A 57,671-nucleotide genomic window follows, 5' to 3' on the forward strand; every position below is an offset into this window, starting at 1 on the left:
TGCTCCTCACCTTTGTTATTTGACGGATACGAATGCCGGCCAGGGATCTTCAGATCACCTAACTCCCTGACAGCATTCCAGAAAATCGGGGATGGTGGTTTGATCAAAATCACCGAAGGCTGCCCAAGATACACAGCGCGCCGCAGCCAGACAAGCCACCAAAAGTCGCAGGCAAGGCGGCCTGCGGTCGTACCCCGGAGGGGCGAGCCGGCGCGTGGCCTGGCCGCCCCGATCACACCTGCCGGTCAGCCCGTATTGCGCAGCCCTGCGGCGATGCCTGCCACTGTCACCAGCAGCGCCTGCTCTAGATCGCTGCCCTGCCCCACCTGGCTGGCGCGGGCACGGCCCAGCAGCTCGGCTTGCAGGCGGTGCAGCGGGTCCAGGTAAGTGTTGCGCAGCTTGAAGAACTCAAGGGTTTCCGGCTGGTGGGCCAGCAGGCGATCACGGCCGGTAAGTTCGAGCACAACGCCCACGCACTGCGACAATCAGGTCGCGCAGGTGTTCGCCCAGAGGTAACAGGCCGTCGCTTACCAGTTGCTCGTCGTAGAGCCGCGCGATGTCGGCATCGGCCTTGGCCAGCACCATCTCCAGCATGTCGATGCGCGCGCGGAAGAACGGCCAGCGCTCGATCATCGCCTGAAGTTGCTCGCCCTCCCCTCGCCCGACCGCATTGCCAAGCGCAACTTCCCACCCCAGCCACGCCGGCAGCATCAGGCGGGTCTGGGTCCAGCCGAAGATCCACGGGATCGCCCGCAGGCTTTCGATGCCGCCCTGGCGCCGCTTGGCCGGCCGGCTGCCCAACGGCAAGCGGCCCAGCTCCTGTTCGGGGGTGGCCTGGCGGAAGTATTCGACGAAGTCCGGGTGCTCGCGCACTACCGCGCGGTAAGCGGCTACACCGTCGGCGGCCAGCTCGTCCATCAGCTTGCGCCAACCGGGCTCAGGTGGCGGCGGTGGCAGCAGGGTGGCCTCCAGCACCGCGGAGAGGTAAAGGTTGAGGTTCTGTTCGGCGATGTCCGGCAGGCCGAATTTGAAACGAATCATTTCCCCTTGTTCGGTGGTGCGGAATCGCCCTGCCACCGAGCCGGGCGGTTGCGACAGGATCGCCGCGTGTGCCGGGCCACCGCCCCGGCCCACGGTGCCGCCACGGCCGTGGAACAACACCAGCTCTACGCCTTGCTCGGCGCAGATGCGTACCAACGCTTCTTGAGCCCGATATTGCGCCCAGGCGGCAGCAGTGGTGCCAGCGTCCTTGGCCGAATCCGAATAGCCGATCATGACCTCTTGCGGGCCGCTGAGGCGTTTCCGGTAATCGGGCAGCCCGAGCAGTTGCTCGATCACAGGGCCGGCATGGTCGAGGTCTGCCAGGGTTTCGAACAGCGGCACCACGCGCATGGGCCGGCGCACGCCAGCTTCCTTGAGCAACAACTGCACGGCGAGCACGTCGGAGGCCGCGCCGGCCATGGAGATCACGTAGGAGCCCAGGGACGCGGCAGGCGCAGCAGCGATCTCACGGCAGGTGGCCAGCACCTCTGCAGTGTCCGCTTCCGGTTCGAAGTCGGCGGGGAGCAATGGCCGTCGGCTGTCGAGTTCGGCGAGCAGGAAGTCGACCCGCTTTCCTCATTCCATTCGTCATAGCGGCCCAGCCCGAGATATTCCGTGATCTCGCTCATGGCCGAGGCATGGCGGGTGGAGTCCTGGCGCACATCCAGCCGCACCAGGAACAGGCCGAATGTGACTGCGCGGCGCAGGCAATCGAGCAATGGGCCGTCTGCCACAACGCCCATGCCGCAAGCGTGGAGCGAGTCGAAGCACAGGCGCAGCGGCGCGATCAGATCCTCGTTGTGCTGCAGCACGGCGTCGCTGGGGGCCTGGGCCTGGCTGAGCGAGTCGTGGGCCCACTGCCGGGTCGCGCGCAGCCGCTCGCGCAGTTGCTTGAGCACTGCGCGGTAAGGCTCAGGGTATCGCCGGCCTGTTGCTGCAGCTCAGCGCTGGCGGCCTGCATCGACAGCTCGGCTGCCAACTGGTCGATGTCGCGCAGGAACAGGTCGGCGGCCATCCAGCGCGCCAGCAGCAGCACCTCGCGTGTCACCTTTGCAGTGACGTTGGGGTTGCCGTCGCGGTCGCCCCCCATCCACGAAGCGAAACGAATTGGCGCAGCCTCCAACGGCAAGTGCTGGCCGGTCGCCTCATGCAGGGCACGGTCGGCATCGCGCAAGTGATTGGGAATGGCTTGCCAGAGCGAATGCTCGATGACGGTGAAGCCCCACTTGGCCTCATCCACCGGCGTGGGCCGCACCCTGCGAATTTCCTCAGTGTGCCAGGCCTCGGCGATCAATCGCTGCAGGCGCGCCTCCAGCCCTTGGCGCTCGCTGTCGAGCAGGTCGCGGTGGTCCAGCGTTGCCAGCAGCGCCGCGATGGCGTCGTATTTCTGGATGAGGGTGCGGCGGGCCACTTCGGTGGGGTGGGCGGTGAGCACCAGCTCGATGTCCAGCGCCGCCACCTGCCGAGCGAGCTCGGCAGGGGCGTGGCCACTCTCGCCTAACCGTGCCAGCAATTTGGGGAACACGGTGTTCTCGAAGGGTTCGGGCTGGCCGGGGTCACGGCGGCGGATGAGCTGATACTGCTCGGCGATGTTGGCCAGGTTCAGGAACTGGTTGAACGCCCTGGCGACCGGCAGCAGCTCAGCGTCGCCAAGCGCCTTCAGGCTGTTGCTCAGAGCATCCTCGCCCTGGCCGCGGCGGTCGGCCTTGGCACTGCTGCGGATGCGCTCGATCTTGTCGAGGAAGGCTTCGCCGTATTGCTCGCGCACGGTATTGCCCAACAGCTCGCCCAGCAAATGAACACGTTCTCGCAGGCGTGCGTCGATAATCGTCATCGGCCTTTCTCCTTGTGCACGGCAGGGGCCTGCCACCTTCGCGGCGGGCACTGAACGAGCAAGACGGTTGCCGTTCGAAGCAACAGAGTGCCGCCGCACCGGCCGCCTGACAACCCGCCAGCAGATGAGAACTCCATGAAAATCCGCGAACTTGCCCAGCATTGGGAGCACACCGCCAAAGGCCAGCTGGCCCAGGCGCCCTACACCGTCCACCTGGACATCGAAGCCGCTGCGCGCCTGGCGGCCCTGAACGAGATGTATCCCAAGCAATCGCCCGAGGCCCTGCTCGGGAGCTGATCGGCGCTGCGCTCGAGGAGCTCGAAGGCAGTTTCCCCTACATCCAGGGCAGCAAAGTCATCTCCACCGACGAGCTAGGCGACCCTCTGTTTGAAGACATCGGCCCTACCCCGCGCTATCTGGCCCTGGCACGGGAACATCTGGAGCGGCTGAAGCAGAGCCATCGCGGATGAAAATGCTGGCTGCTCGCACAACTTTCTGAACTATTCAAAAATCTCTTGAGTCCCAAACGTTAGCCATAACAGCAACCGGCGAATTCACGCGACTGGACTGTCATGGATTGAACGTTTTCAGCGTTATTCGAGGAGTTGAAGATCATGAAGACTTGCACTGCCACCTCTCCAAACGCCGTGCGCGGGTTCAAGCTGGCCCTGCTGGCACTGGGCAGCAGCTTTGTACTGGCGGGCTGCGCCGGTAACCCGCCGACCGAGCAATACGCATTGGCGCAGAGCGCGGTCAACGACGCGGTGAGCACCGGCGGCGTGGAATACGCCCCGATCGAAACCAAATCGGCTCAGGACAAGTTCCACCAGGCCGAGATCGCGATGCATGACGAAAACTACGACAAGGCCCGCATGCTGGCCGAGCAGGCTGAGTGGACGCCCGCGTTGCCTCTCGCAAGACTCAGGCCGCCAAGGCGCAGAAGGCCGTGCAGGACGCGCACCAGGGTGTGCAAGACCTGCGTGAAGAGGGCATGCGCAGCGCGCAGTGAGCCTTCACACACCATCGCCTTCTGAGTACTGAACAAGGAATATCACTATGCGCAATCATGTAATGATCCCCGCCCTGCTGGCTCTGAGCGTTGGCCTGGCTGCCTGCTCTACTCCGCCCAACCCGGCTCTGGAACAGGCCCGCAGCAACTACACCTCGCTGCAGACCAACCCCAAGGCGCAGACCTATGCAGCGCTGGAAACCAAGGATGCCTCGGAGTGGCTGGACAAGGCCGACAAAGCCTACCGCGCCGATGACGACGCCAAGAAGGTCGACCAGCTGTCGTACCTGGCCAACCAGCGCGTTGAGTTCGCCAAGCAGACCATCGCCATGAAAAGCGCTGAAGACGAGCTGAAAAACGCCGCCTCCGAGCGCGCCAAGGCTCAGCTGGCTGCACGCGACGCGCAGATCAAAAAGCTGCAGGACAGCCTCAACGCCAAGCAGACCGACCGTGGCACCGTGGTGACCTTCGGTGACGTGCTGTTCGACCTGAACAAGGCCGAGCTCAAATCCGCCGGCATGAACAACGTCGCTCAACTGGCGCAGTTCCTGCGTGACAACCCTGAGCGCCAGCTGATCGTCGAGGGCTACACCGACAGCACCGGCAGCGACAGCTACAACCAGAGCCTGTCAGAGCGCCGTGCCAACTCGGTACGCGCCGCACTGGTCAAAATGGGCGTGGAGCCAAGCCGCGTGATCGCTCAAGGCTACGGCAAAGAGTACGCAGTGGCTGACAACACCAGCGCCTCGGGCCGCGCCATGAACCGCCGTGTGGAAGTCACCATCTCCAACAACAATCAGCCGGTCGCGCCACGCGCCCACTGATGGTTGAGCTGCAAGCTTGAAGCTTCTAGCTGCAAGCGAGATCAAAAGCAGGTGGTGTGTCACCAATTTGCTGGACACCCTTTCAAACGGAGGGGTGTCCATGCAATGCCAACATCGTCGTCGCTTCAGCGACGCTTTCAAAGCTCAAGCGGTCAAGCGCTCAATCGAGTCTGCCGGTACGCTCACTGAAACCGCCAAAGAGCTGGGTATCCATCTCGCGGTACTCAGCCGTTGGCGTACTGAGTATTCTCGTACCGGCAGAATAGGGGCACACACCATGGCAGAAAAACCGGAACCGCCTGCTCGCAGCAATGCGGATCTTGAGCGCGAGAACAAGCGGCTGAAGCGTGAAATCGAGCGACTGAAGATGGAGACTGCCATCTTAAAAAAGGCCGAAGAGTACTTTGCAAAGCGCCAGCAGTAATTTATGTGGCCATTCGCGACCAAATGAACGAATGGCCCGTTGCGGTGTGCTGTCGGATACTCAACGTCGCGCGCAGTGGTTACTACGCTTGGCTGGCCAGCTCTCAGGGGCCCGGCTCCCTGCGCAAGCAGGAGAATATGGCTTTGAGTGAGCGGATCGAGCAGTTGCATGACCAGTCCATGCAGATATTGGGCAGCCGTAAGATCCACCACCAATTGACTCAGGAAGGTGTCAAAGTCGGCCGCAATCGGGTTCATCGCCTGATGCGAAAAATGGACCGCCGCGCCTGTTACGTGCCTCGCAAACGTCGATATGCGCGCGTACTCGACCCTGCGCGTCCCAACTTGCTTGAGCGACAGTTCGACAACCCGCCGGCCAAGCAAACATGGGTCTCGGACATCACGCAACTGCGCCTGGAAAATGGATGCTGGTTTTATCTGGCGACCGTGCTGTCATTGCCCAATCGTCGTCTGATCGGCCATTCGATGAGTTTGCAGCCCCGGGAAGAGCTGGTGATCAAGGCCCTCGAGATGGCCAGAAGAGCAGAAGGACTAACGCACCAGGGGTTGTTTCATAGTGATCAGGGCGTCCAATATCGTGGCGAGCGGGTACGCCACTGGCTCCTGCAACATGGCTTTGCCCAAAGCATGTCTCGGAAAGGTAACTGCTGGGATAATGCCTGCGCCGAGAGCTGGTTCAGTCTTTTGAAGCGCGAGTGGCTCAAGCGCTGGGGCGCCCAACCTCATGCGCGGACAAAACGGCTGATCCAGGAATATATCGAGTACTACAATTTCGAACGACCGCACGGCTCACTGGGATACAAAACCCCCTATGAAACCGTGCTGCCGCTCAAGTCAGGTGTCCAGTGAAGCGGTGACACACCAAGGGCCAAGGGAAACCTTGGCCCTGCTTTTTCTTTGGGCTAGTAGCTAGTAGCTTCCGGCTGGTTCTATTTGCTCGCTGCCAGGTGCGTGGTTTGCAGTTTGGTGTAGGTCACCTTTCCTCCCTCTGTGGCGTAGCCCACGTTGTCGAGCGTGTAGACGCCGGCCTTGAAGTAGAAGTTGTAGCCATACCAGGTCGGGTCGAGGTTGGCCTGCACGCCTTTGCCATTGATCTGCACATTGACCTTGCCGCTGGGGATCATCTGGATCTGGTAGGTGAATGGCTGGTTGAGTGCCATCGGTACGGTGTAGATCACCGGGCTCTTGGCGTCCGCTGGTTTGACCCGGTACTCAAGATCGATGAATCCGGCATTACCGGTGTAGCGGTAAACCATCTTCAACAAAGGCGCCACAGCATCCTTTGCATGAATCTGCGCTACCACCACGCGCCCGAGGGAGGGCACCTGGTTGACCGACAGTGCGCCGACCATGGTGTTGGTGCCGCTGCTGTACAGCCAGTTGCGGGCTTTGCCATCACCGGAGGTTTCGCGCAGTTCGGTACGCGGGAAGTCGCTGCTGCCCGCGTGCGAGCCCGTGACCGGCGCCCACATCACGATGCGGTCGGCTCCGACCTGGAAATAGGCGTTGTTGTAGCTGCGCACTTGCGCGGTGGCCACGGTGAGGGCCGGGGTTTGAATCGGAAGGGTCAGGTTCCAGGTGCTCAGGTCGATCATCTCGGCGCTCTCGGCAATGCACCGCTTACAACTGAGGGTGCTGGCAGGGTTAACGGCGCGAGATCGAAGAGGATGAGCGACGGTGGATCAGCGGTAATGCCGTTGATCGCCCGTTGCAGGTCGCCCGGCAAGCCGGCCTCCCACAGGTGTGAACCTGGGAGGCCGGCATGCGCGCACACTTGTGGGAGGCCGGCTTGCCGGGCGACGTGTAACGGACGCCGTATAACGGGCGACGCACTAAGAGCTAGCAGCTGGAAGCCGCAGGCTTCAAGCCTCCGGGCGCATGTGCGGGAAGAGGATCACGTCGCGGATCGACGGGGAGTCGGTCAGCAGCATCACCAGGCGGTCGATACCGATGCCTTCACCGGCAGTGGGCGGCATGCCGTATTCCAGTGCGCGGACGAAGTCGGCGTCGTAGTGCATGGCCTCGTCGTCACCGGCGTCCTTGTCGGCCACCTGTGCCATGAAGCGCTCGGCCTGATCTTCAGCGTCGTTGAGCTCGGAGTAGGCGTTGGCGATTTCGCGGCCGCCGATGAACAGCTCGAAGCGGTCGGTGACGTTCGGGTTGTCGTCGTTGCGGCGCGCCAGCGGCGAGACTTCGAACGGGTACTCGGTGATGAAGGTCGGCTGCTCCAGCTTGTGCTCGACCAGTTCCTCGAAAATCATCGTCTGCAGCTTGCCCAGGCCCTCGTAGCCCTTGACCGCCGCACCAGCCTTTTTAGCCAGGGCGCGCGCTTTGTCTACGTCGAGCAGATCTTCGGCACTGACCTCAGGGTTGAACTTGAGGATCGAATCGAACACCGACAGGCGCTGGAACGGCTCGCCGAAGTGGAACAGCTTGCCCTGGTACGGCACGTCGGTGCTGCCCAGTACCAGTTGCGCCAGCTCGCGGAACAAGGCCTCGGTGAGGTCCATGTTGTCGCGGTAGTCGGCATAGGCCTGGTAGAACTCCAGCATCGTGAACTCGGGGTTGTGCCGGGTCGAGACGCCTTCGTTACGGAAGTTGCGGTTGATCTCGAACACCTTCTCGAAACCACCGACCACCAGGCGCTTGAGGTACAGCTCCGGCGCGATGCGCAGGAACATCGGCAGGTCGAGCGCGTTGTGGTGGGTTTCGAACGGTTTGGCCGCCGCGCCGCCCGGGATGGTCTGCAGCATCGGGGTTTCGACTTCGAGAAAGCCGCGCTGAGCCAGGAACTGGCGAATGTGGGCGATGACCTGCGAGCGCACACGGAAGGTGTGGCGGGTTTCTTCGTTGACGATCAGGTCGACGTAGCGCTGGCGATAGCGCACTTCGGTGTCGGTCAGGCCGTGGTGCTTGTCGGGCAGCGGGCGCAGGGCCTTGGTGAGCAATTGCACCTGCCGCATGTCGACGTACAGGTCGCCCTTGCCGGAACGGGCCAGGGTGCCTTCGACCGCGATGATGTCGCCCAGGTCCCAGGATTCGACCGCCGCCAGGGTGGCTTCGTCCAGGGTTTTGCGGTTCACGTACACCTGCAGGCGCCCGGAGGTGTCCTGAATGACCATGAACGCGCCGCGGTTGAGCATGATGCGGCCAGCCACCTTCACAGGAATCGCAGCGGCTTCCAGCTCTTCCTTGGTTTCGCTGACGTACCGCTTCTGGAGGTCTTCGCAGAGGCTGTCGCGGCGGAAGTCGTTGGGGAACGCCTGGCCCTGGGCGCGCACGGCGGCCAGTTTTTCCTTGCGCTGGGCAATCAGCTTGTTTTCTTCCTGTTGAAGGTCTTGCGGGTCGAGAGGTTGGTCGCTCATGTCAAATCCAAAAAATTAGGTTAAGCCGCAAGCTGAAAGCTACAAGCTGCAAGTGGGCGCACGACTGCCGCTCCACTGGCAGCTTGCAGCTTCAAAGCCCTTGCTTGAGGCTGGCTTCGAGGTATTCATCCAGGTCGCCGTCCAGCACCTTGTCGCAGTCGCTGCGTTCGATGCCGGTGCGCAGATCCTTGATGCGCGACTGGTCGAGCACGTAGGAACGAATCTGGTGGCCCCAGCCGATATCGGACTTGGAGTCTTCCAGCGCCTGGCTCGCGGCGTTGCGCTTCTGCATCTCCTGCTCGTACAACCGGGCCCGCAGCATCTTCATGGCGGTGTCCTTGTTGGCGTGCTGGGAGCGCTCGTTCTGGCAGCTGACCACGGTGTTGGTCGGCACGTGGGTGATACGCACCGCAGAGTCGGTGGTGTTCACGTGCTGGCCGCCGGCGCCGGAGGAGCGGTAGGTGTCGATGCGCAGATCTGCCGGGTTGATCTCGATCTCGATGTTGTCGTCGATTTCAGGCGACACGAACACCGCGGTGAACGAGGTGTGGCGGCGGTTGCCGGAGTCGAACGGGCTCTTGCGCACCAGGCGGTGCACGCCGATCTCGGTGCGCAGCCAGCCGAAGGCGTATTCGCCCTTGACATGGATGGTCGCGCCCTTGATGCCGGCCACTTCGCCCTCGGACAGCTCCATGATGGTGGCATCGAAGCCGCGCTTGTCGGCCCAGCGCAGGTACATGCGCAGCAGCATGTTGCCCCAGTCCTGGGCCTCGGTGCCGCCGGAGCCGGCCTGGATGTCCAGGTAGGCGTTGTTCATGTCCATCTCGCCGGAGAACATCCGGCGGAATTCGAGCTTCTCGAGGATGCCACGCAGGCGCTCGACCTCGGTGGACACATCGTTCACGGCGCTTTCGTCGTCTTCGTCGACGGCCATGTCGAGCAGCTCGCGCGAGTCGGCCAGGCCGCTGTTGAGCTCATCGAGGGTTTCGACCACAGCAGCCAGCGCGGCGCGTTCGCGGCCGAGGTTCTGCGCGTATTCGGGGTTGTTCCAGACGCTAGGGTCTTCGAGCTCGCGGTTTACTTCGACCAGGCGATCATGCTTGTGATCGTAGTCAAAGATACCCCCGAATGGTTTGCGAACGCTCGGAGAGGTCCTTGATGCTGTTCAAAATCGGGTTGATTTCCATGGCGGCCACACTCGTGCTTGGCGGATCAAAAGCTGGCGAGTATATCACGGCTTGGCCGGGCCGCACGCCCGGCAGGCGGGCCTCAGTCGGCCACACCCACCTGATTGCGGCCGTTGTTCTTGGCCTGGTAGAGGCCCTTGTCGGCGGCGGAAATCAACTGCCGGCGATTGCTGCCCATCGCCGGCGTCACGGTGGCAAGGCCAATGCTCACGCTCAGGGTCGAGCCAGGCTCGGGCGTGTTGTGTTCGATGCCGAGCGCGGCGATGGTCTGGCGCAGTTTTTCGGCCACCAGGCGCGCGCCGCCAGGTGAGGTATTGGGCAATACCAGGGCGAACTCCTCGCCCCCGTAGCGCGCCGGCAGGTCGCTGGAACGGCTGGAGGTGCCGCGAATCGCTTCGGCCACCTTGCGCAGCGCCTCGTCCCCTTCCAGGTGGCCGAAGTTGTCGTTGTAGGCCTTGAAGTAGTCCACATCGATCATCAGCAGCGACAACTGGCTCTGGTCGCGCATCGCCCGGCGCCATTCCAGTTCCAGGTATTCGTCGAAATGGCGGCGGTTGGACAGCCCCGTCAGGCCGTCGGAGTTCATCAAACGCTGCAGCACCAGGTTGGTGTCGAGCAGTTGCTGCTGGCTCACACGCAGCGCACGGTAAGCCTCATCCCGTTGCAGAAGGGTGAGGTAGGAGCGTGAGTGATAGCGGATGCGCGCCACCAGCTCGATGGTGTCGGGCAGCTTCACCAGGTAGTCGTTGGCGCCGGCGGCGAACGCTGCGCTCTTGATCACCGCGTCTTCCTTGGTGGAGAGCACGATGATGGGAATGTCCTGAGTGCTGGGGTGGTTGCGGTACTCGCGCACCAGCGACAGGCCGTCGAGCCCCGGCATGATCAGGTCTTGCAGAATGACCGTAGGCTTGATGCGCATCGCCTGGGTGATGGCGTCACGCGGGTCGGCACAGAAGTGAAAGTCGATGTTGACTTCATGGGCCAGCGACCGCCGGATCGCCTCGCCGATCATCGCCTGATCGTCGACGAGCAGCACCATGCACTTGTTCTCGTCGGTGGACTGGAATGCTTCGATCTGCAAGTCGAACATGCGTTGTCACCTGGTCACGGCCACGTCGGCGGCTACGGCTGATTAATTGAAGGCTCATTGTGTGAAAACTTCCATGAGTCGCGGCGCGATGCGCTCCAGAGGCTTGACCTCCACCGCCGCATCGATCGCCACAGCCGCCTTCGGCATGCCGTAGACTGCGCTGGTTCGCTGGTCTTGCGCGATAGTGAGAAAACCGCGCTGGCGCAGGGCTTTCAGCCCATTGGCACCGTCGCGGCCCATGCCGGTCAGCAACACGCCAACGGCATCACCGTCCCAGAAACTGGCCACACTTTCGAAGAACACATCGATAGAAGGCCGGTAGATCTCGTTCACCGGCTCTGCGGTGTACGCCAAGCTACCATTTTTCAACATTCGAAGATGATGATTCGTACCGGCCAATAGTACTGTACCCGGATGTGGCTGTTCGCCATCACGCGCCAGACGGACGGACATTTTCGACACGCCACTGAGCCAGTCTGCCATGCCCTGAGCGAACACCTGATCAACGTGCTGCACCAACACGATCGCCGGCTCAAAGCCGCGCGGGAGCCCATTGAGAAGCACTTCCAGCGCTGCTGGCCCACCTGCCGAGGAGCCGATAGCGACCAGTTGCCGCCGCTCGCCGGGCGCGCGCGCAGCCACAGGGGCCGGCTTGCCTGGCGCGCTGCGCTGGCCGATGAGCCAGCCGATATTGAAGATCTTGCGAAGCAGCGGCGCCGCCGCTTCGCGCGGATTGCCCACGCCCAGCGCGGGAGTGTCGACTACATCCAGCGCGCCGTGGCCCATGGCCTCGAACACCTTGTGCACGTTCTGTTTCTGGTCGGTGGTCACGATCACGATGGCGCAGGGCGAGGCCGCCATGATCTGGCGGGTGGCTTCCACCCCGTCCATCATCGGCATGAACAGGTCCATCAGAATCAGGTCTGGCGTATCGACAGCACACTGGCGCACCGCCTCGGCGCCGTCGTGGGCGACCCAGGCCAACTGGTGCGCCGGCTCGAACGCCAAGGCGCGGCGCAGGGCCTCTACGGCCATGGGCATGTCGTTGACGATGGCGATCCTCATCCCTGGGCTCCTCCGATCAGCTCCTGCACCGCGTCGATCAAGGCATCATCGTGGAAGCTGGCTTTAGCCAGATAATAGTCGGCGCCAGCGTCCAGGCCACGGCGGCGATCTTCCTCGCGGTCCTTGTAGGACACCACCATCACCGGCAGCGACTGCAAGCGGCTGTCGCGGCGCACCAGGGTCACCAGCTCGATGCCGTCCATGCGCGGCATGTCGATGTCGGTGATCAGCAGGTCGTAGGACTCGCCACGCAAGGCGTTCCAGCCGTCCATACCATCGACCGCAACCGCCACGTCATAGCCTCGGCTGCTGAGCAACTTGCGTTGCAGCTCGCGCACGGTGAGCGAATCGTCCACCACCAGCACACGTTTGCGCACCGCCTCCTGGGCCTGGCCGGCGCGGCGGTCGATCCGCTCCAGGCGGCCGGTGGTGAGCAGTTTCTCGACCGACCGCAGCATGTCTTCGACATCCACGATCAGCACCACCGACCCGTCATCGAGCAACGCTCCGGCAGAGATGTCCTGCACCTTGCCAAGGCGCGCGTCCAGTGGCATCACCACCAGCACGCGCTCACCGATAAAGCGCTCCACCGCAACGCCGTAGAGCGTTTCACGTTCGCGCACCACCACCACCCGCAACTCAGCCTCGCTGGCTGGGCTGGCGGGCCGCTGCAGTAACTGGCTGGCCGATACCAGGCCGACATGCCGCCCTTCGTACCAGAAATGCTGGCGGCCCTCGATCTGCACGATGTCTTCACTGGCAAGGTTCAGGCTGTGTTCGATATGCGCCAGCGGGAAGGCGTAGGCCTCGCCGCCCACCTCCACCACCAGGCTGCGCACCACTGAAAGCGTGAGCGGCACTTCCAGCACGAAACGGCTGCCCTGCCCGCTCACCTGGCGCAGCTCGATCGAGCCGCGCAGGTCGCGCACCATGTGGTGCACCGCGTCCAGCCCGACGCCGCGCCCGGAGACTTCCGTCACCGTATCGCGCAGGCTGAAACCGGGCAGGAACAGGAACGTCATCAGTTCCTCTTCACTGAGCTGGGCGACGGTGGCTTCGGTCGACAACCCGCGCGCCACGATCACGCGCCGCAGCCGTGGCAGGTCGACACCGTTGCCATCGTCGGCCAGCTCCAGGCGCAGCATCCCGGCGCGATGGCTTGCGCGCAGGCGCACGGTACCTTCGGCGGGCTTGCCCAGCAGCGTACGCAGTTCAAGCGGTTCGATACCGTGATCCACCGCATTGCGCAGCAGGTGTGTCAGCGGCGCTTCGAGCTTTTCCAGCACGTCGCGGTCGACCTGGGTTTTTTCGCCCTCGACCTCAAGGCGCACCTGCTTGCCCAGCGAGCGGCCCAGGTCACGCACCATGCGCGCCTGGCCGCCGAGTACGTCGGCAAAGGGCCGCATGCGGCAGGCCAGTGCGGTGTCGTAGAGATTGAGCACGCTGGCCGGTTTCCCAGCCGAAGTCGTCCAGCTCGGCGGCCTGCTTGAGCAACATGTCGTGGGTCTGGCCGAGCAAGGCCTGGGTAAGTGCCAGGGCCTGGCGCGCCTCGGGCGTGAGCAAGTTGAAATCGATCTGCTCCTTGAGCCCATCCAGCGCCCGCATGCTTTGGGACTGCAAGCGTTTGAGGCGTTGCAAGGTGGCCATGTAGGGCTTGAAGCGCTGGCTGTCGACCAGCGACTTGCTGGCAAGGTCCAGCAGCCCATTGAGCCGCTCGGCAGTCACACGCAGAACTCGCTCGCCCCCTTCGCCGGCTTTGCGGCCAGGGGCGGGCGTGGTATCGACAGCCGTTGTGTCGACAGCCGTTGTATCGACAGCCGTTGTATCGACAGCCCCTACGTCGGCCGTCTGCTCCTCGGCAGCCATAGCCGGGTGCTCTGGCATGGAGGGTGCCGGCTCAGGCTCTTGCAGCAGCGTTGGGGCCGGCATGGTAGGTAGGCGGCTGAAGGTGCCAGCGGCGGCATGCGGGTCGAGCAGCGCTGCCATGTGCGCAAGGAACTGCTCGATATCGGCCTCGACCGGCGCGCGTGCCGGGGTGCCGATACGCGCCAGCAGGTCGGTGCCCTGCAGCAGGGTGTCGATGTGCTCAGGCTTGAGCAACAGGCGTTTTTCCTGAGCGCTGACCAGGCAATCTTCCATCACGTGCGCGACGCGCACACCGGCATCCACACCCACGATGCGTGCGGCGCCCTTGAGCGAGTGGGCTGCGCGCATGCATGCTTCGAGCTGCGCAGCGTCGGTAGGGTTGCGCTCCAGCTCCAGCAGCCCGCTGTTGAGCACGGCGGTCTGGGCATCGGCTTCCAGGCCGAACAGCTCCAGCAGAGAGGCATCACGCATCTGATCGGGGGTCATGTCAGGCTCCGGGCCAAGGCCTGCAACAGCGACACTTCATCGAGCACACGCAGGCTGCGTTGGCCGAATGGCAGCACGGCAGCGGTGAAGCGGGGCTGGCCGCCTGCGCGGCGGCTTCGAGTTGGGCGATGTCGAAACGATGAATGCCATCGACTTCGTCCACCGGCACCACCACAGCGCCGCCGGGCGCGGCCAGGATCAGCATGCGCGGCACGACGCGCTTGGCCGGCGCCTGCGCGGTGCTGGCGTCGATGCCCAGCAGCTCGACCAGCGACAGGCACGGCACCAGCGCACCCCGCACATTGGCGACACCCTGCAAGGCGCGGCTGCGCTGGTGGGGCAAGGAGTGCACCGGTTGCGACGGTGCTACTTCGCTCAGGCAGCGCGAAGGCAGGCCCAACCATTCGTCATTGAGGCGAAACACCATCAGCGAACGCGACGCAGCAGGTGCCAGCACGGCGGCAGGCGGTGGCGGCAGGCTTTCGCGCTGCAACGCGTAGCGGTCGAGCAGGCGTGTGGCCGCCGCCGCGTACACGGGGCAGTTCAGGCAACGAATGTAGTCGGCAAGCTTGGGGCAGGATTGATCGCCGTGCACACCGATGGTGTTCCAGCAGGTCACCAGCGACGCATCTTCGCTGTCGCTCACCGCCAAACCCTGAAAGTCGTGGTTCTGGCTCATCGCTGTTCACCCGAGGCGCGCGCGGCGCGCTCCTGCAGGCGCCGCGCACCGGCGGCATCGCCCTGGGCTGCGAGCAACATCGCCAGGTGCGCCAGTGCCTCGGCATGCTGAGGCTCCAGGTACAGCGCCTTGCGGTAGTGCCCCTGTGCTTCAAGGCCGTTGCCACTGACATCGGCGAGCAGGCCCAGCCAATAGAACACCTGCGCCTGAGGCGGGTGTTCCCGTAGAAATTGCTCGCAGGCAAGGCGAGCTTCGGCAGACTTGCCTTCGTTGGCCAGGGTAGCGATACGCACCAGCAATTCCTTGGCAGCATCGGCTTTGCCCGGCGCAGGCGAAGCGGCCGAGATCGGGACCGGCCGAGGCATCACCCGGCTTACCGGGACCGGGACCGGAACCGGAACCGGAACTCGAGGCAGCTGCGCAGCCAGTGGAGGAGGAACCGCAACAGGCCTGGGCGCAGGAGCAGCTACCTGCGGTTGCTCGCGCACAAAAGCGAATGCCTGGGCAATACGCATCGGCCGCATCCCGAGGCTCGCCAACAGGCTGCCCTCGGCCGGGCCGATGAACAGCACGCCATCGTCATGCAAAAATCGCTTGAGGGTTTCGAACACACGCCGCTGCGTGACCTGGTCGAAATAGATCAGCAGGTTGCGGCAGAACACGAAATCGTAGACGCCTTCCCCTTGCAGCAGGTTGGGTCGAGTACGTCGCCCGGCTGCAAACGCACACATTGGCTGACCGTCTCACGCAATTGCCATGAGTTGTCACCCAACGCATCGAAGTGGCGCTCACGGAACGCGGTGTCGGTGCCGCGAACGAATTGCGGCCATACACGCCACGCTGGGCCTTGGCCACCGACTGCGGGCTGATGTCCACGCCGTCGATGCGAAACGCGCTGGGTGCCAGGCCGCCGTCCAGCAGGGCCATGGCCAGCGAATACGGCTCCTCCCCGTCGAACAGGGCAGGCTCAGCAGTTCGAGTGGGCGCAAGCCGCCAAGCATCCGCGCACGCTGGCGCGCCATCTCCACCAGAGCGGTGAACGACTCGGGGTAACGCATGAACCAGGTCTCGGGAACGATCACCGCCTCGGTCAGCGCCTGTTGCTCGCTGGCCGATTGCTGCAGCAAAACCCAGTAGTCGTCCAGCGTTGCAGTGCCGGACTGCTCGCGGCGCTGTTGCACCGCACGCTCGATCATGGGCTCGCCCACCGAGGCGACGTCCAGGCCGATGCGCCGGTACAGGAAGTCGATGAACCGCCGTTGCTCAGCCATCGCTGGCCTCCGCGTCGTAGAGCAGTTCCCGGACGCGTTCGTCGAGCAGCGCCGGCACTTTCACCCACTGCACAAGGCCTTGTTCGGTTTCACACACCGGGCCCATGTAGGACGCTTCGCGTGTCGCCATCCCCAACGGCCGGAACTGCGACAGCGGCAGCCGCCGGGTGTCGCTGGCATGTTCGAGGATCAAGCCGAGCAGGCGCTCGCCGGGTAGTTCACCAGCACCAGGCGAGCGCCGGTACGCTGCGCCGACGGCTGGCCGATGGCAAGGTGAGAGAGGTCCAGCACCGGCACCATCTGGCCACGGTGCGCGAACACGCCGGCCACCCAGGCCGGCGCCTGAAGCACAGGCTTGAGCGTGATGCACGGCAGCACTTCGGCGACTTCAGTGGCAGCGAGGGCGAACCGCTCGGTGCCGATCTGAAACAGCAGAAACAGCGCGCCTGCGCGGGCGTCGTGCGGTGCGTTCATTTCAGACCTTGAACCGTGCCACGCCGCCACGCAGCCCTGCCGCCACCTGGCTGAGCTCATCGATGGCAAAGCTTGCCTGGCGCAGTGACTCGACGGTCTGGCTGCTGGCATCGCTGAGCTGGGAAAGGGCGTTGTTTATCTGTTCGGCGCCGGTGGCCTGGGCTCTGCATGCCCTCGTTGACCATCAGCACGCGCGGCGCCAGGGCCTGCACCTGATGGATGATCTGGTTGAGCTGCTCGCCCACTTGCTGCACCTCGAACATGCCCCGGCGCACCTGCTCGCTGAACTTGTCCATGCCCATCACACCGGCCGACACCGCCGACTGCATCTCGCGCACCATCTGCTCGATGTCGTAGGTGGCCACTGCGGTCTGGTCGGCCAGGCGCCGCACCTCGGTGGCGACCACGGCGAAGCCGCGGCCATATTCGCCGGCCTTTTCGGCCTCGATAGCGGCGTTGAGCGAAAGCAGGTTGGTCTGGTCGGCCACCTTGACGATGGTCACCACGACCTGGTTGATGTTGCCGGCTTTCTCGTTGAGGGTGGCCAGCTTGGCGTTCACCAGGTCTGCCGCACCCATCACCTGGTGCATGGTCTCTTCCATGCGCGACAGGCCCTGCTGGCCGTTGCCAGCGAGGGACGAGGCCTGGTCGGCAGCGCTGGCCACCTCGCCCATGGTGCGCACCAGGTCACGGGAGGTCGCGGCGATTTCCCGCGAAGTTGCGCCGATCTCGGTGGTGGTCGCAGCGGTTTCGGTCGCGGTGGCCTGTTGTTGCTTGGAGGTCGCGGCGATCTCGGTCACCGAGGTGGTGACCTGCACCGACGAGCGCTGCGCCTGGGCCACCAGCGTGTTGAGTTCTACCAGCATCTCGTTGAAGCCGGTTTCCACAGCGTTGAATTCGTCCTTGCGCTGCAGGTTCAGGCGTACCGAGAGGTCACCGGTGCCCATGGTCTCGAGCACATCGAGCAGCTTGCGCATCGGCGCCATGATGTTGCCCAGCAGCAGCCACCCGCACACGCCGGCGGCGATGATCGCGATCAGCAGCGAAATACCCATGCTGAGCTTGGCCTGAATGACCGAATCGGAAATGGCGTTGCTGGCATCGGTGGCGGCGCGGGAGTTGTAGTCGATGATCTGGTTGACCTGCTTGCGGCCGTCATTCCAGACCGGTGCCAGCTCCTGCTGGAAGATGTCCTGGGCGGCGCTGAAGCGGCGCTGGCGATAGGCATCGAGGGTCTTTTTCAGGGTTGCGTCGTACAGCGCATGCAGGCGCTCGAATTCCTGAAGGTTGGCCTGGTCCTGCGGGTCGAGCAGCGTGCCGCGATAGGCGGTGATCTGCGCTTGCAGGCGGTCGGAGAAGCCTTTGTACTGGTCATCGTCGGTGCTGACCAGCTCACGCTGATTGCTAAGGCCGAGCAGTTGCTGGGTGTAGACGAAACTGTCGACCCAGGCGCTGCGGATCATCGAGCTGATGGCCATGCCGGGGATGCTGTCGGTGCGCACCGCGTCGGCATTGTTCTCGATTTTCGCAAGGCGAGTGTAGGAGACGAGGATCATCAGCAACATGACTGCGATGACCACGGCGAAGCTTGCCAAAATGCGCTGGCGCAGACTCCAATTCTTCACATTAACCCCTTCGATTTTCACACCCCGGCTCAGTATAGCCACCGGCTGCAAGGCCCGGTGGCTGTACTTTCCGTTATCTGAAAGGGTTATACCAGCTCTGGTGGTACAAAGTGCTATCAGGCAGCGTTGCGGGCCTGGGTTTCAAGCTCTGCCTTCAGCCCGGCATCGAGGGTGAGTTGCCGTGCCAGCTCGTCGAGATAGGCCCGTTCCATGAACTGTTCCTGGTCGATCACCATCACGCTGGCCAGGTACATTTCTGCGGCCATTTCTTCCGTGGTGGCGGCCCGGGCGACTTCGGCCGGGTCGAGCGGGCGTTCGAGTTCCTGATGCAGCCAGCTGTCGAAGCCATCACCCTGCCCCAACCGGGCAAACTCACCTTCGATCAACGCGCGCTCCTGGGCGTCGACATGGCCATCGGCCTTGGCCGCCGCCACCAACGCCTTGAGCACCGCGTGGCTGTGCTGCTGAGCTTCCGCCGGCGGCACTCGGTCGAGCGTGCGTGGCTCGCCACGGGTGCTGTGGCCTGGCGCGCCTGCCAGTTGCCGTAGGCCTTGTAGGCCAACAGGCCCAGAGCGGCTGCGCCGCCGTAGAGCACGGCCTTGCCGCCGTATTTGCGTGCCTTCTTGTTGCCCAGCAACAGGCCCAGCGCACCGCCGGCCAGTGCGCCCTTGCCGGCGGAAAGGCCGCCTTGCTGGCCCAGTGCCTGTTGCCCTGCGCGCAGCAGTTGATCGAGCAAGCCTTGGGTGTTCATGGCAGTGGTACCTCGCAAACAGAGGAAAGAATGCGCACGACTCTATCGCTCTTGAGAGCGGTAAACGCCTGCTCAAATGCTTCGAGATATTGCAAACGCCCATCTTTACATCGGATGTCACAATTTCTTCGCCGCTGAAACGCACCAGCACTCATTCAAACCGCATGCAACCGACATTTTTCTTGGGTATCGTGCGAACCGATCGAGCCGACGAGGTTCTGTGTAAAGGTCCCTTTGCCCGGTCGATGGCTTGCCCGGGCCGTTTCAGTCAATCCCTGTCGCTGCATGGAGCAGCCCGGATTACTCTTTATAAGGAACAGGTTTCTCTATGCAACGCAGGAGTCTGCTCAAAGCGTCCGTGGCCTTGGCGGCCTACACCGGCCTTTCTTCCACCACCTTTTTCGCAGCGCATGCGATGGCCGCAGAGCCGGCCGACGGTGAGCTGGAATCGTTCGATTTCGATATTCTGAAAAAGCACGCCAAAGACCTTGCCGGCAAACCTTACGTCGACCGCAAGCAAGTGCTGCCGCCCACCCTGGCCAACATGGAGCCGTTGAACTTCAACGCCATCCGCTACGACGCCGACCATTCGCTGTGGAACGAGAACAAGGGGCGCCAGATCGACGTCCAGTTCTTCCACGTGGGCATGGGTTTCAAGACCCCGGTGCGCATGTACAGCGTCGACGCCAAGAGCAAGCAGGCGCGCGAGATCCACTTCCGCCCCGAGCTGTTCAACTACAGCGACAGCGGTGTGGATGAGAGCCAGCTCAAGGGCAAAAGCGACCTGGGTTTTGCAGGTTTTCGCCTGTTCAAGGCACCCGAGCTTGGCCGCAATGACGTAGTTTCGTTCCTCGGCGCCAGTTATTTCCGCGCCATCGACAAGAACCGCCAGTACGGCCTGTCGGCCCGGGGCCTGGCAGTGAATACCTACGCAGGTGGCCCCGAGGAATTCCCTGACTTCACCCGCTTCTGGTTCGAAACGCCCAGCAACCCAAATGGCAGCCGCTTCGTGGTCTATGCCCTGCTCGAATCGCCCAGCGCCACCGGTGCGTACCGCTTCGACATCGACTGCCAGTCCGAGCAGGTGGTGATGGACGTGCAGATGACCGGTGAATGCCCGCACCGCGATCAAGCAACTGGGCATCACCCCGATGACCAGCATGTTCAGCTGCGGCACCAACGAGCGCCGCATGCGCGACACCATTCACCCACAGATCCACGACTCCGATCGCCTGGCGATGTGGCGTGGCAACGGCGAGTGGGTATGCCGGCCGCTGAACAACCCGCTGCGCATTCAGTTCAACACCTTCGAAGACACCAACCCCAAAGGCTTTGGCCTGGTGCAGACCGACCGCGCCTTCGAAACCTACGAAGACACCATCGACCAGTACGACAAGCGCCCCAGCCTGCGGGTCGAGCCCACTACACCGTGGGGTGAAGGCTCGGTGGACATGATGGAAATGCCCACCACCGGCGAGACGCTCGACAAGCATCGTGGTGTTCTGGTCGCCGAAAAAGGCCGTGCAAGCGGGCGACAGCCTGAGCTTCGGCTACAAGCTCTACCTGGGCGCCGATGCCGCCGGTCGGCACGCCGTTGGCCCACGTGCGCGCTACCCGCACCGGCATGGGCGGCTTCCGCGAAGGCTGGGCGCCGGGCGAGCATTACCCTGAGGTGTGGGCGCGGCGTTTTGCCGTGGACTTCGTCGGTGGCGGCATCGAACGCCTGCCGAAGAAGGCCCTGAACAACAACCTCACCACCATCCCGAGCATCGAGCCGGTGTTCACCGCGACCCACGGCAAGCTGCAGGACTTCACCATCATCGACCTGCCGCACATCAATGGCGTGCGCGTGCTGTTCGACTGGTACCCCACCGATGACAGCGTGGAGCCGGTGAACATCCGCGGCTTCATCCGTGCGGGCGAGCGCACGTTGTCGGAAACCTGGCTGTACCAGTATTTTCCGCCGGCACCGGCCAAGCGCAAGTACGTTTACGAATGAGCCTTGAGCTGCAGGCCTCGAGCTATAGCCACAGCTTGCAGCTCAGGGAATGCTCAGCGGGATCGACAGTTCGCTTCGAAACACATTCTGCGGGTCGATGGCCAGTTTGGTATCGACCAACCGCTTCGCAAGGTCTCGCCCGTAGTAGAGCTCCAACCAGCGGGTGTCGACGGCACCCCCTTGATGATCACGGTATTTCATATCGACGTCCGGGTAGTTGATGTAACAACCCTCATAATCGCCGTTGTCTGCATAGGGCTTGCCGCCCTGGCGCTTGAAGTAGTCGAAGTAGAACTCCCGGCACCATTTCAGGCACGTGGCCTCCTGCTCGGGTGACGCCCAGTAAACCTGGAGTTGCGACTTCAGCAGGGAGCGCCGTTGCGGCACGGCGGTTTCATGGCCGTGGCCCACAGGGCAATTGATTGCACCGCCATACGAATCGATCTGCAGCAGCGCCTGGCTGAGTGCAGAGTCTGAGTTTTCATAGAGATATTTCCATATCGCATTGACCTCTTCGGCGCCGAAGTTGCCGATCTGGTAGAACGATTTGTACTTGCCGCATTGGTTGCTGCCCGAGCCGTTGATCATCTGCGTCAGGTACAGCCAATCCATCAGACGCGCATGCTTCAACGGCTCGCTGGCCTTGCACAGTAGTTGCGTGGTGGCGTGCGTGTGAACGGGGCCGTGCAGTGTGTGATGCGTGTTGACCTGAGGCTCGCAACCTGCTGCCTGGATCATGTGCTGGACGAACTCCTCCACAGGCAAGGCCTGGCCCGCACCGTCCACGCGGCCGTTGGTGCCGGTGTACTGGATCAGCAGGTTGATATCCCCGGTCAGCCTGTGCTGAAGCTTGAGCAGAAGTGAACAGGCCGCCGTTGGCCTTGGCCGGGTCTTCGCAGCCCCAATCACGGTCATGGTCCTTGAACCACTGCCAGTAGGCATTGAGGAACCCTCCCAAGTGAGCTGAGTCGGCAAAGTGGCTCCACTTCCATGACAGCGCCAGCCAATAGCTTTGCTGGGGTGCTTGCGGCAGGTCGTCGAAATAATAATCGAGAATGATCCCGAAGTTGCCGCCGCCGGCGCCGCAGCAGGCGACGAACAAATCCTTGTCCAGCCCTTCACTGCCGCAGTGGACGTGCCGGGCGACCAGTTCCTTACCCGCTCGGTCCGGGACCAGAACGTCTACACCGCTCAGCCAGTCGACGGTGAGGCCATGCAGGCGTGAAAGCAAACCATAGCCACCGCCGCTGATATGCCCACCGGCACCAACGCTGTAGCAGGAGCCGCCGGGAATGACTCGATTGGCGGTTTTGTACAGGGCCACATAGCCGTCCCAGTTCTGGTTGCCGGCGGCAGCGCGAAAGCGGTAGCCCCGCGCACTCGAGTCGTAAAGCGATTTCACATTCTTGCCTTCGTCAAACTCCAGGCCGCTCATCAGGCCAAGATCGATGATGGCCGAAGCCGGTACCCTCCTCGCCCGGCAGTTTGTTGGCGACCAGCCCTTCGTAGCAGTGACGCACCGCAGCGCACGGTGATCCGACAGCCTTCGGACAACGCATCGTTGGCGGCCTCGTGGACTTGCTCGGCCGTGCTGCAAACGTAGATGCAGTCGGCCCCCATCCCCGGGCCGGGCCATCGCAGATTGAAGCCCTTCTGCAAGGTTTCGTGGCGGGTGTCGCTGGCGTCGATCTTGACGTAGGAAGGCATGGTGGCAGGTCCTGCGCGATGGGTTGGGCAATTCACCAAGGTCTAGCCCAAGGCACCGCGCAGGCGCTGAAAATCATGTTGCAGGCAATAAGGTTTTCAAAGCCTTGGCTACGGGCAGCCCTTGAATCAATCGCGCAGGTCTGACTCGCGAATCGGCTGGTCACGGTGCGTCGCGCGCTGGTATTGCGCCGGCCACACCGCCTTGCGGCCACCCAGGTCGTCGTCGGCATGCAGGGGCCAGTAGGGGTCGCGCAGCAGTTCGCGGGCGAGGAAGATGAGGTCGGCCTGGCCAGTGCGCAGGGTGTGCTCGGCCTGCGCCGGCTCGGTGATCATGCCCACTGTGCCGGTGGCGATCTGTGCCTGCTCCTTGACCTTGGCGGCGAAGGGCGTCTGGTAGCCCGGCCCGGTCGGGATCTCGGCGTGGGCCGCAGTACCGCCGGAGGACACGTCGATCAGGTCTGCGCCCAGCTCGCGCAGGCGCCGCGACAGCTCCACGGTCTCATCGGGTTCCAGCCGTCCTCGACCCAGTCGGTGGCAGAGACCCGCACGAAGACCGGCAAGGCCGCAGGCCATACGTCGCGCACCGCTTTTGTCACCTGGCACACCAGGCGAATGCGGTTTTCGAAGCTCCCACCGTATTGGTCGCTGCGCTGGTTACTCAGCGGCGAGAGGAACTGATGCAACAGGTAGCCATGCGCAGCGTGCACCTCAACCACCTCGAAGTTGGCTTCCAGTGCGCGCAGGGCTGCATCGACGAACGCCTGGATCACCTCTTGAATCCGCCCTTCGCTCAGCGCCTCAGGCACCGTATGGTTGGGGTCAAAAGCAATCGCCGAAGGCCCTACCGGCGCCCACCCGCCAGCATCAACCGGCACGCTGCCGGTTTTGCCGAGCCACGGGCGCCAGGTACTGGCCTTGCGGCCGGCGTGTGCGAGCTGGATACCAGGAACAGCGCCCGCGGACGGATGAACCGAGTGATGCGCTGCAATGGCGCGATTTGCTCATCCTTCCAGATGCCGAGGTCTTCGGCGTGATGCGCCCGCGCTCGGTGACCGCTGTGGCCTCGGTGAACACCAGCCCTGCCCCGCCGACCGCACGGCTGCCCAGATGCACCAGGTGCCAGTCGTTGGCCAGGCCATCGACCGACGAGTACTGGCACATCGGGGAAACGACGATCCGGTTGGGCAGCGTGAGCTGGCGCAGTGTGAACGGTTCGAGCAGCAGACTCATGGGGCACCTCGCAGGCTGTATGAATTCAGTTGATCCAGCCTGGCCCGCAAGTTGCGCCGCTAGCGCGGCTGCATGTGCGAAATCATCAGTTGCACCGATTCCACGCCGCGAAAGGCGTTGAGATCGAGCTTGTACGCCAGCTCCACCCATTTCACCGAGGTATCGGGCCATACATCCAGGTCAACGCCGAAGCAGATGCCGTCGAGCCGAGCACGGCCGCATTCGCTCTTGAGTTGTACCTCGAGGTGGCGTTCGCCTACCAGGCGCTGGTCGACCAACTGGAACACACCGTGGAACTGCGGCTCAGGAAATGCTGGCCCCAAGGGCCGGCGTGGCGCAGCGCACGGGCCATGTCGGCGTGGAACTCCTCGACCGCCAGCACCCCATCGCTGTAAAGCCGGCCGGTGAGGTCGCCTTCTGCCAATTGCTCGCGCACTTGAGCATCGAACGCCTGGCAGAAGGTTTCGAAATGCGCCTGAGGCAAGGCTGAGCCCTGCTGCCATGGCGTGGCCACCGTATTTGGCCATCAACCCAGGGGTGCAGCGCATCGACTGCACTCAGGGCGTCGCGGATATGAAAGCCGGGCACTGAACGCGCTGAAGCCTTCGAGCGAGCCGTCGCCCGGCATCGGCGAAGGCGATGGTCGGGCGGTGGTAACGCTCTTTCAGGCGCGAGGCGAGGATGCCGATCACACCCTGCGCCAGTCCGGGTCGAACAGGCACAGGCCGAACGGCATGTCGTGTTCGGGCAAGTCCTTGAGCTGAGCGAGCGCCTCACGCTGCATGCTCTGCTCGATGGACTTGCGGTTCCGGTCGAGCCCGTCCAGTTCGGCCGCCATATCGCGGGCCGTGGCCGGGTCTTCGCACAGCAGGCATTCGATGCCCAGGCTCGACGTCGTCCAGGCGCCCGGCGGCATCGAGCCGGGGGCCGAGGATAAAGCCCAGGTCGGTGGCGGTGATGCGCTCCGGCTCACGCCGGGCAACTTCCAGCAACGCCTTGATGCCCGGGCGGGCGCGGCCGGCGCGAATGCGCTCCAGGCCCTGGTAAACAAGAATGCGGTTGTCGGCGTCCAGCGGCACGACGTCGGCCACGCTCCCCGATGCAACCAGATCGAGCAGTTCACCCAGGTTCGGTTGCGGCCGAGCGGCGTACCAGCCCATATCGCGCAAGCGGGCGCGCAGTGCCATCAGCACGTAGAAAATCACCCCGACGCCGGCCAGGGCCTTGCTGGGGAACGTGCAACCCGGCTGGTTGGGGTTGACGATGGCATCTGCCTGCGGCACCGCATCGCCTGGCAAGTGGTGGTCGGTCACCAGCACCTTGAGCCCGGCAGCCTTGGCTGCCGCGACGCCATCGAGGCTGGCGATGCCGTTATCGACCGTGATCAACAGCTGCGGCTGGCGCTCGAGCGCCACCGCGACGATCTCAGGGGTAAGGCCATAGCCGAACGTGAAACGGCTCGGTACCAGATAGTCGACGTGAGCGGCGCCGAGCAAGCGCAGCCCCAATACGCCCACGCTGCTGGCGGTCGCGCCGTCTGCGTCGAAGTCGCCGACGATAAGATGCGCTCGCGCTGCTCGATGGCCTCCACAAGCAAATCGACTGCGGCATCGATGCCCTTGAGCTGCTGGTAGGGGATCAGCCTTGCCAGGGTTTCGTCCAGTTCGCTGGCGCAGGTGACGCCACGGGCGGCATAGAGGCGGGACAGCAGAGGCGGCAAGTTACCCAGAAAGGGCAGCTCGGCAGGTACAGGGCGAAGTTCGATACGCATAGAAGGCAATCAGGCCGGCAACAGATTCGGTAACAAAACAGGCGCCACCATGCCTCAGCCGCGCTCCCCCTTCAACCATTCGAGCGCCACTTCGCGCTGGCCCCGATCATCGGTCACGAAGATATTGCCGTCGCTGATCATCACATCCCACTTGATGGTGCGCGGCATGTCCTGGGCAAGCACCTCCAGCGCCTCTTGTGGCACAGCGGCGATGTGCAGGTTCTTCAGGTGCTGCGCGGCGTCTGCGACCTTGTTGCGCCATACGCGCAGGCTGCCATAGGCCAGCAGGCTGGTACGCTCGGTGCGCCGCGAACACCAGGTGAGGCGGTCAAGGTCGGGCTGGCCGACTTCGATCCAGTGCAGCACACGATCATCCAGGCTTTTTTCCCACAACGCCGGCTCGTCGACGTCCGAAAGACCGCGGCCAAATGCCAGCTGCTCGTTGTACCAGAGCGCGTAGGCCAGCAACCGCACCGCCATGCGCTCCTCGGTTTCCGATGGATGGCGCGCAATGGTGGAGCGCACGCTTTCGTATACGCCGCGGTCGATGTCGGTCAGGTTGAGTTCGAATTCGAAGGGGTCGACGGCTGGGCCATGGGCTCGCTTCTGCTGGCGAAAAGGGCGCACAGTCGACCCGCATGCAAGGTGGCCTTGCGCCGCCGCGCGCCGGCTGCGGAGAAGAGACGGGCTTCGATCTCTGCACACAGGCGTGCCTGGCACTGCTCCGATGCAGCTTCTTGTTCGATGGATGGGGTAGCTGTATGAAATCAAGGTTACGCAGCGTATGGGCAGTCGGCGTCGCTGGGCTCGCCTGCCTGCGCCCGCAGCATGGGCCTTGCCGACCCTGACCTGGGCAATGCGCGAATTTCCGCCACTGACGATTTTCGATGGCCCTCGAGAAGGGCCAGGGCGCAGTGGACCAGACGCTCGCCCAGCTTACCCAGGCCATGCCGGGTTACCAGCACAAGTTCGTGCGGGTAAACCGCGCTCGCGGCATCCAGATGCTCAAGGAAACCCGGCCTCACCTGCGACCCCACCCTGCTGGTGGACCGCCGAGCGCGCCAGCTTCGGCAGCCTTCTCGGTGCGCGCCTTCGCCACACAGAGCAACGGGCTGATCATTCGTGCGCAGGATCAGGACCTGTTCAAACCCTGGCTGGACCAGGGCTCGGTGAACCTCGCCGCACTGCTTGAGGCCGGCAACCTGCAGGTCGGCATTGTGCCGGGGCGCAGTTATGGCGAAGCAGTAGACGCCATGCTGGGCCGGGCGCCCGCTCAGGTACTGGTGCCCCATTACGGCAACGACGCCAGCACCAACTTGTTGCAGATGGAGCAATTGGGCCGTTTGCATGCATTCGTGGGTTACTGGACGGAAGCGCGCTACCTGGCTACCCAACAAGGCATAGACCCCGCCACCTTGCGCTACCTGCCCATTCAGGGCGACAGCCGCTACAAGTTCACCTGACGTCGCCTGCTCCAACACGCCCAGGGCCATCACGCGATCGACTCGATCAACGTGCAACTCAAGCAATTGCGGCAAACATCGCTGCCGCTGCTCGACGCGCGATGGCTGGACAGTGGCCAGCAGAGTGAATATCTACAAGATGCGCGGCGTTTTTTCGCCCAACCTGACGACCCGCGTCCCTGACCGGGCGTCCCTGACCAGGCGTCTCCGCGCAAACAAAAAGAAACCCCGCACGGTGGGGAAAGCCGTGCGGGGTCAATCAAGTGCCGACCTTCGGCACCTGCCAGGCGACTGATCGACACCGGAGCACAATGCCGATTCAACGCCCTTATGGTCGAGAACCTGCCCGATGGGAAGGTTCCGGGAAGTTCAGCGCAGAGTCGCAGCAAAAGCGTGAGGGTTGGCAGCATGCCGCACGGCGGCAATCATGGAAGGCTCCAGGCGCCCTTCTGCAATCATCAGGTCGCGATGCAAACCGTCGACCACGTCGGTCAATGCACGGATATCGCCCAATTGAATACGATGAAATTCGCGGGCCAGTACAGTGGAGCCGAGCGGGTCGCTCACCACCAGCATGACGTGAGCCTCCCGGCCGGCCGCGGAGACAAGGCCACGTGACAAGGCGCCAGGGCTTCACTAAGCAGTTGGCTGATTGTTTCCATGTATCACCCTCTTGTCCATTGAGCGAAAGGCTGTCTATCAATGACCGCGCAATGCCTGGGAAGTTCGCGGCCGCAGGGCACTTCGACGTTCCATCGGAGCATTGCCAATCGCATATGACCAGAATACGTCAGCTGTTAGAAGGCAGTGCGCGTTTGCCGGTAATGCTCCAGCATTGCATGCAACGGGTGGGTAGCAGGCCGCCACGGCAGGTGCCCAAGCACGCGCAGGCCCTCCTGGCGCGCCTGCAGCTCCAGGGCGCGAGCCTTGCCCTCCCCTCGCAGAATCAGCGAAGCATGGGGTCGATGATCGACCAGCGCGCTGACCTGTGCGCCATCACCGCGGCTGTCCAACAGGGCTATGTCCACCGGCCAGTCGCCCGCCAACACGTGGGCGATTGCCGTGGCGCGCTCGGCGACGCGAACGTTGAATACGCCGCAGGCATTGAGCGCCTGGTGCAATTGCAGCACTTGGGCAGGTTGCTCTTCGATGATCAGCACATTGAGGGAATGCATGGCGGCCTCCGGCAGGCGTGGGCGGAACAGCCGGGTACCTGCAGAGGGCGCATCAAGGGGAGGCTATGAAGAGCTTTCCTGAAACCGATGTAGGACGTTTCCCGAGTGCCAGAGGGCCGGATTCGCCCGGCCCCTGGCCTTTGCTCAGAGCGGTTTGCCGCGGTTGCCATGCTCGGCGACGAACGCCTGTACTGCGGCCAGATCATTAGCCAGCACGGTGCAGCGCTCCGGCCGCTCGAACAGGTCGGTAAGGTGCTCAGGCAACGCCAGCGCACGCGCGACACCGGCCTTCTCCACCGCATCGGGGAACTTGACCGGGTGCGCAGTACCCAGCACTACCATCGGGGTATCCAGGCTGCGGCGGCATTCACGGGCGGCCTTCACGCCAATGGCCGTGTGCGGGTCGAGCACTTCGCCGGTGCTGGCAAAGACTTCGGCGATGGTCTGGCAAGTGGCCTCGTCGCTGACCGCCAGCGAATCGAACAACTTGCGCGCTTCGGTCCAGCGATCGGGCTCGACGCTGAAGCCGCCACCGAGCTTGAAGCTGGCCATCAGTTGCGCAAGCGTCTCGCCGTTGCGGCCGTGCAGGTCGAACAGCAGGCGCTCGAAGTTCGACGACACCATGATGTCCATCGACGGCGACAGGGTCGCGTGCAGGGTTTCCTTCACATACTGGTTGCCGCTCATGAAGCGGTGCAGGATGTCGTTGCGGTTGGTTGCAACAATGAGCTGGCTGATCGGCAGGCCCATGTTGCGCGCCAGGTAACCGGCGAAGATGTCGCCGAAGTTGCCGGTGGGCACCGAGAACGCCACAGAGCGGGCCGGGCCGCCCAGCTGCAGGGCCGCGTGGAAGTAGTAGACGATCTGGGCCATGATCCGCGCCCAGTTGATCGAATTGACCGCCACCAGCCGCGTGCCCTTGAGGAAACCCTGGTCGGCGAAACTCGCCTTGACCATTTCCTGGCAGTCGTCGAAGTTGCCTTCGATTGCAATGTTGTGGATGTTTTCGCCGAAGATGGTCGTCATCTGCCGGCGTTGCACTTCCGACACACGCTGATGCGGGTGCAGGATGAAGATGTCGACGTTGTCGCAGCGGCGGCAGCCTTCGATGGCGGCCGAACCGGTGTCGCCGCTGGTAGCGCCGATGATGACCACGCGCTCATTGCGCTTGGCCAATATGTGGTCGAGCAGGCGGCCCAGCAACTGCAGGGCAAAATCCTTGAAGGCCAGGGTCGGGCCGTGGAACAGCTCCATGACCCACTCGTTGCCGCCCAGCTGGCGCAATGGCGCGACGGCGGCGTGCGCGAACTGGCCGTAGGTTTCTTCGAGGATCTTCTTGAAATCGGCGTCGGCGATGCTGCCGGTGACGAACGGGCGCATCACCCGGAACGCCAGCTCGTGGAAGGCAGGCCGGCCCAGGAGGCGATTTCTTCCTGGGTGAAACGCGGCAGGTTTCCGGCACGTACAGGCCGCCATCGCTGGCCAGGCCCGCCAGCAACACATCTTCGAAGTTCAGAGCTGGCGCTTTGCCGCGGGTGCTGATGTAACGCATGGTGTCATCCTTCAGGAAGGCGGCTCGGCGAGCCGCCACCGGGTTAGCTCAGTTGTTCGACGCGGATGCGCACGACCTTGTCGTTCACACCTTCCAGGGCTTCCAGCGCGGCGATGGCGTCGTCGATGCGGCGCTCCACTACGCGGTGAGTCAGCAGGATGATCGGCACCAGGCCGTCCTGCTCCTCGGCTTCCTTCTGCATGATCGACTCGATATTGATACCACGCTCCGACAGGATGCTCGCCACCTGGGCCAGCACGCCGGGATGATCCTTGGCCTGAATGCGCAGGTAATACGCGCTTTCACAGGCCTCGATCGGCAGGATCGGATGCGCCGACAGCGAATCGGGCTGGAACGCCAGGTGCGGCACGCGGTTTTCCGGGTCGCTGGTCATGGCACGTACCACGTCCACCAGGTCAGCCACCACCGCCGAAGCGGTCGGCTCCATCCCGGCGCCGGCGCCGTAACAGGGTGGACCCTACCGCGTCACCGTTGACCATCACGGCGTTCATCACGCCGTTGACGTTGGCGATCAGGCGGTCGGCGGGGATCAGCGTGGGGTGCACGCGCAGCTCGATGCCTTCGGCGGTGCTGCGTGCCACGCCCAGGTGCTTGATGCGATAGCCCAGCGCCTCTGCGTAGTTCCACGTCGGCCGTGGTCAGGCGGGTGATGCCCTCGGTGTAGGCCTTGTCGAACTGCAACGGAATGCCGAAGGCGATGGACGCCAGGATGGTCAGCTTGTGCGCCGCGTCGATGCCCTCGACGTCGAAGGTCGGGTCGGCCTCGGCATAGCCCAGTGCTTGCGCCTCGGCCAACACGTCAGGAAAGGTGCGGCCCTTCTCGCGCATTTCGGTGAGGATGAAGTTGCCGGTGCCATTGATGATGCCGGCCACCCAGTTGATGCGGTTGGCCGACAGGCCTTCGCGGATCGCCTTGATCACCGGGATGCCGCCGGCCACGGCAGCTTCGAAGGCGACGATCACGCCTTTTTCGCGGGCACGGGCGAAGATCTCGTCGCCATGCACGGCGATCAGCGCCTTGTTGGCGGTGACCACATGCTTGCCATTGTCGATGGCCTGCAGCACCAGGTCGCGGGCGATGGTGTAGCCGCCGATCAGCTCGATCACGATGTCGATTTCAGGGTTGCTGGCCACCGCGAACACGTCGGAGGTGGTGGCGGTGCCGGTAATGTCGCAGTGGGGGTTCTGCGAGCGCAGCGCAATCTGGGTGACTTCAATACCGCGCCCGGCACGGCGGGCGATCTCCTCGGCGTTGCGCTTGAGTACATTGAAGGTGCCGCCACCGACGGTACCGAACCCGCAGATCCCTACTTTGACCGGTTTCACTCTGAACTCCCCATGAAACGACCGGCACTGTGGCCGGCCGCGAAAACCGCTACCCCCTCGGGCAGCGTTGTTGATTCGATTAACCCTTGCTGTCGAGCGCAAGCTTGCCCAGCTGGGCGGCAGGCTGGTAGCCCGGGATCATCTGGCCGCTTTCCAGAATGATGGCCGGCGTGCCGTTGATGCCGATCTGCTGGCCGAGGGCAAATTGCTTGCTCACCGGGTTGTCGCACTTGGGCGCATCCACGCTCTTGCCGTTGATCATCTTGCTCAGCGAAGCCGGGCGATCCTTGGAGCACCACACGGCCTGAAGCTGCTCGTCACCTGGCGAATTCAGCCCCTGGCGCGGGAAGGCCAGGTAGCGCACTTCGATGCCCATCGCATTGAGCTTCGGCACTTCGGCGTGCAGCTTCTGGCAGTATGGGCAGGTGGTGTCGGTGAAGACGGTGATGACCGACTTGGCTTTACCGCCCTGGGCCGGGAACACCACCATCTGGTCCTGCGGGATGGCGCCGATCAGCTTGGCCACGCCTGCGCGCTCGGCGCGCTCGGTGAGGTTGACCGGCTTGTCACCCTGCACCTGGTACAGGTAACCCTGCATCACGTACTGGCCATCGGCGCTGGCATAGAGCACACGGCCGCCTTGCAGGCGCACTTCGTAGAGGCCATTGAGCGGGGCCGGGGCCACGCTTTCGACAGGTACATCCAGTTGCAGCGTGGTGAGGGTTTTACGAATGGCTTGCTCGGCATCGTCAGCCAGGGCAAAGCTGCTGGCGAGCATCAAGGCAGCAGCGGTAATAAGGCGAGTCACGCGCATGGGCACTCCTGAAGCAGCGGACAAAGGGCACCGCTCAGGAGCTTTACCTGGGCAGGCCGCGAAACCGTGCAAGCCTACCATGAAATCCGCCGCCAGGCCCCTGCCTCAGCCTCTCGGGTGATGGGCCGCGTGCAGTGCCTGCAGGCGTGCCTTGGCCACATGGGTGTAGATTTGCGTGGTGGAGAGGTCTGCATGGCCGAGCAGCATCTGCACCGAGCGCAGGTCCGCACCGTGGTTGAGCAAATGGGTGGCGAAGGCATGGCGCAAGGTGTGCGGCGACAGGCTCTTGTCGATCCCGGCCACCTGGGCATGGTGCTTGATGCGGTGCCAGAAGGTCTGCCGCGTCATTTGCTCGCCGCGCAGGCTGGGGAACACCACGTCGCTGGGCCGTTCGTTCAGCAGCTCGGCACGCGCGCCGCGCAGGTAGCGCTCCAACCAGGCAATCGCCTCCTCGCCCATCGGCACCAGGCGCTCCTTGTTGCCCTTGCCGGTGACCCTCAGCACGCCCTGGCGCAGGTTCATCTCATCCAGGCGCAAGCCCACCAGTTCAGAGACCCGCAGGCCGCACGCATAAAGCACTTCGAGCATGGCCCGGTCACGCTCGCCGAGGGCCGTGCCCAGGTCCGGCGCCAACAACAAGGCTTCGACGTCTTGCTCGGAGAGGGACTTGGGCAGAGGCTTGCCCAGCCGGGGCATGTCGACCAGCAAGGTAGGGTCGGCTTCGATCAGCTCCTCGCGCAGCAGGTAGCGATAAAAACCCCGCGCGCCGGAGAGAAAGCGCGCAGTGGAGCGTGGCTTGTAGGCATTGTCGACCCGCCAGGCGAGATGGTCGAGCAACGCCTCACGGCCAGCGGTGGCCAGTTCGATGTTTCGCTCGGCGAGCCAGCCGTTGTAAAGAGCCAGGTCGCTGCGGTAGGCGCTGCGGCTGTTATCGGACAAGCCTTTTTCGAGCCAGAGGGCGTCGAGGAATTGGTCGATCAGGGAGTGGTCTAGGGCGGGCATTTGAACCAGATGAAAAGTAGCGAAACATGTTCTCAGTTTACAGATTAAAGGAGCAAATCCTACCTTGACCTGCCTCAACCGAAGAAAATCACATGAAATCAATTCCAGTACTCATCTGCTCCATCATGCTATCTGGGTGCGGCACGCTGCATACCTTTCAAAGCGATGAATCAATAAAGTCAAAGCTCAGGGCGGAAAAAACTCACTGCACGTATCTACCTAAAATGTACGGTGGGGCTGCTTACAACTTCTGCCGACTGCATGCTCAGCCAAAACAGCCCTACTCCGAGCAGCCCCCGTTCGAAGGCGTTATTCTAGATAGCGCGCTATCTTGCATAGCGGATACATTAATACTCCCCTACACAACTTATGTGCAGCTCAGAGATGGCAGCATGCCTCTCTGATGGAATTCAAAGGGGGCAAGTTTCAGATCAGCGCACGAACAACCCGAGGAAATCAAGTTCGGTACGTTAATCGGTCCAGAATCTTTTTTGTTTTTTCGTCTACAGGATGCCAAAACAACCCCATGACGGCTTACAGTTAGTTTCAGTCGATTGCTTTTCAGAAAATAAAATCCAAAAAGCACTCAAGAGAAATTCAAATCCTCAAATCCCCATCGCCTGGCAGCACCGGCACCGGCCGCTTCTGCTCATCGATGGCCACGAAACAGAACACCCCTTCGATCGCCTTTTCCCGGGCCTCGCTGTACATCCCCTCGACGAACACTTCCACACGCACCTTGAGGCTGGTGTTACCCACATGCACCACGCTGCCTACCAGCTCGACGATGCTGCCAGCCGGGATGGCGTGGTTGAAGTCGATGCGGTCGGTGGAGACGGTCACCAGCGGCAGCCGGCAGAAGCGCGTGGCGGCGATGAACGACACTTCGTCCATCCAGGCAAGTGCAGTGCCGCCGAACAGGGTGTTGTGGTGGTTGACGGTGCCGGGGAATACGGCTTTGGTCACGCGGCTGACGGAGAGCTCCGCACGGCGTTGGATTTCAGCTTCACGCAGGGTCATGGGCATGTACACATCAATGGCAAACAGCGCGCAGTGTACTGCCAGAAACGAAAAAAGCAGCCCGAAGGCTGCTTTTTTCAAACCGGCACAATCAGGCCAGTTTTTCCTTGATGCGTGCGGCTTTACCGGACAGATCACGGAGGTAGTACAGCTTGGCCTTACGCACGTCACCACGACGTTTCACGGTCAGGCTGTCGATGGTCGGGCTGTAGGTCTGGAAAGTACGCTCTACGCCGACACCGTTGGAGATCTTGCGCACGGTGAATGCACTGTTGACACCACGGTTGCGCTTGCCGATTACAACGCCTTCGAAGGCCTGCAGACGGCTACGCTCGCCTTCCTTTACCTTTACCTGAACGATAATGGTGTCACCCGGGGCGAAGGCCGGGATTTCTTTGGTCATCTGCTCTGCTTCGAGGGCGAGAATGATCTTGTTGGTCATGCTGTGCTCCTAAGATGAACCGTCAGGTTCACCGTCGATACGTTGTCTATCGTCCCGCTTGCGGAGGTATTCCGCCAGCAGCTTCTGCTCTCTCCAGAAAGTGAGCGACTTTCCAGAAGATCGGGCCGCCGTTCATGCGTCCGCCCAACGGACTGCGTCGAACGCCAACGCCGGATGTGTGCGTGGTTGCCGCTCGAGCAACACGTCGGGTACACAGCGTTCCGCATACACCTCAGGCCGGGTGTAGTGCGGGCAATCGAGCAAGCCGTCGGTGAAGGAGATCTTCTTCCGCCGAGCCTGCATGCCCTGGAGCTCCGGGCAGCAACCGCGTAACCGCATCGATCAGGACCATGGCCGGCAGCTCCCCGCCAGACAACACGTAATCCCCAACCGACCACTCTTCATCGACATGCGCTTCAATGAACCGCTCGTCGATGCCTTCGTAACGCCCGGCGATGAGAATCAGGGATTGCTCGTGCGCCAGTTCCTTCACGGCCGCCTGCGTCGATGCCTGCGACCTTGCGGGGACAGGTAGATCACCTTCGCCGCTTCCCCCGCCGCCTGCCTTGCTTCCAGCAGGGCGTCTTCCAGGGGCTTGACCTTCATCACCATGCCGGGGCCACCGCCGAAGGGCCGGTCATCCACAGTGTGGTGCCGATCCGTGGTGTAGCTTCGCGGGTTCCAGCAGTTGACTTGCATCAACCCTTGGCGAACCGCGCGGCTGGTAATGCCGTGTTCGGTGATGGCCGAGAACATCTTCGGGAAACAGTGTGATGACATCTACGCGCAGGTTAGCCGATCTGCCTCGAGAAGTCCGCATCCCACTCCACCCGCATTTCGCCAGCGGCCAGGTTCACCTCGGCGCACAGTCGTCCGTGCTACGGCAACAGGCGTTCGCGATCATCCAGGCTGCCCGCGCAGGGCTTGACCACCATCACATCGTTCGCGCCGGTTTCCAGCAGGTGATCGACTTTTCCGAGCAGTTCGCCGGGGCTGTTGATAACCTTCAGGCCTTCAAGCTGATACCAGTAGGTAATCATCCTGGGCCAATGCCGGCAGCAAGCTGCGCTCGATGCAGATTTCGTAACCGGCGAGCAGGCGAGCCTCTTCGCGGTCATCGAGACCTTGTAACTTCGCGACCAGGACCTTGTTCTGAGAACGGCCACTGGCCAATACCGCCTGCCTTACGTCACCATCGTGCCGAAGCGTCCAGTGCTTGTAGTCGAGCAGGTTGTCGATTGGATCGGTAAAGGAGTAAACCTTCACTTCACCTCGAACGCCGTGTACCGAAACGATCTTGCCGATGACGATCAGGTCAACTGCAGGTGCTGGTGTGGCGTTCATACTGCTCAGGCCGCAGCCTTGGCAGCTTCCTTCAGCAGCTGAGCAACGCGCTCAGACGGCTGGGCGCCAGCAGACAGCCAGTAGCTGACGCGCTCCTGGTTGACGGACAGGCGGATTTCACCACCAGTGGCGACCGGGTTGAAGAAGCCAACGCGCTCGTGAAACGACCGTCGCGCGCATTGCGGCTGTCGGTCACGGTCAGGTGGTAGAACGGGCGCTTTTTCGAGCCGCCACGTGCAAGACGGAATGGTTACCATGTGAACATCGTTCCTGTTGTCGGTGCTGCAGATTAAAGGCACAGCCGAGCACTCACGTGCCGAAAGGCCGCGTGTTCTCAAGGAATACACGCACTTTTGCAATTGCCCTTTTCCAAATGGCCGACGGACCGCCCCTTGCGGGGAGCAGCCCATCGCCCTCTTCCTTCACGTGCAGGGGTCAGAGCCGAGGCATGCGCGCCGCCGGGCATCGTGCCACCCAGCCCGCGCATCATCTTGGCCATGCCACCCTTGGTGGAGAATTTCTTCATCATTTTCTGCATTTGCTTGTGCTGCTTGATCAGCCGGCCGACGTCTCTGCACCTGAGTACCGGAACCCAGGGCGATACGGCGCTTGCGCGAACCGCTGATGATGTCGGGGTCGCGGCGCTCGGCCTGGGTCATGGAGCCGATGATCGCTTCCATCTGCTTGAACTGCTTCTCGGCCGCGCCCTGGGCGTTGCCCATCTGCGAGAGGTTTACCCCACCGATGCTCGGCAGTTTGTCCATGAGCCCGCCCAGGCCGCCCACTGCTTTTCATCTGCACCAGTTGGTCGCGGAAGTCTTCGAGGTCGAAGCCCTTGCCTTTCTTGAGCTTCTTGGCGAGTTTCTCGGCCTTGTCCTTGTCCAGCTTCTGCTCGGCCTGCTCGATCAGGCTGAGCATGTCGCCCATGCCGAGGATGCGCGAGGCGATGCGGTCGGGGTGGAACGGCTCGAGCGCTTCGCTCTTCTCGCCCATACCGATGAACTTGATCGGTTTGCCGGTGATGTGGCGCACCGACAGTGCGGCGCCGCCACGGGCATCACCGTCGACCTTGGTGAGCACAACGCCGGTGAGCGGCAGTGCATCACCGAAGGCCTTGGCCGTATTGGCGGCATCCTGGCCGGTCATGGCGTCGACCACGAACAGGGTTTCGACCGGCTTGACCGCTGCGTGCAGGGCCTGGATCTCGGCCATCATGTCGGCGTCGATGTGCAGGCGGCCGGCGGTGTCGAGGATCACCACGTCGATGAACTTGAGCTTGGCCTCGCGGATGGCGGCCTCGGCGATGTCGACCGGCTTCTGCGAGATGTCCGACGGGAAGAAGGTGACGCCGATGTCGCTGGCCAGGGTTTCGAGCTGCTTGATCGCCGCAGGGCGGTAGACGTCGGCCGACACCACCATCGCGCTCTTCTTCTTGCGCTCCTTGAGAAAGCGCGCGAGCTTGCCGGCGGTGGTGGTTTCGCCCGCACCCTGCAGGCCGGCCATCGACACCACCGCAGGTGGCGCAACGTTCAGCGCCAGGTCTTCGTTGGCCGCGCCCATGACCGACTCGAGCTCGGCCTGAACGATCTTGACGAACGCCTGGCCCGGCGTGAGGCTGCGCGAGACTTCGGTACCGACTGCGCGCTCCTTGATGGCGTTGACGAACTCCTTGACCACCGGCAGCGCGACATCGGCCTCCAGCAGCGCCATGCGCACCTCGCGCAGGGTGTCCTTGATGTTGTCTTCGCTGAGCTTGGCCTTGCCGGTGACATGGCGCAGCGTCTGCGACAGACGCTCGGAAAGATTCTCGAACATGGGTGATCCTATGCAGGCACGGCAGCCGTGCGGGAGGCCATTGCCCCCCTGGCGAAAAAAATGGCCGCGAGTATAACTCCAGAGCGGCGCACCGCCGACAGCTACCGGCGAGCAGTCTTTCGTGCGATCGGCTTTGTGTGCCACACTCCCGCTTCTGATTGGCCGCTCGTCAGTCCCTATGCTTCCTTTGCCCCCAGCCTGTTTCCCAGCCTCGTGGCGGTCGTGCTCTACGCCATCGCGACGCTTTTCAGGGCGTGCGCCTGGCGCGCGGCGCCAAGGCCGACAAACGCATCCTTTGCGGGCTCGGCGTGGTGGCAGTGGCTGCTCACTCGATGGCCTTGGGCGATCAGTTGCTCACCCCCCACGGGCTGGACCTCGATTTCTTCACCGCCGCCAGCCTGATCGCGGCAGCGGTCATCGCCCTGACGCTGCTGGCCTGCGCCAGCCTGCCGGTCGAAGTGCTGCTGGTGCTGCTCTACCCGCTCGGCCTGGTGACCGTGCTGATCGCGCAGTTCGCACCCTCGGGTACCGTGCCGCAGATCGACGAAGAGCCGGGCATCCTGGCGCACATCCTGCTGTCGATCCTGGCCTACGGCATGTTCACCATCGCGGTGTTCCAGGCCTTGCTGCTGCGAGTGCAGAACCACCAGCTCAAGCACAAGCACCCACCGGCCTGATTCGCGCCTTCCCGCCGCTGCAAACCATGGAAAGCCTGTTGTTCGGCTTCCTCTGGGCCGGCTGGATCCTGCTCACCGCTTCGCTGGTTTCGGGCTGGCTGTTCCTGGAGAACATGTTCGCCCAGCACCTTGTGCATAGAACGCTGCTTTCGTGCCTGGCCTGGATCGTGTTCGCCGTACTGCTATGGGGCCGCCATCGCCTGGGCTGGCGCGGGCACAAGGCGATCCGCTGGACGCTGGCCGGGTTCTGCCTGCTGATGCTGGCGTACTTCGGCAGCAAGCTGGTTCGCGAATACATCCTGCACATCTGAAGGCGCGCCGATGACTTACCTGCCCTGGCCCCGGCCCTCTGTCTGCTGGCCCTGGCGGTGTTCTGGTCGGCGCTGTTCAGCGCCATCGACATCGCCCGCCACCACCTGCCCAAGCCCAACCGGCAATCGCGCGCCCAGGCGCCCAGACGCCTGCGGCTGCGCGTGCCGGTGGGCAGCCTGGTGCTGTGCAACACTTTGTGCCGCGCCGCCGCGCTGGCGCTCGGCACAGGGCTGGCCGCGCAGTACCTGGGGGCGGGCCTGGCCTGGCTCGGGGCGTTGGGCGCCGCGCTGCTGCTGGCGGTGGTCGCCGAGTTTCTCGGCCGCACGCTGGGCCGGCAGCACCCCGGAGGCCTTCGTGCTCACCGCGCAACAGCCTGCTGCGCCTGCCCATGCGGCTGGCCTGGCCGCTGGCCTGGCTGCTCGAAGGGCTCGCCAACCTGGTGCTGCTGCCCTTTGCCGCAAAGCCTGGCGGGCAGCCCGCGCAAGCGCCCGAATCCACCGACGCCGAACCCGAGGCGCACCCGGAAGCGCCCACACGTTCGAGCACCCTGGGCAGCATCCATGCCCTGGAACGCATGACCGTCAACGACATCCTGGTGCCACGCAGCGACATCGACGGCATCAACCTCGATGACCCACTGCCGCGCATCATGGACCTGCTGATCGGCAGCCGGCACACGCGCCTGCCGGTGTATCGCGGTGACATCAACCAGGTCGAGCGCGTGCTCAATACGCGTCAGATCAGCCACCTGCTGCCCGGCCGCGAACTGACCGAAGCCGCCTTGCTCGCTGCCTGCTACGACGCCTATTTCGTACCGGAAGGAACGTCCCTTCAGATGCAGTTGCTCAACTTCCACAAGCAGCAACGCCGGCTGGGCATGGTGGTGGACGAATACGGCGAGGTCCTGGGCCTGGTGACGCTGGAGGACATCCTCGAAGAAATCGTCGGCGAGTTCGAGCACGAACAGGCCGAGCGCAACCCGCACATTCACCCGCAAGACGACGGCCGCCAGGTGGTCGATGGCGCCATCGCTGTGCGAGAACTGAACAAGGCCCTGGGCTGGCAGCTGCCCAGCGACGGCCCGCGAACGCTCAACGGCCTGGTGACCGAGGCCTTGGAAAACATCCCGGGAAGCGCCGTGTGCCTGAAGATCGGCCGCTACCGCCTGGAAATCCTCGACACGGTCGACAACCGCGTAAACAAGGTGCTGATCTGGCAGGCGCCTTCGCCACTGTAATCTTCGTTTACACCTTCGTCAGCCGCTTCCTATAATCCAGGCGCTTACAAAGCCCTGCCGGGCCCGTGCTACACGCACCCGTGGTGCCCGGCTCAGTCAGCCAGCCTGGATGCTTCTTCCCGCGCCCGCCCTACCCCGGCGGCGCCCTGCCGCCCTAAATGGGCGTGCTTCAGTGCTGTGCCACACAATAATTCGCACTGACTGCAGGGACACACCATGACCGCCTCCACCCTTTCGGCCAACCGTGCCGACGCCCCACCTGTCAATTCAGCAACCCGCGTGGCCACCGCCAGCTTCATCGGCACCGCCATCGAGTTCTATGATTTCTATGTGTACGCCACAGCCGCCGCTCTGGTGATCGGCCCGGTGTTCTTCCCGCAAGGCTCGGGCACCGCGCAGATGCTCTCGGCGTTCATCACCTTCGGCATCGCTTTTCTGGCGCGGCCCATCGGCTCGGCGCTGTTCGGCCACTTCGGCGACCGGATCGGCGCAAGTCGACCCTGGTGGCTTCGCTGTTGCTGATGGGCCTGTGCACCACATTGATCGGCGTGCTACCCGGCTACGACCAGATCGGCCTGTGGCCCCTGCCCTGCTGTGCCTGTTGCGTTTTGGCCAGGGCCTGGGCCTTGGCGGCGAATGGGGCGGCGCAGCGCTGCTGGCCACCGAGAACGCGCCGCCTGGCAAGCGCGCCTGGTTCGGCATGTTCCCGCAACTGGGGCCTTCGATCGGGTTTCTGGCGGCGAACGGGCTGTTCCTGGCACTTGCACTGGGCCTGAGCGACGAGCAGTTCCGAGCCTGGGGCTGGCGCTTGCCGTTTCTGCTCAGCGCGGCGCTGGTGGTGCTGGGGCTGTACGTGCGGCTGAAGCTGGCCGAGACCCCGGTGTTCGCCAAGGCCATGGCCGCTCACGACAAAGCCAAGGTCCCGGTGGTGGAGCTGTTCGCCCGCCACAGCCTGACGGTGCTGTTGGGCGCCCTGTCGATGGTGGTGTGCTACGCGCTGTTCTACATCTCCACGGTGTTTTCGCTGAGCTATGGGGTTTCGACGTTGGGCTACAGCCGCCAGGGCTTCCTGGGCATGCTGTGCTTTGCGGTGTTGTTCATGGCGCTGGCTACGCCGATATCGGCCTGGCTCAGCGACCGCTTCGGGCGCAAGCCGGTGCTGCTGGTCAGCGGCCTGCTTGCGGTGGCCTCTGGTTTTACCATGGAGCCCCTGCTCACTCAGGGCTCCAGCGCCAGTGTCACGCTGTTCCTGTGCATCGAGCTGTTTTTGATGGGCGCCACCTTCGCGCCCATGGGCGCCCTGTTGCCGGAGCTGTTCCCGACGCGCGTGCGCTACACCGGCGCCTCGGCCGCCTACAACCTGGGCGGCATCGTCGGCGCCTCAGCTGCGCCGTTTTTCGCGCAGAAGCTGGTGGCGATGGGCGGCCTGGGATATGTGGGCGGGTATGTTTCGGGGGCAGCGCTGATCAGCGTGATTGCCGTGCTGTGCTTGAAAGAGACGCGCGACAGAGCGCTCTGATGGCGCGGTAGAGATTTTTCCGTAGGAGCTCAGCTGTGCTGAGCGACGTGAAGATCTGCGCGTCGCCCAGCACAGCTGGGCTCCTACGGGATCGTGCGGCTGAGTAACATTAAAACTCGACGGTGACTGCTTGCGAGGCCCGAGTGGCCTTGGCCCGCGCAGCCTCTATGCTCTCGTCGCGCGCCAGCGCCACGCCCATGCGGCGCTGGCCATTCACTTCTGGCTTGCCGAACAGGCGCAAGGCCGTGTCGGGCTCGCTCAGCGCAGCACCCAGGTTGGCGAACGCCGCCTGCTTCGACTGGCCTTCTACCAAAATCACCGCCGAAGCCGAAGGCCCGAACTGGCGGATGACCGGCACGGGCAGGCCGAGGATAGCGCGGGCGTGAAGGGCGAACTGGGAGAGGTCCTGGGAAATCAGAGGTGACCAGGCCCGTGTCATGCGGGCGCGGCGACACTTCGCTGAACCATACCTGGTCACCCTTGACGAACAGCTCCACGCCGAACAGGCCACGCCCGCCCAGCGCCTCGGTGACCTTGTGCGCCACGCGCTCGGACTCGGCAAGCGCCGCCGGGCTCATGGCCTGGGGCTGCCAGGATTCCTGGTAGTCGCCTTTCTCCTGGCGGTGGCCGACCGGCGCGCAAAAGGTGGTGCCACCGGCATGGCGAACGGTCAACAGGGTGATTTCGTATTCGAAGTCGATGAAGCCTTCGATGATCACCCGGCCCTTGCCGGCGCGGCCGCCTTCCTGGGCGTAGTCCCAGGCCTTCTGCAGGTCGGCATCGGAGCGCAGCAGGCTCTGGCCCTTGCCTGAGGAGCTCATCACCGGCTTGACCACGCAGGGATAGCCCAGCTCGGCCACCGCCGCGCTGTACTGCTCGAAGCTGTCGGCGAAGTGGTACGGCGAGGTGGGCAGCCCCAGCTCTTCGGCTGCCAGGCGGCGGATGCCCTCACGGTTCATGGTCAGTTGCGCGGCGCGGGCAGTGGGGATCACGGTGTAGCCTTCGCTCTCCAGCTCCACCAGCGTGGCGGTGGCGATGGCTTCGATCTCCGGCACGATGTAATGCGGCTTCTCAGCCTCGATCACGGCGCGCAACGCGGCGCCGTCGAGCATGCTGATCACATGGCTGCGGTGCGCCACCTGCATGGCCGGGGCATCGGCGTAGCGGTCCACGGCAATCACTTCAACGCCCAGGCGTTGCAGTTCGATCACGACTTCCTTGCCCAGCTCGCCACTGCCGCACAGCAGTACGCGGGTGGCCGTCGGCGAGAGCGGGGTTCCGATACGGGTCATGTCAAATCCTCGAGAGAGCGGATGGGCCTGGCCGCGCCGCGGCCTGCGAAAGCGGCGGATTCTACACCAAGGCGTGGCTCAGCGCGGCATCGGCTGACGGCGCGCGCGGCGGCCATCACCAGCCACACAGCACTGACACCGGCGAATTTCGACAGCAGCGAGACGCCGAAGACCACAGGCGTAAGCGCACCGATCATGCCGAAGAAAATCACCGTATCGACCGGAATGCTCAGTGCCGAACTCAGCCACAGCCGGTCATGCAGAGGGCGGCGGGTGACACTGAACACCAGCCAGTCGATCAGCTCGGAGACGCCAAAGGCTACGGCGCTGGCCAAGGCGATGGCAGGATCGGCGGTGACGTACGACAGCAGCAGTGCCGCCAGCATGGCGATCAGCGCGCCATGGCCGAAGCGCGTCTGCACCATGTCACGCAGGATGAACACCAGCCCACCCCAGGCTGACCAGAGCACGTCCAGCGAAGGCGCAGCGGAAAAGGCGAAGTTGATCAGCACGACGCTGCCGATGTAGAGAAGCAGGTAGATCATCTGGGAGTGGCACGCCGGCTCGAAAAAAGGCCTGCGATTGTATCACTGCATCAGGCCCTGCGCCCGGGCCCGCTCGGCGAGCTGAGCCAGTACCTGGCGCCGCTCGTCGTTGCTCATGCGGCCCCAGCGGCTGATTTCGCTGGCGGTCCGCTGGCAGCCCAGGCAGAGGTCTTGCTCGTCAAGGGCGCAGATGCTCACACAGGGTGAGCGCACCGGCCGCTCGCGTTCGGCTTCGGTCATGGCTGCTCATCCTGCTCGGCGAGCTCCTGGGCATAGCGCCGGGCGTTGGCCACATAATGCGCGGCGCTGGCTTCCAGGCGGCGCTTCTGTTCGTCGGCGAGTTCACGCACCACCTTGCCGGGCGAGCCCATCACCAACGAGCCGTCGGGGATCTCCTTGCCTTCGGGGATCAGCGTGTTGGCGCCGATCAGGCAATGCTTGCCGATGCGCGCGCCATTGAGCACCACGGCATTGATGCCGATCAGGCTGTAGTCGCCCACCTGGCAGCCGTGCAGCATGGCGTTGTGCCCAACCGTCACACCCTTGCCCAGGGTCAACGGCTGCCCGGGGTCGGTGTGCATCACGCTGCCGTCCTGCACATTGCTGCCCTCGCCGATGTCGATCAGCTCGTTGTCGCCGCGCAGGACCGCGCCGAACCAGACACTGGCGTCGGCCTGCAGGCGCACCTTGCCGACCACCGTGGCCCCCGGCGCAATCCAGCTGCTGGCGTGTGCCTCGACGCGCGCCTCACCCAGGCGGTATTTCATGGTTCAGCCCTCATCGTCGAGTTCAGACAGCCGCATAGCCGGCCGGTGGTTCGTGCATCGAGATGCCCGCGTCGAAGGCCACGTTCATCAGTTCGACGATCATGATCGCCGACAAGCCCCAGATCCTGTAACCCTCATAGCGGTAGCTGGGCACGTACCAATTACGCCCCTGATAGTCGATGCGGTGAGTGTGCTCGCGCGGGTCATCCAGGAAGAACGCCAGCGGCACGCTGAACACCGCAGCAATTTCCGCATCGTTGGGCCGATATTCGACGTAATCGGGGATCACGCCCACCCAGGGCGTAACCTTCAGCCCATGCTTGGACACCAGCGGGCTGAGCGGCCCGGCCACTTCGACCATTCCCGGCGGCAAGCCGATTTCCTCTTCGGCTTCGCGCAGGGCGGTGAACAGCAAGTCAGGGTCTTCAGGGTCGCGGCGCCCGCCGGGGAAAGCCACTTCGCCACCGTGGGTGGAAAGCCCCGTGGCGCGCAGCGTAAGCACCAGCTCAGGCTCTGCGCAACGGGTGATGGGCATCAACACTGCCGCTTCAGGATATCGCGCGTCGGTGCGCAACGGCCGGGGGGTGTGGCCACTCAGTCGAGTCAACAGCTCATCGAGCATGGGGCATGTCCACTTTTGAACGCTTGTTCCGAATCATGCCGCAAAGCGCCGCGCCGCCCAAGCCCCTGCTTGCCCCACCGGCGCAGGGGCTGCAGGATAGGCGCAACCGAGGACCGAACACGATGAAATTCTGCAGCCAGTGTGGCAACACCGTTACCCACCAGATCCCCCGGGCGACAGCCGCCCGCGCTACGTGTGCAGCCACTGCGCGCATGTCCATTACCAGAACCCCAACATCGTCGCAGGCAGCGTGCCGGCTTATGAAGGCCGCGTGCTGCTCTGCCGCCGCGCCATCGAGCCGAGAAAGGGCCACTGGACCTTGCCCGCCGGTTTCATGGAAAACGGCGAGAGCCTGGAGCAGGCCGCGCGCCGCGAAACCCTCGAAGAAGCCTGTGCACACCTGGGCGAGGCGCAGTTGTACACGGTGTTCGACTTGCCCCACATCAACCAGGTGCATGTGTTCTTCCGCGCCGAAATGACCAGCGGCCGGTTCGACGCGGGCGACGAGACGCTGGAGGCCCGGCTGTTCAGTGAAGAGGACATCCCTTGGGCGGAGCTGGCTTTCCGCACGGTCGCGCGTACTCTAGAATGCTTTTTCGCCGACAGGCTGGCCAATAGCTACCCTGTCCGCAATGAAGTGCTGCCGCCGCTGTCCTTGCCGCCGGCGGATTCCTGACAGCCCGTTTTACGGGGGCGATGGCCCCACAGGGTTTTGCTTCGATGCGTACGTTATTCGCTGTACTGGGCTTGCTCGCCGTGATGAGCCTGCCACTGCCGGCCATGGCCGCCTTCACCGAAACCATCATCACCCGCCCCTTGGCCAAGCCTGCGCCGGTGCAACCGGGCGCCCCGCAAGCGGTTCCGGTTCCGGTTCCGGTTCCGGTCCCGGTCCCGGTCCCTGCCAAGAGCCATGGCCTGATCGACAAGGTCGTGGTGGTCAAGTCCAGCCGCCAGCTGCAGCTGATGAGTGGCGGGGTGATGATGAAAAGCTACCGCGTCTCGCTCGGCAAGCAACCCAAGGGCCCCAAGGAACGCGAAGGCGACCGGCGCACGCCCGAGGGCCTCTATTGGGTCGACTGGCGCAAGACCAGCGACAAGTTCAACCTGGCGATGCATGTCTCCTACCCCAATGCCGCAGACCTCGCCCGTGCGCAACGCGACGGCGTCAAGCCCGGCAGCATGATCATGATCCACGGCACCCCGATCAACGAGGAGTACCCGGAGTGGTACTTCGCCTCGCTGGACTGGACCGACGGCTGCATCGCCATGACCAACGCCGACATGCGCGAGGTGTGGGGGCTTGTCAAGGATGGCACGTTGATAGAGATCAAGCCGTGACGTAGGAATCGCCCTACAGAAATTGGTAATTTTTCCCTCAGAAATACCAGACGTATCCTGAATCCAATCGAATACCTGAAAGCTTATGGTTCACCCGAACGCATAACTTTTCAGGTGTTCACCGTGCATCCGTTTCCCTCACGCTCACAACGCTGGCATTGGCCTTGCTGCCAGCCCTCGCCACTGCAGACCAGGGCACGAGCGACGCCTGGCGGCAGCTGGAAGACTTCGAGCGGCAAAGGGGCCGCGACGAACTGGAGCGGCGCCAGCGCCAGTTGCTCGCCCCGGAGCCTGCGTCGCCGCCCCAGCCCAGCGACACCCAAGGCCGCTGCGAACCGGTCCAGGGCCTGCGGCTGCACGGCAACCAGTTGATCGACGAAGCTCGGCTGCGCCAGAGTGCAGAGCCGTACATGGCCGCCTGCATGCCGGCGGCGGCCATCAACCGCGTGCTTGAAGCGATCACCGAGCAGTACGTGCAGGCCGGCTACATAGGTGCCCGGCCCTACCGCCTGGCATCGCGCGAGCTCGGCGGGCCGCTGCAGGTGCTGGTGGTGGAAGGCCAGGTCGAAAGCATCGAGGTCACCGAGCCAGGCCTGCCCCTGTCGCTGGGCAATGCCTTCGGCACCCTCCCGGCCAGCCGCTGCATCTGCCTACCCTGGAACGCGGCCTCGACCAGCTCAACCGCCTGCGTGTGCTGGACCTGGCCGCCGACATCGCCCCCGGCGAGCGCACCGGTGGCACCCATGTGCGCCTCAGGCCCTTGAGCCACCCTCCGCGCGCCTGGCCCACACTGCTGCTGGACAACCGTGGCTCGGCAAGCAGCGGCCGCAACCGCGCGCTGCTGACTTTCAACCTCGACAGCCCCGCACGCTGGAATGATGCCCTGGTGCTAGGGCTGCAACGCACGCTGCCGGCCGGGCCCAACTTCAACCGAAGCTACATCGGCGGCTACAGCGTGCCGCGCGGGCCGTGGCAATTGAGCCTGAACGCTGCCCGCTATGCCTATCGCAGCCGCAGCCCCGGGGCATACGGCGCGATCGTGAGCCAAGGCTCCGGTGCGGTGTACGCCGCAGCCCTGGAGCGCCAGCTCTGGCGCGACCGCAGCAGCCTGTACAGCGCCACCTTGCGCGCCACGCACAAGAACGTGGCCACCTACATCCTGGGGCGGTTCAGCGGCGTGCAAAGCCCCACCTACAACAGCCTCGGGGTGCAGCTCGATGCACTCTGGTCAAGCCATGGCCAATGGAATGCACAGGTGCTCTACAGCCAGGGCCTGGGCGGCTGGCGCGCCGACGACAGCCTGCCGTTGCGCGACCCGGCATCGCCCAGCGCCACGTTCGGAGTGTGGCGCACCAGCCTCGGCCATACGCGCAGCGGCCGTGTGCTGGGCCAGGCGTGGCACTGGAGCAGTCAACTCAGCGCCCAGTACACCCGCAACACACTACCAGGGCCCGACCAGCTCAACCTGCCCGGCGACCTGAGCCTGCGCGGCTTCCGTGACCTGCCGGCCAGTTTCGACCGTGGCGCTCACTGGCAGAACACCTTGAGCCTGCCCCGCCCGCTGCCCATGGGCTTTGGCCTGGTGCCTCGGCTGGGGCTCGACCTCGCCCAGGGCGACGGCCGCCGCGGCCAGCGCGGTGAACGCCTGGCGGGTTCGGTAGTGGGCGCAAGCCTCAACCGCGGCGAGCTGGCACTGAGCCTCGACTACCAGCACCCGCTGTACCGCCGCCAGGGCGAGCGGCCCGGCGGCTATTGGCAGTTGCAGTTGCAAGCGCGCCTTCGAAACACCCAATAAAAAAGAAGAAGGAAACCATCCCATGAAACGGAAACGCTCAACCCCCTTCCCCTCCCGGCTTGCCAGTGACCCCCTGCGCTGGGCGATCGCCACTGTGCTGCTGGCACCGGTCGGCGCCCTGGCCGAAGGCATCGTGCCCCAGGCCGGCCCCGCCGGCACACCGCAGGTGGAACAGCACGGCGCCACTGCGCTGATCAACATCGTGCCGCCAGTCAACGGCACCTCGCACAACCAGTACCTGGGTTACGACGTAGGCGCAGGCGGCGCGGTGCTCAACAACGCCACCGCCGCCGGGCAATCGGCGCTGCTGGGTGAACTGGGCGCCAACCCGCAGTTCAATGGCGCCGCAGCCGGCATGATCATCAACGAGGTGGTGGGCAATGCCGGCTCGTACATCAACGGGCCACAGGAAATCTTCGGCCAGGCCGCCGACTACGTACTGGCCAACCCCAATGGCATCCATATCAACGGCGGGCGGTTGATCAACGCGCCGCAGAGCGCATTCCTGGTGGGCACGCCAGAGGTGGTCGACGGGCGCCTGGTAGGGCTGAACACCTTCGACGCTGCGGGGCACGTGCAGGTCGATGGGGCAGGCCTTGCCAGCGATGGCGCCGTGCGCCTGATCGCCCCGCGGGTCGACACCAACGGCCAGATGGACCTGCCCGGTGAGGCCACAGTGATCGCCGGGCGCAACCGTGTCGCTCCAGGGGGCGAGATACTCGAAACACGCCAGGGCGGTGAGCAGGCCATCGACGCGCAGTTGCTCGGCGCCATGAAGGCCGGGCGAATCGAGAGTGATCAGCACACGCGAGGGCGCCGGTGTGCGCCTGGCCAGCGCCGATTTCATCGCCGACGCCGGCATCGACGTCGACTCCGCAGGCTCGCTGGATATTGGCGACACACAATCGCCAACGCGCCTGGCCGCCGTCGGCGGCAACGTAGAACCTGAAAGCAGCCCACAACCTGAACATGACCTACACCCGCCTGGCCGGGCGCGACATCAGCGCCCAGGCAGGCGGCGACCTCACCCTCCTGCCCGGGCAGCACCAGAGCCAGGAGCAATCGTGGCCCGAGGACTGGGACAGCCAGTTTCTCGGCATCGTCACCGAGCGCTACATGGTGCGCAAGGACACGCGAAAGACCCAGACGCTGGAGTCGGTCGTCACCGCCAGCGGCAACCTGGCTCTGGAGGCTGGCGGCAACCTCAAGGTGAAAGCCGCCGACCTGCATGCCGAAGGCGAAGCCAGCCTGTCCAGCGGTGGCGATCTTGTGCTGGAGGCAGGCAGCAACCAGGTCAGCACCGACACTCACACCTACCACCGCAAACACCTGTGGTCGAGCGAGAGCGACGCGCACGACACTCAGGAGCAGAACGTGCCTACCCGGCTGGAGGCACGCAACATCAAGATGAACAGCAAGGGCGACACCCACGTTCGTGGCTCTGTGGTCAGAAGCCAGGAAAACACCGACATCCGGGCGCGCAAGCTGGTAGTCGATGGCCAGGTGCTCAAAGGTGACGAGGCCTACAAGGAAAACGCAGGCGACATGCTCGGAGGGCTGGTCACCAAGCGCCGCGCCGACAACAGTGGCAGCAGTGAAACCCACGTAGGCAGCGACATAAACGCCGGCGGCAAGCTCACCGTGGCGGCCGACGACGTGCTGATAAAAGGCAGCAAGGTGATTGGGGAACAGGGCGCCGAACTGATCAGTGACAAAGGCGCGGTGACACTGGAAAGCAGCCATAACCTGGTGCGCAGGCAGAAGGACGAAAGCAACGGCGCGCTGTTCGGCGCCATTGGCTCCAGCGAACAAAGCCAGCAGCACACCGAGCAGGCCAAGCGAAGCGAAGCCAGTTCAGGCACCAACCTGGCCATTTCGGCGAAAACCGATGCGAACATCACCGGTGCCAAGGTCACCGCCAAGGCAGAGGTGAGCGTCAATGCCGAGGGCGACGTCAACATCACGCCGGACATCGACAGCGACAAGGTGCAGAGCCACCAGCGCGACCGCCATTTCGTGGCCACCGCCAAGCAGACTCAGGACGCCGAGGACAACAAGGCCGCCTCCAGGCAGTGGATCGCCGAAGTGGGGCTGCAACAGGTCGATACACAGGCGAACACCGAGGCCAGCAAGGTATCAAGGCCCACGATCGAAGGCGCCAACGTGGCCATCAACGCCGGCGGTACAGCGACCCTCGACAGCGCCGATGTCACCGCCCACGAAGGAGAGGTGAACATAGAAGGCAAGCGAGTCGTGCTGGGCAGCACCAGCGACAGCCACAGCGAGCAGAAAACCACCCGCACCATTGGCGGTGGCATCGGGGTTACCGCCGGCATGGACCGCAGTGGCAGCTATTCCTCGGGGCGCACGAAAAGGCAGAAACCCGCGAACACAGCACCACCGCCCAGACCACCCACATCACCAGCAAAGCCGACACGCACTTGATCGCCGACCACGGCAAAGGCCATATCGAAAACACCGGCGCACAGGTCGAGGCCGGCGGCATCGTGGACATCGATGCTGCGAGCGTGAACAACATCGCGGCACACGACACCGAGGAAAAGACCGAAGAGCGCGAGGCCACCAAGGGCACCGCCGGCATCAACGTCGAGACGCGCTTCCTGACCCGCCCGATCGAGAAGTACCTCAACGGCCAGGACCAGTCGGTGTTCCAGAAAGGTGTCGAGGAAGCTCTGGAGGCGCCAAGCCTGGGCATCGACCTGGTCGGCAGCCACACCCATCGCCTGGAAGAAACCACCCGCGACATCGCACGCGTCAGCCAATTCGAGGGCAACACCGTTCAGGCCCTGTTGGGCGGGCACCTCCAGGACGAGGGCACTCAGTACCTGGGCCGGGACGGCCGTGTGAACATCGACGCTCGCAGCCACGACGCCACTGCTGCCCACACCGTCGAAACCAGCCTCGTCAAGCGCCTGGATGTAGAAGGCTCGGGCCGCGTGGACACCGTGACCAGCACCGACATCAATGGCCGGCTGATGGCAGCAGGTGGCTCGTTCGAGGAACAAAAGAGCAGCTCCACCGCCCTGCCCGCGCGCGCCGATGGCACCAAGGGCGTCGGGATTCAACTGGGTACCGACGGCCGCTACGAAGGCACGCAGTTCAATAGCCATGGCGGGGTGGTGGCGGTCAAAGCCGAAGGTTCGCTGGACCTCGGCCAGGCCACCGACACGCAGAAGCAAACCACCAAAACCCTCGACGGCTTCGGCTGGGCGCGCCTGGGCACCTCGCCGGACAAAGCCCGCAACATCGGGGCCGGCGGCGCACTCACCCACGACCAGATCACCCGCGAGTCCAGCACGGGCAAAGGCGTCGACCTGCAGGGCAAACAGGCGCAGTTCCTCGCCGGGGCTGACTTCCGCTCCACTGGGCTCACCGCCGGCAGCGAGCAACCCTTGGATAAAATCCAGATCGAAGCAGGCGGCCAGGCCGACCTGGGCGCCGGGGTCAACACCTCCAGCGCGCAAGGCCAACGGCTGGGTGGCGGCATCCAGGTGAGCACTTCCACGGCACCGGGCAGCCTCGGCGGGGGCCTGGGCGGCCACTTCGACGCGGGCCGGACTCAGGAGCGGGTTCGGTGAGGAAACCGCCAACGCCCTCGACACCCAACATCTGCAGGTGATCGCCAAGGCGCGGGAGGCCGAAGCGGTGCGCCTGGACGGCGTGCAGGCCAAGGCGAACACCATCGACCTGCAAGCCCCCAATGGCGGCGTGCTGGTAGACGCCGCCACCCGCACCGAGCACAAGGACAACCTGGCCATCACCGCAGGCCTGGGCGCCAACACCCTCAAGAGCGGTGCGAAGGACACCGACGCCTCGGGCCTGCATGCGCGCCTGAAGGTCAAGGTCGACAACCTCGACAGCACCACCCACACCAATGCCAGCCTCAAGGGCGACGTGGTCAACCTGGCCAGCGCAGGCGATACGCAACTCAACGGCGCCACTATCGATGCCGACAAGGTGACCGGCCAGGTAGACGGCGACCTGCTGGTGGCTACCCGCCAGGACCGGGTCAAGGGCACCGAAGTGAACGTCGACGGGCGCATCAGCCAGGAGCACAACCCGCAAGGCCTGCTCAATGCTGTTTCGGCCGTGGCCGGGCCGTTCGCGGGCAAAGTGGGAAAGAATGCCGCCGGCATCCGCAAGCTCGACGCCAACACCAGCCCGGGCATCTCGCTGGACGTCGTCCACACCGACCGCACTACCGCTGCGCAGCAGAGCGTGGTCAGCGGGCGTGAAGGTGTGAGCCTGGACGTGGCAGGCACCACGCACCTCACCGGCGCAGTGGTCGAGGCATCCCAAGGCCAGGTGGCGCTCGCCGACGGCGCTGTGCAACAGCACGACCTCAGCGGCCGAGACTACCGCTCCGACGTGAGCATCAACGCTTCCAACTCGCCGACCGAGCTGCTCAGCGGCGTGCTCAACGAAGCCACTGCCGACAAAGGCAATCAGGCGCAGCAGGACCAGCACGTCAACGCCGGCTTCTACCGCAGCGGCGGCCACGACACCACTCAGGTGCTCAAAGCGAAGATCGAACAGGCCACACGCTGACAACTGCCTCTCCCTCGGGCGCCTGACAGGCGCCCTTCCCTTCCCCGGCAGCCTGGCCTTGGCTATGCTGCCCCGCTCCGAAGCCTCCCAGGCACTGCCTCATGCCCATTACCTTGATCACCGGCTGCTCCAGCGGCATCGGCCTCGCCACTGCCCGCGCATTGAAGGCCGCCGGCCACAGCGTCTGTGCCACCGCACGCTCGCCTGAAGATGTCGCCCGTTTGGCAAGTGAGGGCTTTGACGCCCACCAGCTCGATGTGACCGACAGCGAAGCCGTGCAGGCACTGGCCGCCGAGCTGCCTGAGCTGGACGTGCTGATCAACAACGCCGGCTACGGCCTGATCGGCCCGTTGCTCGACATTCCGGATGCCGCCTTGCGCGCCCAGTTCGACACCAACCTGATCGGCCTGCTCAGCATGACCCGCGCCTGCTTGCCGGCGCTGCGCCGCCGCCAGGGGTTGGTGGTGAACATCGGCAGTGTCTCGGCCTTGATGGTCACGCCCTTTGCCGGGGCCTATTGCGCCTCCAAGGCAGCGGTGCATGCGGCCAGCGATGCGCTGCGCATGGAGCTGGCGCCCTTGGGCGTTCGGGTGACGGAGGTGCAGCCGGGCGCCATCGCCACGCGCTTCGCTGAGCAGGCAGGCCGCCAGGCCGAGCAGGTCATCCATGAGCAGTCGCCGTGGTGGCCATGGCGCGAGCAGGTGCGCAAACGTGCCCAGGCCTCGCAACAGCACGGCGCGGCGCCGGAAGCCGTGGGCCAGGCCATCGCCGGTGCGCTCGCCCGTGCACCTCGGGTGTTGCGCGTGGGCAACGGCAGCCGGGCCTTGCCCTGGTTGGTGCGCTGGCTGCCCGGCGGTTGGCTCGACCGCATCCTCAGCCGGCGTTTCGGCCTTTAAGCCCCGGGCTTGACCACCACCGTGCAGCTGGTCCCGGCCGCCAGCAGCATGCCCTCGGGCACCTGGTCGATGTGAATCCGCACCGGCACCCGTTGGGCCAGCCGCACCCAGTTGAAGGTCGGGTTCACGTCGGCCACGCCTTCGCGGCTTTGCGGGTTGTCGCGGTCGTAGATGCCGCGGGCGATGCTCTCCACGTGCCCCTGCAGCACCTCGCCGCTCATCATCTGGATCTCGGCAGCGTCGCCCACCTTCACGTGGGGCAGCTTGGTTTCCTCGAAAAAGCCATACACCCAGAACGAATGCTCATCCACCACCGCCATGCGTGGCTCGCCGGCGTGGGCGTAATCGCCGGGGTGTACGTTGAGGTTGGTGACGTAGCCATCGACCTGCGCGCGCACCTGGGTGCGGTCCAGGTTCAGTTGCGCCGAAGCCAGTTGCGCCTGGGCCTGCTGGTAGTCGGCCTGGGCGGCGCTGGCCAGGTTGCTGGCATCGTCGCGGCTTTCCCTGGAGATCACCAGCGCGTCCATGTCGGCACGCCGGCTGGCGTTGGCCTTGCGCATCTCCCAGGTAGCCTTGCGCGAGGCCACCTGGGCCTGCGCCTGGGCCACGGCGATGCGGTAGTGCTCAGGGTCGATGCGCAGCAACACGTCGCCCTTTTTTACCTGCTGGTTGTCGCGCACCGGCACCTCGACCACGTAGCCGGCCACGTCTGCCGCCACGTTGATGATGTCGGCGCGTACGCGGCCGTCGCGGGTCCAGGGGGTGTCCATGTACTGCACCCAGAGGGTGCGGCCCAGCACAACGGCCAAGGCCAGGATCAACAAGGTGCCGAGCAGGCTGAACAGGCTTTTCATCGGGCGTCTCTTCAGTGGTAAAGCGGCAGCGCCAGCGCGCTGCACAGGCAGACGAACAGGCAAAGGCGCAGCAGCGCCGGGTGCCAGAAGTGGCGGTACAGGTCCAGGCTGGAGAACCAGCGGTCCAGCGCCCAGGCAAGGCCCATGGCGAACAGGAACAGCACGGTGAGGCTGGGCATGTACAGGCCGTGGAAGGCGATTTCACGCGGCATGGGCGGCTCCGTTGTGGCCAAGTTCGGCCAAGGGCGATTGCGGGTCGAGCAGGCTGGAGCGAATGAAATGCAGGTAGCTCTGCACCCGCCGCAGCACCGAGGTATCGAAATGGCGGGCGAAGGGCTCTTCGGCGGCCTGCACTTCGGCAATCGCCTGCTCCAGCACACCCAGGCAGCGTTCAAGGTTTGCCGCGCTGGGCTGAATGAACAGCCGGATCAACGAACGGCCCAATGCGCGGATGCCCTGCCGCCACGGCTGGCGCTCGTGGTAGGCGGGGTGAATGGGCAGGCCGTCCTGCTCGCGGCGCAGCTCGATGATGGCGTGGCCGATCTCCAGCACCGTGAACATCCAGCCCAGCACCCGGCGCTGCACCTGCGGCTGGCCGGCAGACAGCCCATAGGCCTGATGCACCAGGTCGCGCACGCGGCTGTCGAACGCGCTGCCCAGGCGCTGGCCGGGGCCACTGATGGCGAACACCACCAGGCCGCGCAGGTCCTGCTCCAGCCGGCGCCACAGCCAACGGCTGTTGGGCGGCAGGATGATCGCCCCGGCAGCGGCACAGAACAGCATCCCCAGCAGCATGCCGAGGTAATCGTTGACGAACGCATAAGGGTCGAACTGCGTGAGGTTGCCCGGCACCGAGCCGATCGAGAAGAAGATCAGCAACCCCACGCCATAGCCTACCCACTGCGGGCGCGAGGCCAGGAACGCGCCGAACGCCAGCACGGGCGAAAGGACAACGCACAGCAGCGGGAAACCATCGATCTGTGGATAAACGAAAAACATCTCGATGAACCCGGCCAAGGCGCCAAGGCCCGTGCCGCAGGCCATCTGGAAGGAAAACCGGCGCGGGTTGGGGTGGCCGCAGAAAGGCCGACAGTCGCTGCGGCCACCAAGGTCATGGTGGCGCCGCTGGGCCAGTCGTTGAACAGCCAGAAGCTGCCCAGCACCAGCAGCACCACCGCGCCGCGCACGCCCGAGGCGATGCAGGCCCACAGGTTGGTCTGCGCGCGCCAGGGTTCGCGCCACTGCTCGCGCGCATGGCGATGCTCGGCCAGCGAGCCGTGGGTTTCGGCGTAGCTGTGCAGCTCCAGCACGAAGCGATACAGCAGCTCGAAGGCGGTATGGAAATCCAGCAGGTCCGCCTCACTCGGCGCGCGCGCCAGAAACAGCTCGCGCAGGCGGCGCACTTCATCGGTGAAGCCCGCCTTGTAGTGGTCCAGCGCAAGGGCCAGGCGCAGTGCATCACGGTCGGTCAGCGCACGGCCGCTGAACGGTTCGAGCAGGCCAACCAACGTGTGCAGTGCCGGCTCCAGCGCCGCGCGCACCTGGCCGTGGTCATGGATGCGCTCAAGCAATTGGTGCAGCGCGTTGAAGCGGGTAGTGATGCCCATGAATTCGCTGTTCATGCGGCTCACCCGGCCCGAGCGGCGGCGCATGTGCGGGTCTTCGAAGGCCGTGATCGAGCGCAGGCTTTCAAGGCCCACGGCTTCGGCGATCAAGCGCACATTGGCGCTCTCGAAGGTTTCACGCAGGCCCCGCCCACTCAGGTGCTGCACCACAAAAGCGGCGAACATGCCAAAACGCTGATAGAGCGCATTACGCATTGCAGCGCTGGACGATTGCGGCAGGATCGCGGCGCTGACGAAGGTAGAGACCAGCAAGCCGAGGCCGATTTCCAGCACCCGCCACACTGCCGCCATGAATGCGCCTTCCGGGTGGCCGAGCACCGGCAAGCCAACCATCGCGGCGGTGTAGCCGGCCAGCACAAAGCCGTACCCGCGAAAGTTGCGGTGCCGCTGAGCGCCGGCCGAACAGAGGCCAACCCACAAAGCAAGGCTAGGCAGGAACAACTCGCTGTTTTGCGGGAACAGCGCGAACAGCAGCACCGTCACCGCAGAGCCTGCGATCGTGCCAAGCAGCCGATAGAAGCTTTTGGCGAACACCTGGCCGCTCTGCGCCTGCATCACGATGAACACGGTCACCATCGCGGTGCGCGGTTGCGGCAACTCCAGGCGCATGGCCAGCCACAGTGTGGTGAACGCGGCCAGCAGCACCTTGAAGATGAACACCCAGGTGACCCCGTCGGTGCGGGCCCACGCCAGCAGGCTGCGGCGCCAGGGCAGCGCGAGCAGGTTCACGGGGCCACCACCGCACTGCGCAGGCGATCCATGGCCGATAACGCCGCGGGTGCAGGCGGTGCCTGAAGCGCACCAGGCTTGGGCGAGTCGTCACCGGCTTGCAGGCCACCACCCAGCGCGCTGATCAAGGTTGCCTGGGTGGCAAGCTGCGCCGCCTGCACCTGCTGCTGCACCCGCTGCTGCTGAAACAGCGCGGTCTGTGCGTTGAGCACGCTCAAATAGTCTGTAAGCCCGCGCCGGTAGGCCGCCATGGCGAGGTCGAACGTGCGCTGAGCGCTGGCCACGGACTCGGCGGCAAAGCTTGCCTGCTTGTGCATCGACTCACGCCGCACCAACTGATCGGCCACCTGCTTGAGCGCCTCGACCAGGGTTTGCTGATAATTGGCCACCGCCTGGTCATAACCGGCGCTGGCCGCACCCAGTTGGCCACGCAAACGCCCGGCATCGAAGATCGGCAAACTGAAGGCGGGCCCTGCGTTGTAGCTGAATTTGCTGCCGGTCAAAAACTCCAGCATGCCGCCGCCGGTGGCCATATAGCCCAGGCTGCCGGCCAGGTTCACATCGGGATAGAAGCCTGCCTGGGCCACCGCGATGCCACGCGATTGCGCCGCCACCTGCCAGCGGGCGGCAACGACGTCGGGGCGCTGGCCCAGCAACTGCGCCGGCAGTGTGGAGGGCAAGGGCAGGTCGGCGGCCAGGCGCAGGCGCGGGCGTTGCAACGCCTGTGCAGCGCCCGGGCCTTGCCCGCTCAGCGCTGCCAGCTGATGGCCAGCCAGGGTAATGGTTTCGTCCAGGGCATCGAGTTGCCGATGGGTTTCGGGCAGCGGCGTTTGCGCCTGGCTCACTTCGAATTGAGTGCCGATGCCATGGGCAAGGCGCGTTTGCGCCAGGTGCAGAATCTGCTCCTGCTGGGCCAGTGTGGCCTCGGCGATGTCGCGCTCGGCATAGCCCAGCGCCAGCTGGATGTACACCTGCACCAACGCATCGACCAAGGCCAATTGCGCCTGGCGCGCTTGGGCCACCCGTTGATGCACCACGTCGAGCGCCTGCTCGCTGGCATTGCGCTCGCGGCCCCAGAGGTCGAGGTTCCAGCTCAGGCCAAGGCCTGCGTTGTTGTCCCAGGTGGTCTTGCCCGCCAGCGCGCCGGGGCCGTAAAACTGATCGGCTGGCCAGTTTCGCCGTTTGAGCGCGGCAGTGGCCGC

The 57,671-nt window shown here is 64.2% G+C and carries 32 protein-coding genes and 27 pseudogenes (1 of these 59 cut by a window edge); 21 read left to right on the forward strand and 38 right to left on the reverse strand.

Features of this window, described 5'->3' with window-relative positions; translation table 11 throughout:
- Positions 1 to 245 precede the first annotated feature (245 nt).
- Positions 246 to 2,875 (reverse strand): annotated as a pseudogene (gene ppc, locus LN139_RS16025) (phosphoenolpyruvate carboxylase).
- Positions 2,876 to 3,010: 135 nt separating this feature from the next.
- Here ppc and LN139_RS16030 point away from each other — a divergent pair.
- The 5 genes and pseudogenes from LN139_RS16030 (at position 3,011) to LN139_RS16050 (ending at position 6,001) form a co-directional block, all read left to right on the forward strand.
- A pseudogene (locus tag LN139_RS16030) lies at positions 3,011 to 3,345 on the forward strand (pilin assembly protein).
- 144 nt (positions 3,346 to 3,489) lie between these two features.
- Positions 3,490 to 3,884 (forward strand): annotated as a pseudogene (locus LN139_RS16035) (DUF4398 domain-containing protein).
- A 47-nt stretch (positions 3,885 to 3,931) separates the two neighbouring features.
- Positions 3,932 to 4,708 carry an OmpA family protein gene (locus tag LN139_RS16040; protein WP_236355191.1) on the forward strand — a complete coding sequence of 259 codons (777 nt, stop codon included), beginning with the start codon at positions 3,932 to 3,934 and terminating at the stop codon, positions 4,706 to 4,708.
- 100 nt (positions 4,709 to 4,808) lie between these two features.
- Entirely contained in the window at positions 4,809 to 5,132 is a 324-nt protein-coding gene (locus tag LN139_RS16045; RefSeq protein ID WP_236355192.1) for a transposase, read from the forward strand.
- Positions 5,133 to 5,137: 5 nt separating this feature from the next.
- On the forward strand, positions 5,138 to 6,001 hold the full coding sequence (locus LN139_RS16050; protein WP_236355193.1) for an IS3 family transposase: 864 nt from the start codon (positions 5,138 to 5,140) through the stop codon (positions 5,999 to 6,001).
- A gap of 80 nt (positions 6,002 to 6,081) precedes the next feature.
- Here LN139_RS16050 and LN139_RS16055 read toward each other — a convergent pair whose 3' ends face one another.
- From LN139_RS16055 to LN139_RS16105, 11 genes and pseudogenes are all read right to left on the reverse strand, one after another.
- Positions 6,082 to 6,747: a polysaccharide lyase family 7 protein gene (locus tag LN139_RS16055; protein WP_236355194.1), complete on the reverse strand. Its 666-nt coding sequence runs from the start codon at positions 6,745 to 6,747 to the stop codon at positions 6,082 to 6,084.
- A gap of 267 nt (positions 6,748 to 7,014) precedes the next feature.
- Positions 7,015 to 8,517 (reverse strand): lysine--tRNA ligase, encoded by a 1,503-nt coding sequence (gene lysS, locus LN139_RS16060; RefSeq protein ID WP_236355195.1) that lies wholly within the window; start codon positions 8,515 to 8,517, stop codon positions 7,015 to 7,017.
- 91 nt (positions 8,518 to 8,608) lie between these two features.
- Positions 8,609 to 9,704, reverse strand: a protein-coding gene (gene prfB, locus LN139_RS16065) for a peptide chain release factor 2 (protein WP_236355196.1) whose coding sequence is annotated in 2 segments (ribosomal slippage) — positions 8,609 to 9,631 and positions 9,633 to 9,704 — 1,095 coding nt in all. Because the reading frame shifts where the segments join, the coding sequence is not laid out codon by codon here.
- A gap of 82 nt (positions 9,705 to 9,786) precedes the next feature.
- Positions 9,787 to 10,794, reverse strand: coding sequence for a response regulator (locus LN139_RS16070; protein WP_236355197.1), 1,008 nt, complete (start codon positions 10,792 to 10,794; stop codon positions 9,787 to 9,789).
- 54 nt (positions 10,795 to 10,848) lie between these two features.
- Positions 10,849 to 11,859 carry a chemotaxis response regulator protein-glutamate methylesterase gene (locus LN139_RS16075; protein WP_236355198.1) on the reverse strand — a complete coding sequence of 337 codons (1,011 nt, stop codon included), beginning with the start codon at positions 11,857 to 11,859 and terminating at the stop codon, positions 10,849 to 10,851.
- Positions 11,856 to 14,211, reverse strand: a pseudogene (locus LN139_RS16080) (hybrid sensor histidine kinase/response regulator). The gene LN139_RS16075 and the pseudogene LN139_RS16080 overlap by 4 nt, the downstream one beginning before the upstream one ends.
- A pseudogene (locus LN139_RS16085) lies at positions 14,208 to 14,890 on the reverse strand (chemotaxis protein CheW). Before LN139_RS16085 ends, LN139_RS16080 begins: the two co-directional pseudogenes overlap by 4 nt.
- Positions 14,887 to 16,161 (reverse strand): annotated as a pseudogene (locus tag LN139_RS16090) (CheR family methyltransferase). Before LN139_RS16090 ends, LN139_RS16085 begins: the two co-directional pseudogenes overlap by 4 nt.
- Positions 16,154 to 16,635 (reverse strand): annotated as a pseudogene (locus tag LN139_RS16095) (chemotaxis protein CheW). The pseudogenes LN139_RS16090 and LN139_RS16095 overlap by 8 nt, the downstream one beginning before the upstream one ends.
- Before the next feature lies 1 nt (position 16,636).
- Positions 16,637 to 18,260 (reverse strand): annotated as a pseudogene (locus tag LN139_RS16100) (methyl-accepting chemotaxis protein).
- A 116-nt stretch (positions 18,261 to 18,376) separates the two neighbouring features.
- A pseudogene (locus LN139_RS16105) lies at positions 18,377 to 19,011 on the reverse strand (tellurite resistance TerB family protein).
- 328 nt (positions 19,012 to 19,339) lie between these two features.
- Between LN139_RS16105 and LN139_RS16110 the strand changes: the two are divergent.
- Positions 19,340 to 21,010, forward strand: a pseudogene (locus LN139_RS16110) (glucan biosynthesis protein D).
- 42 nt (positions 21,011 to 21,052) lie between these two features.
- Here LN139_RS16110 and LN139_RS16115 read toward each other — a convergent pair.
- Positions 21,053 to 21,919 (reverse strand): BBE domain-containing protein, encoded by an 867-nt coding sequence (locus LN139_RS16115; RefSeq protein ID WP_236355199.1) that lies wholly within the window; start codon positions 21,917 to 21,919, stop codon positions 21,053 to 21,055.
- A 103-nt stretch (positions 21,920 to 22,022) separates the two neighbouring features.
- Between LN139_RS16115 and LN139_RS16120 the strand changes: the two genes are divergently transcribed.
- The gene (locus LN139_RS16120) at positions 22,023 to 22,235 is read left to right on the forward strand and encodes a hypothetical protein (RefSeq protein ID WP_236355200.1); all 213 of its coding nucleotides are present in this window, start codon (positions 22,023 to 22,025) and stop codon (positions 22,233 to 22,235) included.
- A 209-nt stretch (positions 22,236 to 22,444) separates the two neighbouring features.
- On the opposite strand, the gene LN139_RS16130 is transcribed toward LN139_RS16120, so the two are convergent.
- The 4 genes and pseudogenes from LN139_RS16130 to LN139_RS16145 form a co-directional block, all read right to left on the reverse strand.
- Positions 22,445 to 22,717 carry a hypothetical protein gene (locus LN139_RS16130; RefSeq protein WP_236355201.1) on the reverse strand — a complete coding sequence of 91 codons (273 nt, stop codon included), beginning with the start codon at positions 22,715 to 22,717 and terminating at the stop codon, positions 22,445 to 22,447.
- A gap of 126 nt (positions 22,718 to 22,843) precedes the next feature.
- Positions 22,844 to 23,947, reverse strand: a pseudogene (locus tag LN139_RS16135) (NADH:flavin oxidoreductase/NADH oxidase).
- A gap of 59 nt (positions 23,948 to 24,006) precedes the next feature.
- A pseudogene (recJ, locus tag LN139_RS16140) lies at positions 24,007 to 25,718 on the reverse strand (single-stranded-DNA-specific exonuclease RecJ).
- Between the two features lie 54 nt (positions 25,719 to 25,772).
- Positions 25,773 to 26,314: pseudogene (locus LN139_RS16145) on the reverse strand (YaeQ family protein).
- 291 nt (positions 26,315 to 26,605) lie between these two features.
- On the opposite strand from LN139_RS16145, the gene LN139_RS16150 reads away from it, so the two are divergent.
- A complete protein-coding gene (locus tag LN139_RS16150; protein ID WP_236355202.1) occupies positions 26,606 to 27,181 on the forward strand; it encodes a hypothetical protein in 576 nt (191 codons plus the stop codon).
- 369 nt (positions 27,182 to 27,550) lie between these two features.
- Here LN139_RS16150 and LN139_RS16155 read toward each other — a convergent pair whose 3' ends face one another.
- The 6 genes and pseudogenes from LN139_RS16155 to xerD form a co-directional block, all read right to left on the reverse strand.
- Positions 27,551 to 27,757: a DUF3509 domain-containing protein gene (locus LN139_RS16155; protein ID WP_329610964.1), complete on the reverse strand. Its 207-nt coding sequence runs from the start codon at positions 27,755 to 27,757 to the stop codon at positions 27,551 to 27,553.
- Positions 27,758 to 27,978: 221 nt separating this feature from the next.
- On the reverse strand, positions 27,979 to 28,356 hold the full coding sequence (locus LN139_RS16160; protein ID WP_236355203.1) for a hypothetical protein: 378 nt from the start codon (positions 28,354 to 28,356) through the stop codon (positions 27,979 to 27,981).
- Positions 28,357 to 28,500: 144 nt separating this feature from the next.
- A pseudogene (gene thrC / locus LN139_RS16165) lies at positions 28,501 to 29,908 on the reverse strand (threonine synthase).
- Positions 29,909 to 29,951: 43 nt separating this feature from the next.
- Positions 29,952 to 31,255 (reverse strand): annotated as a pseudogene (locus LN139_RS16170) (homoserine dehydrogenase).
- Between the two features lie 79 nt (positions 31,256 to 31,334).
- On the reverse strand, positions 31,335 to 32,069 hold the full coding sequence (gene dsbC / locus LN139_RS16175; RefSeq protein ID WP_236355204.1) for a bifunctional protein-disulfide isomerase/oxidoreductase DsbC: 735 nt from the start codon (positions 32,067 to 32,069) through the stop codon (positions 31,335 to 31,337).
- Positions 32,070 to 32,174: 105 nt separating this feature from the next.
- Positions 32,175 to 33,071 (reverse strand): site-specific tyrosine recombinase XerD, encoded by an 897-nt coding sequence (gene xerD, locus LN139_RS16180; protein WP_236355205.1) that lies wholly within the window; start codon positions 33,069 to 33,071, stop codon positions 32,175 to 32,177.
- A 224-nt stretch (positions 33,072 to 33,295) separates the two neighbouring features.
- On the opposite strand from xerD, the gene LN139_RS25785 reads away from it, so the two are divergent.
- Positions 33,296 to 33,475: a YceK/YidQ family lipoprotein gene (locus tag LN139_RS25785; RefSeq protein WP_442964446.1), complete on the forward strand. Its 180-nt coding sequence runs from the start codon at positions 33,296 to 33,298 to the stop codon at positions 33,473 to 33,475.
- Between the two features lie 193 nt (positions 33,476 to 33,668).
- Here the strand turns inward: LN139_RS25785 and LN139_RS16185 are convergent, their stop codons facing one another.
- The 6 genes and pseudogenes from LN139_RS16185 to ffh all read right to left on the reverse strand — a co-directional run.
- On the reverse strand, positions 33,669 to 34,091 hold the full coding sequence (locus LN139_RS16185; RefSeq protein WP_236360463.1) for an acyl-CoA thioesterase: 423 nt from the start codon (positions 34,089 to 34,091) through the stop codon (positions 33,669 to 33,671).
- Between the two features lie 91 nt (positions 34,092 to 34,182).
- On the reverse strand, positions 34,183 to 34,533 hold the full coding sequence (rplS, locus tag LN139_RS16190) for a 50S ribosomal protein L19 (RefSeq protein ID WP_236355206.1): 351 nt from the start codon (positions 34,531 to 34,533) through the stop codon (positions 34,183 to 34,185).
- A gap of 9 nt (positions 34,534 to 34,542) precedes the next feature.
- Positions 34,543 to 35,313, reverse strand: a pseudogene (trmD, locus tag LN139_RS16195) (tRNA (guanosine(37)-N1)-methyltransferase TrmD).
- 11 nt (positions 35,314 to 35,324) lie between these two features.
- Positions 35,325 to 35,877 (reverse strand): annotated as a pseudogene (gene rimM, locus LN139_RS16200) (ribosome maturation factor RimM).
- 5 nt (positions 35,878 to 35,882) lie between these two features.
- Positions 35,883 to 36,079: pseudogene (gene rpsP, locus LN139_RS16205) on the reverse strand (30S ribosomal protein S16).
- A gap of 252 nt (positions 36,080 to 36,331) precedes the next feature.
- Positions 36,332 to 37,692, reverse strand: a pseudogene (ffh, locus tag LN139_RS16215) (signal recognition particle protein); the annotation flags it as partial.
- Between the two features lie 198 nt (positions 37,693 to 37,890).
- On the opposite strand from ffh, the pseudogene LN139_RS16220 reads away from it, so the two are divergent.
- The 3 pseudogenes from LN139_RS16220 (at position 37,891) to LN139_RS16230 (ending at position 41,437) form a co-directional block, all read left to right on the forward strand.
- Positions 37,891 to 38,680, forward strand: a pseudogene (locus LN139_RS16220) (cytochrome C assembly family protein).
- Positions 38,681 to 38,704: 24 nt separating this feature from the next.
- Positions 38,705 to 39,918, forward strand: a pseudogene (locus LN139_RS16225) (transporter associated domain-containing protein).
- A 216-nt stretch (positions 39,919 to 40,134) separates the two neighbouring features.
- A pseudogene (locus LN139_RS16230) lies at positions 40,135 to 41,437 on the forward strand (MFS transporter).
- Between the two features lie 109 nt (positions 41,438 to 41,546).
- Here LN139_RS16230 and purT read toward each other — a convergent pair.
- The 5 genes and pseudogenes from purT to LN139_RS16255 form a co-directional block, all read right to left on the reverse strand.
- A pseudogene (purT, locus tag LN139_RS16235) lies at positions 41,547 to 42,729 on the reverse strand (formate-dependent phosphoribosylglycinamide formyltransferase).
- A 110-nt stretch (positions 42,730 to 42,839) separates the two neighbouring features.
- Positions 42,840 to 43,274 (reverse strand): annotated as a pseudogene (locus tag LN139_RS16240) (VUT family protein); the annotation flags it as partial.
- A 42-nt stretch (positions 43,275 to 43,316) separates the two neighbouring features.
- On the reverse strand, positions 43,317 to 43,514 hold the full coding sequence (locus tag LN139_RS16245; protein WP_236355207.1) for a DUF1289 domain-containing protein: 198 nt from the start codon (positions 43,512 to 43,514) through the stop codon (positions 43,317 to 43,319).
- A complete protein-coding gene (locus LN139_RS16250; protein WP_236355208.1) occupies positions 43,511 to 44,041 on the reverse strand; it encodes a gamma carbonic anhydrase family protein in 531 nt (176 codons plus the stop codon). Before LN139_RS16250 ends, LN139_RS16245 begins: the two co-directional genes overlap by 4 nt.
- A 22-nt stretch (positions 44,042 to 44,063) precedes the next feature.
- Positions 44,064 to 44,663, reverse strand: a complete 600-nt coding sequence (locus LN139_RS16255) for a CoA pyrophosphatase (protein ID WP_236355209.1) — start codon at positions 44,661 to 44,663, stop codon at positions 44,064 to 44,066.
- A 122-nt stretch (positions 44,664 to 44,785) separates the two neighbouring features.
- Between LN139_RS16255 and LN139_RS16260 the strand changes: the two are divergent.
- The 9 genes and pseudogenes from LN139_RS16260 to LN139_RS16300 all read left to right on the forward strand — a co-directional run bounded on the left by LN139_RS16260 (position 44,786) and on the right by LN139_RS16300 (position 53,261).
- Positions 44,786 to 45,339: pseudogene (locus LN139_RS16260) on the forward strand (NUDIX hydrolase).
- A 242-nt stretch (positions 45,340 to 45,581) separates the two neighbouring features.
- Positions 45,582 to 46,001: pseudogene (locus LN139_RS16265) on the forward strand (L,D-transpeptidase family protein); the annotation flags it as partial.
- Between the two features lie 164 nt (positions 46,002 to 46,165).
- Positions 46,166 to 46,765, forward strand: coding sequence for a POTRA domain-containing protein (locus LN139_RS16270; protein ID WP_236355211.1), 600 nt, complete (start codon positions 46,166 to 46,168; stop codon positions 46,763 to 46,765).
- Entirely contained in the window at positions 46,693 to 47,796 is a 1,104-nt protein-coding gene (locus LN139_RS16275) for a ShlB/FhaC/HecB family hemolysin secretion/activation protein (RefSeq protein ID WP_236355212.1), read from the forward strand. The genes LN139_RS16270 and LN139_RS16275 overlap by 73 nt, the downstream gene beginning before the upstream one ends.
- 22 nt (positions 47,797 to 47,818) lie before the next feature.
- Positions 47,819 to 48,745 (forward strand): two-partner secretion domain-containing protein, encoded by a 927-nt coding sequence (locus tag LN139_RS16280; RefSeq protein WP_236355213.1) that lies wholly within the window; start codon positions 47,819 to 47,821, stop codon positions 48,743 to 48,745.
- A gap of 20 nt (positions 48,746 to 48,765) precedes the next feature.
- Positions 48,766 to 50,241: a hemagglutinin repeat-containing protein gene (locus LN139_RS16285; RefSeq protein WP_236355214.1), complete on the forward strand. Its 1,476-nt coding sequence runs from the start codon at positions 48,766 to 48,768 to the stop codon at positions 50,239 to 50,241.
- Positions 50,214 to 51,395 carry a hypothetical protein gene (locus tag LN139_RS16290; RefSeq protein WP_236360465.1) on the forward strand — a complete coding sequence of 394 codons (1,182 nt, stop codon included), beginning with the start codon at positions 50,214 to 50,216 and terminating at the stop codon, positions 51,393 to 51,395. The genes LN139_RS16285 and LN139_RS16290 overlap by 28 nt, the downstream gene beginning before the upstream one ends.
- A 37-nt stretch (positions 51,396 to 51,432) precedes the next feature.
- Positions 51,433 to 52,365, forward strand: a complete 933-nt coding sequence (locus tag LN139_RS16295) for a hemagglutinin repeat-containing protein (RefSeq protein WP_236355215.1) — start codon at positions 51,433 to 51,435, stop codon at positions 52,363 to 52,365.
- A 101-nt stretch (positions 52,366 to 52,466) separates the two neighbouring features.
- On the forward strand, positions 52,467 to 53,261 hold the full coding sequence (locus LN139_RS16300) for an SDR family oxidoreductase (RefSeq protein WP_236355216.1): 795 nt from the start codon (positions 52,467 to 52,469) through the stop codon (positions 53,259 to 53,261).
- Here LN139_RS16300 and LN139_RS16305 read toward each other — a convergent pair.
- The 4 genes and pseudogenes from LN139_RS16305 to LN139_RS16320 form a co-directional block, all read right to left on the reverse strand.
- Positions 53,258 to 54,115, reverse strand: a complete 858-nt coding sequence (locus LN139_RS16305; RefSeq protein ID WP_236355217.1) for an efflux RND transporter periplasmic adaptor subunit — start codon at positions 54,113 to 54,115, stop codon at positions 53,258 to 53,260. The genes LN139_RS16300 and LN139_RS16305 overlap by 4 nt on opposite strands.
- Positions 54,116 to 54,126: 11 nt before the next feature.
- Positions 54,127 to 54,327 (reverse strand): DUF1656 domain-containing protein, encoded by a 201-nt coding sequence (locus LN139_RS16310; RefSeq protein WP_236355218.1) that lies wholly within the window; start codon positions 54,325 to 54,327, stop codon positions 54,127 to 54,129.
- A pseudogene (locus LN139_RS16315) lies at positions 54,317 to 56,469 on the reverse strand (FUSC family protein). The gene LN139_RS16310 and the pseudogene LN139_RS16315 overlap by 11 nt, the downstream one beginning before the upstream one ends.
- A protein-coding gene (locus LN139_RS16320) for an efflux transporter outer membrane subunit (RefSeq protein WP_236355219.1) crosses the window boundary here: on the reverse strand, positions 56,466 to 57,671 show its 3' portion. 330 nt of this gene lie beyond the right edge of the window; only the last 1,206 of its 1,536 coding nucleotides appear in the window; its start codon lies off the right edge, out of view; its stop codon occupies positions 56,466 to 56,468. Before LN139_RS16320 ends, LN139_RS16315 begins: the two are co-directional and overlap by 4 nt.

Origin of the sequence: Pseudomonas sp. KNUC1026 (assembly GCF_021650705.1) — a bacterium.
In the GTDB taxonomy this organism is placed as follows: Bacteria; Pseudomonadota; Gammaproteobacteria; order Pseudomonadales; family Pseudomonadaceae; genus Aquipseudomonas.

What these genes read in the sequence shown, in the direction of transcription:
- LN139_RS16040 (WP_236355191.1), top strand. Translation starts at nt 3,932, where the DNA reads ATGCGCAATCATGTAATGATCCCCGCCCTGCTGGCTCTGAGCGTTGGC.
- LN139_RS16045 (WP_236355192.1), top strand. Translation starts at nt 4,809, where the DNA reads ATGCAATGCCAACATCGTCGTCGCTTCAGCGACGCTTTCAAAGCTCAA.
- LN139_RS16055 (WP_236355194.1), bottom strand. Translation starts at nt 6,747, where the DNA reads ATGATCGACCTGAGCACCTGGAACCTGACCCTTCCGATTCAAACCCCG.
- lysS (WP_236355195.1), bottom strand. Translation starts at nt 8,517, where the DNA reads ATGAGCGACCAACCTCTCGACCCGCAAGACCTTCAACAGGAAGAAAAC.
- LN139_RS16070 (WP_236355197.1), bottom strand. Translation starts at nt 10,794, where the DNA reads ATGTTCGACTTGCAGATCGAAGCATTCCAGTCCACCGACGAGAACAAG.
- LN139_RS16075 (WP_236355198.1), bottom strand. Translation starts at nt 11,859, where the DNA reads ATGAGGATCGCCATCGTCAACGACATGCCCATGGCCGTAGAGGCCCTG.
- LN139_RS16130 (WP_236355201.1), bottom strand. Translation starts at nt 22,717, where the DNA reads ATGCCTTCCTACGTCAAGATCGACGCCAGCGACACCCGCCACGAAACC.
- LN139_RS16150 (WP_236355202.1), top strand. Translation starts at nt 26,606, where the DNA reads ATGGCCCTCGAGAAGGGCCAGGGCGCAGTGGACCAGACGCTCGCCCAG.
- LN139_RS16155 (WP_329610964.1), bottom strand. Translation starts at nt 27,757, where the DNA reads ATGCTGGTGGTGAGCGACCCGCTCGGCTCCACTGTACTGGCCCGCGAA.
- LN139_RS16160 (WP_236355203.1), bottom strand. Translation starts at nt 28,356, where the DNA reads ATGCATTCCCTCAATGTGCTGATCATCGAAGAGCAACCTGCCCAAGTG.
- dsbC (WP_236355204.1), bottom strand. Translation starts at nt 32,069, where the DNA reads ATGCGCGTGACTCGCCTTATTACCGCTGCTGCCTTGATGCTCGCCAGC.
- xerD (WP_236355205.1), bottom strand. Translation starts at nt 33,071, where the DNA reads ATGCCCGCCCTAGACCACTCCCTGATCGACCAATTCCTCGACGCCCTC.
- LN139_RS25785 (WP_442964446.1), top strand. Translation starts at nt 33,296, where the DNA reads ATGTACGGTGGGGCTGCTTACAACTTCTGCCGACTGCATGCTCAGCCA.
- LN139_RS16185 (WP_236360463.1), bottom strand. Translation starts at nt 34,091, where the DNA reads ATGACCCTGCGTGAAGCTGAAATCCAACGCCGTGCGGAGCTCTCCGTC.
- rplS (WP_236355206.1), bottom strand. Translation starts at nt 34,533, where the DNA reads ATGACCAACAAGATCATTCTCGCCCTCGAAGCAGAGCAGATGACCAAA.
- LN139_RS16245 (WP_236355207.1), bottom strand. Translation starts at nt 43,514, where the DNA reads ATGACCGAAGCCGAACGCGAGCGGCCGGTGCGCTCACCCTGTGTGAGC.
- LN139_RS16250 (WP_236355208.1), bottom strand. Translation starts at nt 44,041, where the DNA reads ATGAAATACCGCCTGGGTGAGGCGCGCGTCGAGGCACACGCCAGCAGC.
- LN139_RS16255 (WP_236355209.1), bottom strand. Translation starts at nt 44,663, where the DNA reads ATGCTCGATGAGCTGTTGACTCGACTGAGTGGCCACACCCCCCGGCCG.
- LN139_RS16280 (WP_236355213.1), top strand. Translation starts at nt 47,819, where the DNA reads ATGAAACGGAAACGCTCAACCCCCTTCCCCTCCCGGCTTGCCAGTGAC.
- LN139_RS16285 (WP_236355214.1), top strand. Translation starts at nt 48,766, where the DNA reads ATGACCTACACCCGCCTGGCCGGGCGCGACATCAGCGCCCAGGCAGGC.
- LN139_RS16300 (WP_236355216.1), top strand. Translation starts at nt 52,467, where the DNA reads ATGCCCATTACCTTGATCACCGGCTGCTCCAGCGGCATCGGCCTCGCC.
- LN139_RS16305 (WP_236355217.1), bottom strand. Translation starts at nt 54,115, where the DNA reads ATGAAAAGCCTGTTCAGCCTGCTCGGCACCTTGTTGATCCTGGCCTTG.
- LN139_RS16310 (WP_236355218.1), bottom strand. Translation starts at nt 54,327, where the DNA reads ATGCCGCGTGAAATCGCCTTCCACGGCCTGTACATGCCCAGCCTCACC.